This is a genomic window from Streptomyces sp. NPDC002076 (assembly GCF_053593835.1).
In genome coordinates, this window is the sequence record NZ_JBSFDI010000011.1 from 283,895 (window position 1) to 335,998 (window position 52,104).

Below are 52,104 nucleotides of genomic sequence, written 5' to 3' on the forward strand. Positions count from 1 at the left end.
CCGGGGTGCAGAAGATCAGCCGGGCCTTCTGCTGTGCCAGCGAGGTCCGGGTCGGGCCGAGGATCCGCTCGAACAGCTGCAGCGTGGAGGTGTGGATCTCCTTCACCATCCCGGTGCCCACGACCACCGTGCCGGCGTGCACGGCGGGCGCCAGCCGCAGCAGCTGGTCCTCCAGCAGCGCCAGGCTCTTCGGCACCCGCACCAGCAGCACGTCCACCCGCTGCGGCGGCGGATCCTGGGTGGTCAGCAACCGGACGGCACCGGGCTCGACACCGGCCCGCGCCAGATTCGCCCGCGTCGCCTCCTGGCTCAGGAAGGAGTCGGTGATCTGCGTCGGCCGGTGCTGCGCGAGCGCCGTGGCCAGCGCGCCCCAGCGGTCCCCGACCACCACGACCGAGCCGGTGAGCGGCACCCCCTCCTCGGCCAGGTGGCGCAGCAGGTACGCGTCGGCGGCGTCCCAGGCGCGCAGCCGGTCGCGCGGGTCCTCGGGGAAGCGGGACAGCTCGACCTCGCCCCACGGTGTCGTCATTCGGTCGCTCATCGTGCCTCCCAGGCTAGCCGAGCCGCAGCTCAGAGCTGGTGGGACGGGCCTGCGGCAAGATGGAGCGTGTGGACGTGGAGCTGTTTCCCCGGGAGCGCGCGGAGGTCGCGCCGGGCGCCGTGCACGTCCCGGACTGGCTGGACGCGGGCCGGCAGCGCGAGCTGCTCGCCGCCTGCCGGGACTGGGCGCGGCCGCCGGCCGGACTGCGCACGGTCCGCACCCCGGGCGGTGGCACGATGACCGCTCGGCAGGTCTGCCTCGGCCGGCACTGGGGTGTCGTGCGCAGGTGCCCGAACTGCGGGCGGGCCGTGCGGGACAACCCAGACTGCCCCGGTTGGCACTCGTACCCGTACGCCTACGCCCGTACGGCCGTCGACGGCGACGGCGCCCCCGTGAAGCCGTTCCCGGCCTGGCTCGGCGAGCTGGGCCGCCGCGCCGCCGTCGCCGCACTGGGCCCCCAGGAGCCGTACGCGTACGACATCGCACTGATCAACTTCTACGACGGCGACGCCCGCATGGGCATGCACCGCGACAGCGACGAGAAGGCGGACGCGCCGGTGGTGTCGCTGAGTCTGGGCGATACGTGCGTGTTCCGATTCGGCAACACCGAGACGCGCGCGAAGCCGTACACGGACGTGGAACTGCGCAGCGGTGACCTGTTCGTCTTCGGCGGACCCTCCCGGCTCGCCCACCACGGGGTTCCGCGGGTGTACGGCGGCACCGCGCCGACCGAGTTGGGGCTGTCCGGACGTCTGAACATCACGCTTCGGGTCAGCGGCCTGTAGGCCGCCGCACCTGCGGATCATGGGAGACTCGCCCTCATGAGCGGCAAGGCGGATCCCCGGACGGCGGGGGAGAGGACCACCTCTAGGGCGCGGCTGGACCGTGGGCGCGGAGCGCTCGGACCCGCGCTGGAGCTGGTGCACACCGGACGGGCGCCGACCCGGGCCGTGCTCACCGCGGAACTCGGGGTCACCCGGGCGACCGCCGGTGCGGTGGCCGCCGAGCTGGAGGCGCTCGGGCTGATCCGGGTGGACGCCCGGCCGGGCGCCGCGGCCGGCTCGCAGGGCCGCCCCTCGCACCGGCTGGAGGTCGCCGAGGACGGCCCGGTGGCGCTCGCCGCGCAGGTCCACGCCGACGGCTTCCGGGCCGCGCTGGTCGGCCTCGGCGGGCGGATCGTGGCGACCGCGCCCGGCTGCGAGACCGTCGACGCCGACCCGGCGAAGGTGCTCGGCTCGGTCGTCGAGGCGGGCGCGGAACTGCTGCGCACGACCGGCCGCCGCTGCGTCGGCGCCGGCCTCGCCGTACCGTCCGCCGTGGCCGAACCCGACGGGCTCGCCCTCAACCCCCTGCACCTGGCCTGGCCGGTCGGTGCTCCCGTCCGGCGGATCTTCGCGGAGCGCGTGCGCGCGGCGGGCATCACCGGTCCCGCCTTCTGCGGCAACGACGTCAACCTCGCCGCGCTCGCCGAACACCGGCACGGCGCCGGCCGGGGCGCCCGGGACCTGCTGTGCGTGGCCACCGGACACCGCGGCGTCGGCGGCGCGCTCGTCCTCGACGGCCGTCTGCACACCGGCAGCTCGGGGCTCGCCCTGGAGGTCGGCCACCTCACCGTCAACCCGGAGGGCCGGCCCTGCCACTGCGGAAGCCGCGGCTGTCTGGACGTGGAGGCCGACCCGCTGGCCCTGCTGGCCGAGGCCGGCCGCGAGCCGGGTCCCGAGGTGTCGTTGCTCCAGCAGGCCAACGATCTGCTGCGCACCCAGTACGGCGACCCGGCCGTCCGCACGGCCGCCGAGGCCCTGATCGACCGTCTGGGCCTGGGCCTGGCCGGATTGGTCAACATCCTCAACCCCGACCGCATCATCCTCGGCGGCCTGCACCGCACCCTCCTGGACGCCGACCCCGGCCGGCTCCGGGCCGTCGTCGCCGACCGCAGCCTGTGGGGCCAGAGCGGTGGAGTACCGATTCTGCCCTGCACCCTGGACCACAACAGCCTGGTCGGCGCGGCCGAACTGGCCTGGCAGCCGGTCCTGGACGACCCGCTGGGGGCACTGCGCTGACGGCCCTCCCGGTCGCCTCGGTGGGACCTCGCCGTCAGCCGGTGGCGGCACTCGGCACCTCGGCCGGGCGGGACCGCTGCGCCCAGCGCAGCGCCGACGGCGCCAGGAGCCCCGCGCACCCGAGCCGGAGTACCGGCCCCGAGCGTGCGCCGGAGCGAGGGCGCAGCGCAGCTCGAAGGATCCGGCGGCATGCCGGAGTTCGCCCAGGGTGTGCACGCCCGCCCCGAGCAGGATCAGCAGGACGGCGGACCAGGCCGGCATCCCGGAGGCCAGACCGATGAGGGACATCCCGGCCAGGAAGGCGAAGCCCGCCTGCCGCCACGCACGTGCCGCCCGGGCGCCGGAGCCGACATTCCGGCCGGACACGTGAGGGCGGGCGCGAGAAGCCGGAAACTCCCCGTCGGTCAGGGCCTTGTGGGACAGCTGGCCGGTCTGCGTGGTCCGGCGACCAGTTCGCCGCCGCAGTTGGGGCAGATCTGTCCCAGAGCCTCGCCGCACGCCTCGCAGAACGTGCACTCGTAGGAGCAGATGCGAGCCGGGCCGTCGGCAGGCAGGGAGGTGGTCGTGCAGCGCTCGCAGCGTTGGCGCATCTCCAGGGCCATGGCCTTGTCGTCTCCTCGGGGCAGGGCGGGACCGGTGGTTTTCCGCCCCCCATGCTGCGGACGGCGGCCGGAGCGGGAACCGTCCGGCGGGACAGGGACCGATGCGATCGGGCCACGCCCGTTCCGCTCACGTCCAGTCGGCCGCGAATGCCCGTCCGGGATGCTCGGTGAGGATGCGATCCACCAGGTCAGCACCCAGCGCGGCGGCCAGCCGGGGCCGCATCCGGCGCAGCAGGTACGGCATCCCGGGCCCGCCGTCGACCGAGCGGGCTCCGGCGACCACCGTGTCGCAGCCGAGCAGCAGCCGGTCGCCGAAGCCGGCGTCCGCCAGGGCCCGTACCGCCTCCGGCATATGCCAGTCGGTGGCGTGATGGGCGCGGGACGGCCCGTCGAAGGCCAGCCAGCAGCCGGACTCGGCGGCCTGCCGGTGCACCACCGGGTCGGGGAAGCGGTTCAGATGGCCCAGGATCACCCGTTCACCGGGCACCCCCAACTCGCCGCACAGCAGGTCGAGTACGTCCGGCGCGCCGGTGCCGAGCTCCAGGTGCACGGCGATGGGCGCACCGGTGGTGTGGTGCGCTTCGGCCGCCGCCCGCATCGTCCGGTGGGCGTGCGCGTCGAGCGCGTGGAAACCGCCCGCCACCTTGATCAGCCCGGCCCGCACCCCGCTCGTGCCGATGCCGTCGGTCAGCTCGGACACGAACAGCTCGGTGAGGCCGTCGCCGCGGAGCCTGTCGAGCAACTCGGAGTCGTAGTGCGCGGCTTGGTGCAGGCCCGTGGCACAGACCAGCCGCACACCCGTGGCCCGGGACAGCTCCGGCAGGTCCGCCGCCCGCCGCCCCATGCCGTACGGCGTCCACTGCACGACGGCCGCTCCGCCCGCCGCCCGGAACGCGGCCAGCTCGGCCCGCGCGGCCGACAGGTCGGTCAGCTCCTGGCCCGGCAACCGCGGGCTGCGCAGGAAGAGATGGTCGTGCGCGTCGCACACGCCCAGCTCCGCGGGCCGTATGTCACCGAGGACCGTACGGACGTGGCTCACCACTGGCGCCCGCGCGGGAGCCGGTCGCGGCCGGGCGCGGACAGGTGCAGCACCTGGTAGAGGTCTCCGTCGGCCTTCGGCGTGTCGTGCTCCCAGAGGGAGAAGTGGACCAGCTCCCACGCGCGCGTGTCCACGGCCGCCGCGGCGAGAACCGCGCCGTCCTGCGCCGCCAGCCGCCCGGTCTCGGCCGCCGCGTCCGCCATGAACGCGGCCAACTCCACGTCCTCCGGCACCGGTTGCCGCCGCCGCACGGCGAACGCGGGCGCGGCCCCGGTCGCGGTGCCCTCCTCGAACGCCAGCCCCGTCCACTGCCGGATCGCCGGCCGCCCGAAGTCGTCGACCGGCCCCTGGAAGGCTCCTCCCCACAGGAAGCTGTTCATGCCCTCCATGGAGTTCCAGAGGTAGAACGGCCCGTACTGGTTCACCGGCGAGCCGTGCACCCCGCGCTCGCGCAGCACGTACGTCTTGATGCCGAGGCCGTCCCAGTCGTCCAGCAGATGCGCGACACGGGCGACGCGGGAGCGGATGACGCCCATGTCGTAGTCGGCGGGAAGGGTGAACTCGTACTGCATGGCGTGCATCTCGCGCATCCCTTTCTCAGGCGGGGTAGTCGGCCACGTGCGTGTGCCACTCGGTCGTCGTGCCGTCCTCGGCGGCCTCCACGACCGCGAGATGGGTCATGAAGGTGCGGGGCGCGGCGCCGTGCCAGTGCCATTCCCCCGGCTCGATCCACACCGTGTCGCCCGCGCGGATCGCCTCCACCGCACCGCCTTCGCGCTGCACCAGGCCCTCGCCCTCCAGCACGTGCAGCACCTGCCCGTTCGGGTGCCGGTGCCAGGCCGTGTGGGCGCCCGGAGCGAAGTGGACGTTGAACATGCGCAGCCGCGAGGGAGCGGCCGGGGCGGCCATCTCGTCCAGCCAGACCGTGCCGGTGAAGTTCTCCGCCGGGCCCTGCAGGGTGTCGGGACGCCGTCTGGTGATGTGCATGCGACTCAGTTCTCCTGTCCGGGAGTTCGCGGTGCGAGCAGGGACAGCAGACCGCGCACCCCCGCGTCGAAGGCGGCGGGGGAGCCGGAGGCGCGGGCGAGGACATAGCCGCCCTGCACGGTCGCGAGGACGGCCGCGCCGACCTCCTCGCCGTCCAGCGAGGGCGCGAACTGCCCCTGCCGCTTGCCCTCTTCGACGATCCCGGCGATCCGCTTCCGGACCCACGCGATCGTCTCGTCCACCGGTGCGCGCAGTTCGTCGCTGGCGACGATGTCCGGGTCCATGGTCAGCCGCCCGACCGGGCAACCGCGCAGCACGTCGCGCTCGCGCAGCAGATACGCCTCGATGCGCTCGTACGGCGTGCCCGGGCCGCCCAGGACCCGCTCGGCGGCGGCGCGCAGTTCCTCCGCGGTCCGCCGGATCGCCGCCAGGGCGAGGTCCGGCTTGCCCTTGAAGTGGTGGTACATGCTGCCCTGGCCGGCCCCCGCGCGCTCCAGGATCGCCTTGGGGCTCGTGCCCACGTACCCGCGCTCCCACAGCAGCTCACGGGTGGACTCGATCAGTCGTTCCGAGGTGCTCATAAGATCACTGTACATACTAGTAGTTACAGTCCGCCAGTCTCCCTGTGATCCGCCAGTCCCCAGCGAGCCGCCACGGACTCCCTGGGCGAGTCCCGGGGGAGCAGTCCGCCACCCCCGCCGTACTCCCCCGGAGGTACCCGCACTGCCGCCGGCCGCACGACGACCCGGACCCCCTCCGGGAGGGAGTCTCGTGGCATCCCCGAGGACCGGGGACCTCGCAACCGACAAGGGAGATGACCCGAGATGCAGACCCTGGCCGACTGGGGCGGCGGCGGACCCGGCCCCTGGATCCTGTTCTTCCCGCTGATCTGGGGGGCCGTCGTGATCGGCGCCGTCACCTTCCTGCGCCGCACCGGTTGGCGCGGACGCGGCGGCCCCTGGCGGCCCATGGACGGCGGACGCCCCGTAGGTGACTCACCGCTCGCGGTCCTCGGCCGCCGCTTCGCCTCCGGCGAGATCGACGAGGACGAGTACTGGCGCCGCCTGTCCGTCCTGGAGGAGCAGTTCGGCCGTGCCGGCAAGGGAGGCGCGGCATGACCACGACCGCACTGCGGGCCGCGGCCCGTGTGGTGGACGCGGTGAAGGTGTACGGCGGTGGCGACACCGCCGTACGCGCCCTCGACGGCGTCGACGTCTCCTTCCCCGCCGGACGCTTCACCGCGATCATGGGCCCCTCGGGCTCCGGCAAGTCCACCCTCATGCACTGCGCGGCCGGCCTCGACACGCTCACCTCCGGGGCCGCCTACATCGGGGACACCGAACTAGGCACGCTGGACGACCGCTGCCTGACCCTGCTGCGCCGCGACCGGGTCGGCTTCGTGTTCCAGGCCTTCAACCTGGTGCCCACGCTGACCGTCGCGGAGAACATCACCCTGCCCCTGGACCTGGCAGGGCGGCGCGGCGACCCGGAGTGGATCGACGCGCTCGTCGACATCGTCGGGCTGCGCGACCGGCTGCGCCACCGGCCCTCGGAGCTCTCCGGCGGCCAGCAGCAACGCGTCGCGGTGGCGCGGGCGTTCGCCGGGCGGCCCGATGTGGTCTTCGCCGACGAGCCGACCGGAAACCTCGACTCCCGCTCCGGCGCGGAGGTCCTCGGCCTCCTCGGCTCCGCCGTGCGGGAGATGGACCGTACCGTCGTCATGGTCACGCACGACCCGGTGGCCGCCGCGCACGCCGACGAGGTGCTCTTCCTCGCCGACGGGCGTCTGGTCGACCGGATGGAGTCGCCGACTCCCGACAAGGTGCTGGACCGCATGAAGGCCTTCGAGGTGCGGTCATGAACGCGTCGCTCCGGCTCAGCCTCACCTCTCTGCGGGCGCACCGGCGCCGGTTCGCCGGCACCTTCCTCGCCGTGTTCCTCGGCGTCGCCTTCCTGACCGGCACCCTCGTCATGGGCGACACGCTGCGCGCCAGCTTCGACAGCATGTTCGGCGAGGCGACCAGCGGTACGGACGCCGTCGTACGCGGCGCCGACGCCATCACCACGCCCGGCGAGGCCCAGGGTGTACGGCGGCCCGTGGACACCTCGCTGGTGAAGACCGTCGAGCGGGTCCCCGGCGTGGCCGCCGCGGCCCCGAACATCCAGGGCGCCGGCCAGCTCGTCGGCTCCGACGGGAAGCCGGTCGGCGGTCAGGGGCCGCCCACGATCGCCGGCAACTGGATCACCGACCCGCGGCTCAACCCCTACCGGCTCGCCGAGGGCCGCGTTCCCGCCAGGCCGGGCGAGGTCGTGGTGAACCGGGGTGCCGCGAAGAAGGGCGGTCTGAAGATCGGTGACACCACGACCCTGCGCACCCCGGACCCCGTGAAGGTCACCGTCGTCGGGCTCGCCACCTTCGGCGGCCAGGACGGCATGGCCCAGGTGACGTTCACCGGCATGACCCGGGCCGACGCCGAGAAGTACCTCACCGCGCGGCCCGGCCAGGCGGCGTCCATCGCGGTGCGGGCCGCACCCGGGGTGAGCCAGCGGGAACTGGTCCGGCGGCTGACTCCCGTGCTGCCCCAGGGAGTCGAGGCCATCACCGGTCAGCAGTCGGCGCAGGAGAACACCGACATGGTCTCCAGCCAGTTCCTGACCATCTTCACCACCTTCCTGCTGGTCTTCTCCGGCGTCGCCCTGCTCGTCGCCACCTTCTCCATCCACAACACGTTCGCGATCGTGGTCGCCCAACGCACCCGTGAGAACGCCCTGTTGCGTGCCCTCGGCGCGGTCCGCCGCCAGGTGACCGCCGCCGCCCTCGCCGAGGCCTGCCTGGTCGCGTTCACGGCGTCCCTCACCGGACTCGCGGGCGGCATCGGCATCGCCGCGGGCCTCCAGGCGCTGTTCCCGGCGATCGGATTCCCGTTCCCCGACGGCGACCTGGTGATCAAGACCCTGCCGATGGTGCTGCCGCTCGCGGTGGGGATCGTGGTCTGCCTGGGCTCCGCGCTCCTGCCGGCCCGGCGCGCCGGACGGACGGCGCCGCTCGCCGCCCTGCGCGAGACGGCCGTCGACACCTCCGGTGCCTCCCGCGTCCGGGCCATCACCGGGGTCGTCCTCGGCGCGCTGGCCCTTGCCGCGACCCTGACCGGCGTCCTGGTCTCCCCGTCCGTGTGGCTGGCGGGAGTCGGCGCACTGCTCGCCCTGGCGGCCTTCGTCGTCCTCGGCCCGGTCGCCGCCACCACGGCCGTACGGCTGCTCGGCGGCCCACTGGACCGGCTGCGCGGGGTCACCGGCTCCCTGGCCCGCCGCAACGCCCTGCGCAGCCCGAAGCGGACGGCGGCCACCGCGAGCGCGCTGATGATCGGGGTGGCCGTCGTGTCTCTGTTCACCGTCTTCGGGGCCTCGCTGAAGGCCACGATGGACCAGACGGTGTCCCGGTCCTTCGCCGGTGACGTCGCCGTGAGCAGCCCCTCCTTCGGCGCGGGCGGCAGCGGACTCAGCCCCCGGCTCGCCCCCGCGCTCCAGCGGCTGCCCCAGGTGGACACGGCCGTGGGCCTCGGCCGCGGCGTCGCCGAAGTCAACGGCAAGGGAAGGGCGTTGACCGTCACCGATCCGGCCGCGCTCGCCCGCACCTTCGACCTCGGCACGGTCACGGGTTCCCTGCGGGGCCTCGGTGGCGACGGCATCGCCCTCACCCGGAAGGAGGCCGACCGGCAGCATCTGCGCACCGGCGACACGGTCGGGCTGACCTTCTCCGACGGCAGGAGCGAGAACTTCACCGTCCGGGCCGTGTACGACCAGTCCGAACTGGCCGGCGACTACGTCATCACCCGCGCCGCCTGGGCCCCGCACCGCACCCAGGACTCCGACACCCTGATCTCCGTGACCTTCAAGCAGGGGGTCGGCGCCGACGCGGGCAAGGCGGCGGTGAAGAAGGTCGCCGCACAGTACGGCAACCCGTCCGTGCAGACCCGGGACGAGTACGCGCAGTCGTCGGCGGGCGGCATCGACATGATGCTCACCCTCGTCTACGCGCTGCTCGCCCTCGCGGTGGTCATCGCCCTGCTCGGCATCGCCAACACACTGACCCTCGCGCTGCACGAACGCACCCGGGAACTCGGTCTGCTGCGGGCCGTCGGCCAGACCCGCGCCCAGTTGCGGGCCATGGTCCGCTGGGAGTCGGTACTGGTCGCCGCGTTCGGCACGGTGGGCGGTCTCGGGCTCGGCGCCTTCCTGGGCTGGGTGCTGGTGAAAGCCTCCGACGGCGCGAGCGACACCGCGTTCGCCTTCGCCCTGCCGCCCGCGCGGCTCGCGGTGGTGGCCCTGGTCGGCCTGCTGGCCGGCGCGCTGGCCGGGCTCCGCCCGGCGCGGCGGGCGGCCCGGCTGGACGTGCTGCGGGCCATCGCGACGGAGTGACTGCGTCGCTTCGGCCGGGGCGCCCACCCGGTGGGTCGGTTCGGACCGTGCGCGGGCGCGGGTTCGTCGTGGCCGTTCGCGCAGTTCCCCGCGCCCCTGGGGAGTTGCCGCCCAGGCCCCTGAAGCACCTGGAAAGCGACGACTGCCCGCAGCTGAGGTGCGCCTGAGGCGGGCGGCAACCGCAGCTCCCCAGGGGCGCGCGGAACTGCGCGACCAGCCCACGCACCTGCACCCGCGCACGGCCCCACACGACCCCGCGGGTGGGCGCCCTGCCGCGACGCCGGAGGCCCCGTCACCGCCCGGTCAGCCGGGAACGGCCGACCGGGCGGGAGCTTCCGCACTCAACGCGACCCCGGCGCCGACAGGCGTCCCCGCCGGTGCCTTGGCCGCTGTGCCGACCCGGACCGGCTCCGGCGCCGGCCGTACCTCGGCGGCACGGCGCGGGGCATGGGCCGGATACGGCCGTACCACCGTCGGGGCGGACAGCGTGAACCAGACGACCTTGCCGTTCTCGCCGTCCGGCCGGGCGCCCCAGCTCTCGCTCACCGCCGCCACCATCGCCAGCCCCCGCCCGCAGGTGGCCAGCGGACCACCGTCCGACAGGTCCGCGACCTCGGCCGGCACCGGAAGCCGTGGGTCGTTGTCGCGAACCGAGACCGTGAGCCGGTCCGGCGCCAGTTCCAGCTCCACCGTGCACGACTTGTCGGGCCTGGCATGCCGGTGGACGTTGCTGAGCAGCTCCGTCACACCGAGCGCGGCCCGGTCTATCAACGCGTCCATGTGCCAGTAGCGCAACTGCGCAGATACGATTCTGCGGACCTGGCCGATCCGCGACGGCAGGGCTTGGAGCTCCACCGTGCAGTGCCTGCTCGGATGACTGATCACGGCTGCGACTCCCCGATGTAGAGGTTCGAAAGAACCGGAAGAACACGGAGAACAACGGATCCAGCAGGGTGCTTGCGTCCAAACGTCCGCCTGCTGTCATGGCCGGCGGGCTGGTTCGCAGCGTTATCGCCGGTAAACCCAGAGTGACGTGAGACCAGCGTGACGCAGCGGATGCGGTCCCGCAACTCGCCGCGACGGACCGCTGCTCGAAGTAACGCGACCGGCCTGCTCCCGGCCGGCGGCCGTACGGCTCTCAGCCGCCGCGTCCGGCGGCCCGGCGCACCGCCTCGATGAACCGCCGTGCCGCGGGCGGACCCGGCTCGCCCGGAGCGGGGTCGTGCTCGCCCAGCGTCAGCAGGTACCGCTTGCCGTTGAGGTCGGCCAACGCCTTGTCGTCCGGCCGGAACCACGGCCTGGACGCGCGCACCGCCTGCACCGGGGCACTGTCGATCTCGCTGCCGTAGCTGGTGAGCAACTCCAGCCTGCCGTCGTTGATCCGGACCTGGCCGGCCCGGGTGAGCGAACGCAGCCGCTTGCCGATCCGCACGCCCGTGGCTGTGAACTCCGGCTCCGCCATCCTTCGCCGCCCCCTTGCCGTGTGCTTCCTCGATCCAGTGTGCGCTCGCGGATCCAGTGTGCGCTCGCGTCCGATCCAGTGTGCGTCCGCGTCCCGTCCAGCGGGCGCCCGCGCCCGACGGCTGCGTGCGCCTGCGTTCGGGACGATCGTCCCGTCGCGTGCAGTCTGCCCCGATGCGGCCGGGAGCACCAGTACGCGCGAGGCGCCCGCGAAAGCCGCCCGGAGCACTCCCGCCAATGCGCCCCCGGATGCCTCGTACGCCTGTGCCCCAGGGCGGCTTTGGATGGCTCAAAGATGCGTTTATGCAGGTGGGAAGCGGTGCGAAAGATGCCTATGCTCGACATGCCGGCCGCGCGAGGCGTCGTCGGCGCCCAGCCTAAGGAGCACCGCCGTGAGCACCAGCCACCAGACCCGGACCGGCGCCACCCTCGACGTCGACCGCAGCGACGCCGCCTACCGCGACTGGCTGAAAGAGGCCGTGCGCAAGGTCCAGGCCGACGCCAACCGGTCGGCGGACACGCACCTGCTGCGCTTCCCCCTCCCCGAGCAGTGGGGCATCGACCTCTACCTCAAGGACGAGTCGACGCACCCCACCGGAAGCCTCAAGCACCGCCTCGCGCGCTCCCTCTTCCTCTACGGCCTCTGCAATGGCTGGATCCGCCCCGGCCGCCCGGTCATCGAGGCCTCCAGCGGCTCCACGGCCGTCTCCGAGGCCTACTTCGCCAAGCTGATCGGCGTGCCCTTCATCGCGGTCATGCCGCGCACGACCAGCGCCGAGAAGTGCCGCCTCATCGAGTTCCACGGCGGGCAGTGCCACTTCGTGGACGACTCCCGGAGGATGTACGAGGAGTCCGCCCGCCTCGCGATGGAGACCGGCGGCCACTACATGGACCAGTTCACCTACGCCGAGCGGGCCACCGACTGGCGCGGCAACAACAACATCGCCGAATCGATCTTCCGTCAGCTGGAGTTGGAGCGCTTCCCGGAGCCCGCCTGGATCGTCGCCACGGCCGGCACCGGCGGCACCTCCGCGACCCTCGCCCGCTATGTCCACTACATGCAGTACGACACCCGTGTCTGCGTCGCCGACCCGGACAACTCCTGCTTCTTCGAGGGCTGGACCACCGGCGATCCGGACGTCACCTGCGACTGCGGCTCCCGGATCGAGGGCATCGGCCGGCCGCGCATGGAGCCGAGCTTCGTGCCCGGGGCGATCGACCGGATGATGAAGGTCCCGGACGCGGCCAGCGTCGCCGCCGTACGGGCCCTGGAACGGGCCATCGGCCGCAAGGCGGGCGGCTCCACGGGGACCGGGCTGTGGAGCGCGCTGAAGATCGTCTCCGAGATGGTGGCCGACGGCCGCCGAGGCAGCGTCGTCACCCTGCTGTGCGATCCGGGCGACCGCTACCTCGACAAGTACTACTCCGACGCCTGGCTCGCCGGGCAGGGCCTGGACATCGCGCCGTACACCGCGGCGATCGAGACCCTGCTGGCCACGGGGGTGTGGCCGGACTGAGCCGGTTCCCGTCCCGTGGGCGGCCGGTGCCCAACGGGCGGGTGACGGGGTTGTGAGGGTTTGGTGACGTCTCAATTGTGGTTCTGGGCAAGTCTGTTGTGCCTGTGTGACTGATAAGATCATCCCACTTTTCAGTGGGCTGACGGCGTGTCATAAGCGCGTCTGGGGGGACAGTCTCAAAGGCACCATCGCGCTCGCACGCTTCTGGCGCGATGCGACTTGAAGAGAGTCTCATGACGTCATTGACCACGGATCCACTGCTGTGGATCTTGCTGGTGGTGCTGGTCGCTGCGGTTGTCGCAGTGATGCGGGCCCGGAGAACCAACATGGCGCTCCGAAGAACGAGAAAGGACCTCGAGGCAGGACTGGGACAGGCCCGCGGCGACGTCGGGCAGCTCCACACGCACATCGCCGCGCTGACCGCACAGCATCAGCGTGACCTCGCGGACGTACGGGCCGATGCGGAGGCGTCGACCAAGGCGGTGCTGAAGTCCGCCATGGGCACGCTCCAGTCGCTCGCCGAGGAACAGCAGGTCCTCCTGGACAGCCTGCTGAAGAAGTACGGCGACACCACGGAGGTGCTGGCCGACCTGATGACGGTCGACCACACCGGCAGCCAGTTCGGCCGCCGGGCCAAGGGCATCTCCGTGCTCTGCGGCGGATGGCTGGGCCGGCGTGACGGCGCGGCGACCGTCTACGACGTCGCCCGCAGTGCCCAGGGCAGGATCAAGGACTTCGACCGGGTCAGCGTCCACTCGCAGGTCAGCGTCTCCCTCGTCGGCAAGGCCGTCGAGCCGGTGGCCGTCGTGCTGGCCGAACTGCTGGACAATGCGACGAACTACAGCGCGCCCGGAACACCGGTCGAGATCAACATCCAGACCGTGCCGACCGGCGTCTGCTTCATCGTGGACGACGCCGGACTCGGCATGGACCAGGAGACCAAGGACCGGGCGGCGGCCCTGCTCTCCGTCGACGGTCCCGTCGACATCACCGGTCTCGGCGATCCGCCGCGGTTCGGCTTCGCCGTGTGCGGCATGCTCGCCGCCCGCTACGGCTTCGCCGTCTCCGTCGGCTCCGTGTCCCCCTACGGCGGAGTGCGTGCAGTGATTCGTGTGCCCGAAAGTCTCCTCTCGGCCGACACTCCTTCCCCGGCGGCCGACGCCCAGGACACCGCGGCCCCCGAGGCCGCCCCGCAGCGCCTGGCGCCGGTGCCGGTCGTGGGCCCCTCGCACGTGGTGGGAACGACCTCGGGAGGTCTGCCCAAACGCCGGAGGCGCAGCGGCCCCGTCACGGTGGTCCCGGCCCTCGACAGCGCCGGCCAGGAGGAGACTCCCGAACCGGTCAGCGAGGTGACGGCCTCACGGCTCGGGGCGTTCGCGCGCGGAACCCAGCTCGGGCGGACCACGAACACCACGGAAGGACCTGACAACCAGTGAAGATCGACCTGTCCTGGGTGCTGAACGACGTGCTCGAAGTACGCGGAGCCCGGCACGCGATCCTCGTCTCGGGAGACGGCCTGCTGCTGCAGCGCTCGGACGACATCGCACGCGACGACGCCGAGACGAACGCCGCCGCGATGAGCTCGATGCAGTCGCTGAGCCGTGCCGTCGCGGGGTTCGTGGGAGCGGGACACGGAATCTGGAAGCAGACGCTGCTGGAGTACGACGGCGGCTGGATCTTCCTGATCGCCGCCGGCCAGGGCGCGTACCTCGCCGTGTCGGCCGCGCTGGACGTCGACATGGAGGCCATGTCCTTCCGCATGCAGAAGACGGTGGCCGCCCTCAGCAAGGCGATGAGTGTGGCACCGCGGTCGGAGAACGGTGCCGGGGTATGACCACGCCCGGCGAAGAGGCCTCCGTCACCAGTGAGTTCGTCCGCTCGTACGTCATCACCGGCGGCCGGACCCTGCCGGCCGCGGACGACCTGGCGCTGCACACCCTGGTCACCCTGGCTCCCGAGCGGACCCCTCCGCTGGGAGCCGGCCCCGAGGTGATGGCGATCTGGCAGCTGTGCGCGGGCGGCTACCTCTCGGTCGCCGAGGTCGCGGGCCACGTGGGACTGCCGGTGGGGGTGGCCCGGCTGCTGCTGACCGATTTATTCGAGCAGGGCCACCTCCTGCGCCGCGCCGAGCCGCCCCGGGCTCAGAACGTTGACAGAGCGACCCTCGAGAAGGTTCTGAATGGACTCCAATCCCTCATCGGCTGAGACGGCCCCTGGATCCATCTACGTCTCCAGCGCGGTGACCAACGCTGCCAAGATCCTGGTCGTCGGGCATTTCGCCGTGGGCAAGACGACCTTCATCGGCTCGCTGTCGGAGATCACCCCGCTGCGCACCGAGGAGAAGATGACGCAGGCGTCCCTCCACGTGGACGACCTCAGGGGCGTGGCGGGCAAGACCACCACCACCGTCGCCCTGGACTTCGGGCGTCTGACGCTCAGCGACGACCTGGTGCTGTACCTCTTCGGCACCCCGGGACAGCAGCGTTTCATGCAGCTGTGGGAGGACATGGCCCGCGGCGCGCTGGGCGCACTGCTCCTGGTCGACCCGGCCCGGTTGGAGGAGACCTTCCCCGTCATCGACCTCGTCGAGCGGTACGGCCTGGAGTACGCCATCGCGGTCAACGGCTTCGATCCGGGCGCGGTCTACGAGGAGGCGGAGGTGCGCGAGGCCCTCGACCTGCTCCCGGACACCCCCGTCGTCTACTGCGACGCCCGTGATCGGCAGTCCTCCGCCCATGCGCTGATCGCGCTCGTCCGTCACCTGCTCACCCGAGCCGCCTGACCCGCCCATCCCCCCGGACCACCGGCCCGGAGCCAGCAGAAGGAACCCCATGGACCGCCAGTCAGTCCCCGCCCCCGCCGGCGCCAGATGCCCCATGCACGACGCCACGTTCGCCGCCGCCCCCCACCAGGTCTACGACCGGTTGCGTGCCCACGGTCCGGCCGGACCGGTCGAACTCGCCCCCGGTATCGACGCCACCCTGGTCGTCGGGCACGAGACGGCCCTGCGCGTGCTGCAGAACACCACGCTCTTCGCCCGGGACTCCCGCCACTGGAAGGCGCTGAACGAAGGGCACATACCGCTGGACCACCCGGTGCTGCCGATGATGGCGTACCGGCCCAACTGCCTGTTCACCGACGGCGCCGTGCACCTGCGGCTGCGCAAGGCCGTCACGGACAGCCTCGCCCGGCTCAACATCACCCGGATCCGCCGCGACGTCGAGCCGATCGCCGACTACCTGATCGACCAGTTCTGCGAGCGCGGCCGGGCCGACCTCCTCAATGACTACGCCAAGCTGCTGCCGCTGCTGCTGTTCAACAAGCTGTTCGGCTGCCCCGCGGACATCGGTGACACCCTCACCAGCGCCATGTCGGCGATCTTCGACGGCAAGGACGCGCTGCGCGCCAACGAGGAGCTCACCGCCTGCCTGATGGAGCTGATCGCCCTCAAGCGCCGCCGGCCCGGCGACGACGTCACCTCCTGGCTGATTCAGCACCCCGCCGGGCTGACCGACGAGGAGCTCAAGGACCAGCTGGTCATGCTGATGGGCGCCGGCGTGGAACCCGAGCGCAACCTGATCGGCAACGCCCTGCTCCTGCTGCTGTCACCCGACACCAGCGGACGCGACTCCGGGCTGCTGGTCGAGGAGGCGATCGATCACGTGCTGTGGAACCAGGCGCCCATCGCCAACTACGCCACCCACTACCCGGTCCAGGACGTGGATCTCGGGGGAGTGGTGGCCGAGGCGGGCACGCCGGTCGTCATCAGCTTCGCCGCGGCCAACACCGATCCCGCGCTGGCCGAGGCCCGCCGGAGGAACAGCAAGGGCGCCCACCTGGCCTGGGGAGCCGGTCCGCACGCATGCCCGGCCAAGGACCCGGCGCAGGTCATCGCCGTCACCGCGATCGAGAAGATCCTCAACGCCCTGCCCGACCTGACGCTGGCCGTCCACGAGAAGGAGCTGGAATGGCGGCCGGGCCCGTTCCACCGGGCGCTGGTCGCGCTGCCCGTGGCCTTCAGCCCGACCCCGGCCACCCATATCGCAGCCGCGCTGCAGGGCAGGACCGTCCCCGCCGCGGGGGAGCAGCCGCTCCCCACGGCTCCGGTCGCCGCCGCCCGTCAGGAGCCGGCCAGGAAGAAGGGCTTCTGGAGCACCTTCCTGGACATCTTCCGGGTCTGATGTGCGGCATGCGGCGGTTTGGCGGGAGGCATGTGACAGGAGCAACACTGTCAGGCGCATGATGAGGGAGAGGGGAAGGGTAGGTTCCGGCGGTATCGGTAGCGCCCAGCCACAAAGGAGCTTCGCGTGACCGCCGTTGGCGTCATACGCGGTACCACCCCCGACCGCCGAGCCGTCATCCCTCTCCTTCGCCGGCTCCGTTCCGACGAAGGACAGGCCAACCCCCTCCCCATCTGGGACGAACTGCGCGCACTCGGTGACGTGGTGCCCGCTCCCTGGGGCGGGTACTTCGTGACCGGATTCGATGCCTGCAACGAGATCCTGCGCGGCAGGAACTGGCTGGTCCCGGATTTCGCCTGGCAGCAACGCCGGCCCGACATGGCACGCTGGCAGGAACCGGCGACCCAGGAGATGACGCGGACGCTGTCCCGCCTCAACCCGCCCGAGCACACCTTGCGGCGCCGCGCCCTGGGCAACCTCTTCGACCGCGGCACCCTCGACGCCATGCGGCCCCGGATCGCCGCCCATGTCACCGAGCTCCTTGACCGCCTCGATTTACAGCTGCGCGCCCATGGCGAGGCCGACTTCGTCACCACGGTCGGCGACCGGCTGCCCGTCCACACCGTCGGTGACTGGCTCGCCATCCCGGCCGGGCACTACCCGCACATCCTGGACTTCACCCATCGGCAGGTCCACGCCCAGGAACTGATCCCCACCAAGAGCGAACTGGCCGTCTCGGCCCAGGCCACCCTGGAGATGCGGGCCTATTTCACCGGTCTCGTCGCAGACCGGAGGGCCCACCTCGGCGACGACGTCCTCAGCGACTGGATCCGCTACTGGGACGCGCAGTACCCCGACGACCGGGCGGCCGCCGACCAGATGCTGTACGACCTGACGATGTTCATCACCATCGCCTCCCTGGAAACCACCGCGACCCTGCTGACCAATGCCGTGTGGTTCCTGACCCAGGACCCCGTCCGGGCCGACTGGCTGCGCGGACACCCGGAGGACCTCGACGACGCGATCGAGGAGGTGCTGCGCCACGACCCGCCGATCCACCTCAACTCGCGCTTCGCCGCCGACGACACGATTCTCGCCGGTGTCCCCATCGCCAAGGACACCACCGTCCACGTCCTGTACGGCGCCGCCAACCACGACCCGCGCCGCAACCCGGACCCCCACCTCTTCGACATCCGCCGCAGGGGCGCCCATCTCACCTTCGGCGGCGGCGTCCACTACTGCCTCGGCTCGGGCCTGGCCCGCCTGGAGGCCCGTCTCCTGCTCACCCAGCTGCTGGAACGATTCCCCACCCTGCGGCCGACCGCAGGACCGACGTATGCGAACCGGATGGTCTTCCGGCGCATCACCTCCCTGAAAGTGACCACATGACCGCCCTCCCCCTCACGACCCTCCCGGCCGCCGCCGTACGGCGGACCCTGCGGACCCACCGGGAGGGTCCCGTCCTCACCGTCGAGCTGAACAACCCCGAGCAGGGCAACACAGTCACCGACGCCCTGCTGGACGATCTGATGGCGGTCCTCCAGGACCAGGACCCGGCGGTCCGGGTGCTCGTGCTCACGGCAAGCGGCGACGACTTCTGCCTAGGCGGGGACCGCGGCGAGTCCGCCCGGCACCTCGCCCGCGACCCCACGGGCAGCGGCATCCGTATGTCGGGGACCAAGGCGCGGCGTGTCTGCGAGGCGCTGACCTCGAACCCGGCCGTCACCATCGCGCGCGTCCACGGCAAGGCCATCGGGGCGGGCTTCGCCCTCGCGCTCGCCTGCGATCTGCGGGTCGGATCCGAGGACGCGACCTTCCGGCTGCCCGAACTCGCGCTCGGGCTGCCCACCGCGTGGGGCGGCCTGCTGCCCCGCCTCATCAACGAGGTCGGCGCCGCCCGCGTGCGCGAGATCGTCCTCACCGGCCGGGCCATCTCCGCGGCGGAGGCCCAGTCCCTGTCCATCCTGCAGAAGGTCGTCCCCGCTCACGAGCTGGACGCGGCCGTCGCCGACTGGGCCAGACCCATCGTCCGCCGCCCCCAGGCGGCCCTGCGCGTCACCAAGACCCTGCTCAACTCGCTGTCAGCGGCCTCGCGGCTGGCCGATGTCTCCGCGCTGGACGCGGAACTGATGGCAGCGGTCGTGACCGAATCACAGCTCGCCCGCGGCGCCGGCTGATCAGCGGCTCGCCAGGCGGCGGTCCAGGGACGTCACCGCGTCGCGGAAGGCGCGCCCGAGACCAGGCCGGGCCAGCCCGAGGACGAACCGCAACGGCACCGTCCCGTCGGCGGCGAAGGTCCACCGCACCCGGGTGCCCGTGTCCAGAGGGGTCAGGCGCCACTCCTCGACCAGGGCACGGACGCCCGGCGCGTTGGTGGCGTCGACACGGTAGGCGTACACCTCGGGCGTCTTCGCCACGAGCACCGTTTCCTCGAACCGCGTCCCACCCCTGAGCCGGATCTCACGCCCGGCGCCGCCGTCCGTGGCCCGGGCGAGCGTCACCGCCGAGAACCACTGCGTCCAGCCGGGCACGTCCTCCGCGAGCGCACGGAAGACCTGCTCGGGGGACGCGGAGACCTCCCGTGCGAAGACCAGACGCACGGGCGCGGTCCCGACGAAATCGAGGTCCACCGGGCGCAGACGACGAGCCATGGACGTAACCCCCTTGTGCCACTCCCGCAGGGCGGTCGACCGGGCGGCCCACCATAGCTGACAGACCCTCAGATGTCTGCGTCGTCGTCCCCGGGCTCGCCCGCCACCACCACCCGGAGGTGCTCGGCGATCTCCGCACGTGCCTCGGCGGGCAGGCCCGCATCGGTCACCAGCGTGTCCACCTGCTCCAGCGCGGCGAACGAACTCAGGCCCACCGTGCCCCACTTGGTGTGGTCGGCGACCACCACGACCCGGCGCGCGGAGTGCACCAGCCGCCGGTTCGTCTCCGCCTCGGCGAGGTTCGGCGTGGACAGTCCGGCCTCGAGCGATATGCCGTGCACACCGAGGAACAGCAGATCGAAATGGAGGGCGGCGATCGCCTGGTCGGCCACCGGTCCCACCAGCGAGTCCGACGGGGTGCGCACACCGCCCGTCAGCACCACCGTGGCCGCGCCCTGCCGCTGGCCCGAGGTGCGCTGCGCCGCGTGGAAGACGTCCGCGACCCGGACCGAGTTCGTCACGACGGTCAGGTCGGGCACCTCCAGCAGTTGCTGGGCGAGCGCGTACGTCGTCGTACCACCGGACAGGGCGATCGCCGTGCCCGGGGTGACCAGCTTGGCGGCGGCGCGTGCGATGTCCTCCTTGGCCGTCAGCTCCAGACCCGACTTCGCCTCGAACCCGGGCTCGTGCGTGCTGGCCTCGACCACCGGAACCGCGCCGCCGTGCACCTTCTCCAGCACGCCCTGGCGGGCGAGAGCGTCCAGATCACGGCGCACGGTCATGTCCGACACGCCGAGCTTGCGGGTCAGTTCGTTGACCCGCACACCGCCCCGGCGCCGGACCTCGTCCAGGATCAGGGCGCGGCGCTGCTCCGCGAGGAGGTTCTGATTCTCACTCACGTACGCTCCGGTCCTTTCGCCGCCGTCCGTCCGACACGCCCGGCGCACCGCCCTCGACCAGGAGATTCCGGCCGGCCGCAGATGCGCGGGCGTCCCATCTTTTCACGGGTCGGCACCGGTTGCGCCACCACCCGTCTCGCCGCGCGCATGCCAGCTCCGCCCCGGCCGCCCGGACCACCGTCACACGGATCGGGGAGATTCCGTGACGAGCGGTGTACGACAACCCCGGACCGGAGATCCTGAAACGCGCATCGGCACAGTGCTTCGGGCGCGTCACGGGGGTGCGACAACAGTGGACAGCGCACAGGAAGGCCACGGCGAGCGGCGGACGGACCCCGAGCTGGAGTTGCTCGTGCACGGAGTGGGCGGAACCACCCCCGAGAAGATGCTCGGTGACCCGCACACCGTCCGGGTCACCGGCGACGACACAGCCGCGATCTTCCGACGAGCCGAGGACACCGGGACCAGGAGAGAGCCGCGCGACGGGCCCGTCCAGGAGGCGTACGTCTGGTGCAACCTCACCTCCGGCGACAGCAGCCGCGCCCTGTGGCTGTTGCTGCTGCCGTTCATGGTCGTCAACCTCGCCCACTGGATGCGCCCCGCCGCGGCCGGCCGGCACCGCACAGTCCGCCTGTACGGCCTCCTGGTACGGCTGGCCGCCCTCACCCTGACCGTGCTGCTGGTGGCCGCCGCCTGCGAGGTGGCCCTGGACCTGGCGGCCTGGCAGTGCGCCGGCGTCCGGTCCTGCGCCCACCGCAACTCCTGGCTGGCCTTCCTCGCACCCCCGGCGTCCACGGTCCCCGGCGGGCACGACCCCTGGTGGAGCCTGCCGGGCCGCCGGCTGGCGCTCGCCGCACTGGTGCCGACCGCGCTGACGGTCCTGCTCTGGTACCTCTCCCGCCGGACCTGGAGCGCGTACGAGTCCCACCGGCCGATGACCCACGACCCCGAGCCGGACACCGACGGCAGCGCGCTGACCAGGCCCGGCTTCTGGTACGGGCGCCGCCTCGTCGCCCGGCTGCGCGCCGCGCACACCGCGGCGGCCCTGCTGACCGTCGCCGCCGCCGTCGCGGCCCCCGCGGTCCGCTTCGACCACCGGCCCGGCGGTCCCGCCGCCCTGGACATCATCGGTCGGCTGCTCACCGCGGCCCTGCTGGCCTGGGCGGCGACGGCCGTGGGTGTCGTCTGCCGCCGGGGCCGCAGCGAGAACCGCCTCGACCAGCGGCTCGACCGGCACCTGGTACGGCTCCTGCCGCTCGGCGCGCTCGCCCTGCTGCTGCTCACCGTGGTCTACGCCGGCTGGGCCCGGCCCGGCTGGCGGTCCACCGGGCGGCTGCCGGGCGACCCGGCCTTCGGCGCCCTCATGCTGGCCCAGGGCCTGCTGGTCGTCGCCCTCGCCGTCGTGGCCGGGAGCCTCCACCGCCGCAGCCCCGATCCGCGCGCCGGCATGCGGGGCCTCGGCGGACCGGCCGTCGCGCTGCTCGCCTGCGCGCTGGGCGGTGTGATGTCCGGCGGGGTCGCACAGCGCGTCGCCGACTGGCTCGACGGCACCCACGCCGCGCTCCCCGGGCCGCCGGTCCTGCTCACCTGGCAGGCGGCCACGATCCCGCCGGCCCTTGCGGTCCTGCTGCTCCTGGCCGTTCGGCTCGGGCTCGGCACCGCCCGGCTGGCCCGCGCCGAACGCGACCGGGTCCGCCACGAGCATTCCGGCGAACCCGAGGACCCGGGCCGTACCCGGACCATCGCCCACGTCCGCGCCATGGCCACCCTCACCGACCGGGCGCCCCTCGTCGTCGCCGTGCTCACCGCCACCACCCTGCTGCTCGGCGCCGTGGCGCTGGCCGGCGCGCTGGCCACCCGGAAGACCCCCGACGGAGCCGCCCGCCGCACCTACGACGCCCTGCAGTCCATCGCCGAGACCTCGCAGGCGCTGGGCTCCTGGCTCGTCGGCCTCGGCTTCGTCCTCTTCGTGACCTGGGGCAGGCGCGCCTACCGGGACGCCTCGGCGCGGCGCACGATCGGCATCCTCTGGGACGTCGGCACCTTCTGGCCGCGCGCCGCGCACCCCTTCGCGCCACCGTGCTACGCGGAGCGCGCGGTGCCGGACCTGACCTGGCGCATGGCCACCTGGACCCAGCACACCGGGGGCCGCCTGGTCCTCTCCGGCCACTCCCAGGGCAGCGTCCTGGCCGCGGCCGCCGCCTGGCAGCTGCCCCCGTCCGTCCGCGGCCGGATCGCGCTGCTGACCTACGGATCCCCGCTGGAACGCCTCTACGGCCGCTGGTTCCCGGCCCACTTCGGACCGCCCGCGCTCGCCGCACTGCACCGCGACGTCGCCTGCTGGGGCAACCTCTTCCGCGGCACCGACCCCATCGGCGGGCCCGTCCGCGTCCCCGACGACGACACGCCCGAGGTCGACCACGGCCCCCTGCAGGACCCGCTCGTCTACGGCCGCACGCCCGCGCACCCTCTGCCCGCGCCCATCCTCGGCCACTCCGACTACCAGGCGGACCCCGTCTTTTCCCGGGAACGCGCACATCTGCTGGACCGGCTGCGCCCCGACCTGCCGGGGCCACGACCGGAACCCACGCAACACCGGGCCGACGCCGGCTAGCTAGGTCCTGTCGTCGAACTCCCGCCGTCCGACCGGGGTGTTCAGGACAGTTCCGGAAGGTCCTCCGCGTACAACAGGGTCAGATCGTCGGTGCTGGGGTCCGTCAGCTGGGCGACACGGCTCGCGTGCCGTTCCACCATCGCCTCGAAGGTCTGCCGGGCCGTGCGGCCGTTGCCGAAGGCCGGGCCCTTCGGGATGGCCGTGAAGTACTTCAGCAGCGCCTCGCACGCGCCCGGCGTCAGCCGGTACTCGTGCTCGTCGGCCTGCTGTTCCACGATCCGCAGCAATTCCTCGGGGCCGTAGTCGCCGAAGGTGATGGTGCGCGAGAAGCGGGAGGCGACACCGGGGTTGACGGAGAGGAAGCGCTCCATCTCCGCCGTGTAGCCGGCGACGATCACCACCACCGCGTCCCGGTGGTCCTCCATCAGCTTCACCAGCGTGTCGATGGCCTCCTTGCCGAAGTCGCGCCCGGCGTCCTCCGGGGACAGCGCGTACGCCTCGTCGATGAACAGCACACCCCCGCGCGCCCTCTCGAACGCCTCCTGGGTGCGGATCGCCGTGGAACCGATGTGCTCGCCGACCAGGTCCACCCGGGACACCTCCACCAGGTGTCCCTTCTCCAGCACACCGAGCGAGGCGAGGATCTCGCCGTAGAGGCGGGCGACCGTCGTCTTGCCGGTGCCGGGCGAGCCGGTGAAGACCAGATGCCGCTTGACCGAGGCCGCCTTCAGACCCGCCTGCCGGCGGCGCCGCCCGACCTCGATCATGTCGGTCAGCGCCCGCACCTCGCGCTTGACGCTCTCCAGGCCCACCAGCCCGTCGAGTTCCCCGAGCACGTCCTTCGACGTCCGCGCCGGCGGCGCCGGCTCGGCGGCGGCGACCAGCGGCTCCTGCTCCGTAGTGCGCTGCCCCGGGATCGAACCGAGCAGCCCGGGGGAGTGCGACACGGTCTCCACGGCGGTCTCCCGGGCCGTGGGCGGCCGCAGGCCGCCGCTCTCGTCGCTGGTGCAGTCCTCCACGACCGGTCCCGTCCCGGACGCGGCGTCCGGGCCCGCGTCGGCGAACTCGTAACCGCCGCGCGCGCAGCGCTCCGTACGGCACTTGCGCAGCGTCGCCCGGCAGCCGTCGATCACATGGAAGCCGTAACCGCCGCTGCCGCTGACCCGGCAGTTCAGGAAGCTGCCACGGCCGCCCGCGGAGACGTAGAAGCCGGCCTCGGCGGGGGAGGCGACCGTGCAGCGCTCGATGGTCGGGTCGGCACCCTTGGTGACGATGACACCGGTCTGGGTGCCGTCCAGGGTGCAGTTGTTGAGCGTGCCGCCGCTGCCGTGGTCGCGGAACCACGCGCCGGTCGCCGCCTCCCGGATCCGGCAGTCGTCGAGCTGCGCGGTCGCCCCGTCGCTCACCGACACCGCCGTGTTGCGCACCTGCGACAGATCGCTGTCCACGACGTCTGCGCGCGAACCGCGGTCCAGCACGAACAGGGCGTCCGGCACGTCGTGCACCCGGCAGGAGTCGAGGACGGCCGTGGCGCCGTCGCTGACCCACACCGCCGGATAGTCGCCGGTGCTGTCGAAGATCTCGCACTGGTGGGCGTCCACCCGGGTCCCCGGATCCCACACCGACAGGCCGTTGCGCCCGAACTGACGGACCGTCGTCCGGGTCAGTGTGAGCACCGAACGGGAACGCAGGTCGACCGCATTCTCCGGGATGTCGTGGATGCGGGAGTCGGCGAGCGTGAGCACCGCGTCCGTGTCCAGGGTGACGCCGTCGGCCGTCGTGCGGTGCACATCGCAGTCGGTCAGATGCGCCGTCGCCCGCTGCGTGACCTGTACGCCCGAGCCGCGGACCTCGTAGATCTCACAACCCACCGCCTCCAGCGCGGAGTTCTCGCCCGTGGCGGTCATCCCGGTGCCGGAGGCGTGGTGCACACGGCAGCGCTCCAGACGCGGATGCGCACCGCCGCGGACGGCCACGCCCGCCTGCCCGGCCGCGACGACCTCGCACTCCTCGAACACCCCGCTCCCGCCGTCGAGTACGGCGATGCCGATGCCGGCCGGGTTGTCGACGGTGCAGCGGCGCACGGTCGGGCGGGCGCCGCCGCGCACCTCGATGCCCGCGGCGGACCGGGTCACGATCCGCATGTCCATCAGCTCGGGCGTGCCCTCCTCGACCAGCAGCGCGGGCGCCGCCGCGTCCTGGCCCTCCACGTGCAGGTCCTGCACCACGGCGGAGGCACGCACGGTGAGCGGCACCCCGTCCACGGGCGCGATCCGCACCGAACCGGGGGAGCCCTCCGGGCCACGGAGCGTCACCGCCCGCTGGAGCACGAGGTTTTCCCGGTAGGTGCCCGGGGCGATGGTGAGGACGTCGCCGTCGGCGGCGGCCTCCAGGGCGGCGGCCAGCGATGCGTACTCGCCTGTGCGGCGCCGCCACCGCGACGTACCGGTGTGCGTCACCTGGACCGTGCCCTGTGCCATGGCGTTGCTGTGCCCCCACCTAGTCGTACTGATGGCTCACTCCCGTAGGGGCCTTGCCGCCGGTGCCGGGACCGCGACCGTGCTCAGCCCTTGGGGCTGATGCGCGTTCGCGCTACCGAAAACCTGCGCGTGCCCCTGCGGTTCGCTCACCCGCGGGTTGTCGCCGAAAGCTCTTCGGCCGGTCCACCGTAGCGCGTGCGTGCATGGTGGGTTGACCAGAGCCGGAAGGCCGTCAGCAGCCGGTGCCCGCCTTGCCCCAGTCCGGGCCCGCCCGGTCCCAGGCCTGGTCCCAGCGTGCGTACCGTCCGCGGACCATGCGCCACACCGTCAGCCGTCTGCCGCCTTCGACCAGGCCCGCGACCAGCAGAGCCGCGCCGATCCCGGCGAGCACCGCGTGTGTCGTGGCGGTGGGGGAGTCCAGCGGACGGGTCGCTATTCGGCCGTGCGGATCCGTCCAGAGTCCGAAGCGGTCGCCCGCGTGCGGGGACTTGAGCTCGGCCAGGGCGGGGCCGTGCCGGCGGGTGCCGTCCGGCGCGATCCAGTTCGCGAGAACACGGCTGCGGGACTCGCGCGCCGCCGTGGTGTCGGGGTCGGTCTCCAGCGGAGCCTCGTGCAGGTCGCGCACCACGGTGGCCATGACGAGGTGGCGCGTGTGCCGCTGCTCGCGCACGGACCGCTGCAGCGAGTCCTGGGCGGCGGCGCCGACCAGACAACCGACCACGGGCGCGGCCGCGGCGACCAGCACCAGCGCCACGAGGGCCACCCATGCCTCGGCCAGGTCGGTCGCACGGCGCAGCGGATTGTGCCGCCAGCGCCACAGGCCACTGATCGCCCGCATCTCCCCACCCCCTTACGCCCCGTCATAACCCCCGGCGCGGGAGCGCATCCGCGGCCCGGAGCAAGAGAGAGCGACATCACGTCCACCGCGGACGGTCACGCACGCGGCTTCTCACGAAGGTCTCATGTCTCCCAACGACCGGGACCCGCCCTCGGTTCCCCGGCCGTGGCGCCGCCGTCGCGCGCTACCCCAGCACCCGCACCGGGTCCCCGACCCTGATCGTGCCGCGCGAGAGGGGCACGAGGTTCTGGCCGAAGAGCAGCCTCGATCCGACCTTGCGGTGACGTGCCAGGGTGCGCAGGGGCTCCCGGCCGCGTACGGCGGTGTCCTGGTCGACGGTGGTGACGACGCAGCGTCCGCTCGCCTTCGCGACGCGGAAGACGACCTCGCCCATGGAGATCCGGGACCAGTGGTCCTCGGCCCAGGCCTCGGTGCCGGCGACGACGACGTTCGGCCGGAAGCGGTTCATCGGCAGCGGGCCCTCGGCGGCGTGCGCACCCTCGGCGATCAGGGAGTTCAGCGCGTCGAGGGAGGCCGCCGTGGCGACCAGCAAGGGATAGCCGTCCGCGAAGCTCACCGTCTCGCCGGGCAGGGCGCACTCGGGATCGACGGGGCGGCGGGTGGCCGGGTCGTCCATGTGGACCAGGCGGACGTCCGCCCGCAGAAAGGTGCTGCACCAGGCATGCGCGGCCGCGGCCGCCGGGACCGCCTCGACCTTGGTGCCGAAGATGTTCACCGGCACGGTCCCGGCCGGGTCGGGCACGGAGACCATCAAGGATGCATGGCCGGGTGCGGACAGACGAACGCCGCCGCCGGCCTCGGGCTCGGCGGCGGCCAGCGCGAGGCGCGGCTGCTCGCGCTGTGTGACGACCTTTCCCCCGTCGTCGATCAGCGTCCAGCGCCGGTCACCGGCCAGGCCCCAGGGCTCCACGACGGCCTCCCGGGGTGCGTGCCCCCGGAACGCCTTGACCGGATGAACGTGGATCGACTGCACTACGGCGTTTTCCATGCCGCCATCGTGTCAGCAGGCACCGACAGCGGCCGGCGTGCCGGTCAGTAGCCGCGGTACTGCTGGTTGTTGTACGGGTCCTGGTAGGGAGCCGGCGCGGGCCGCGGCGCGGCCGGGCGCATGGCCTCGTAACCCGTGCCCATCCCCATCGGGCGCTGCTGCTGGGGGGCCTGTGGGCCGGGGTAACCCCGCGGCGCTGCGGCCTGCTGCGGGATGTACGCCGTGGGTGCCTGCTGCAGGGGCGCGGGCTGCGGCGTGTGCGGGTAGCCGTAGGCCGGAGCCTGCGGGGAGGGTGCCGCCGGGAGGGCGGGCAGGGCCGACGGCAGAGCGGGCAGGCTGCTGCCCGAGTCGTAGGCGGCGGGGACCCGGATCGGGGCGATCTGCGGGGTACCGCGCTCGGCGACGAGCGAGTCGTAGATCGGGGTGTCCGGGAAGGAGGCGGAGTAGTAGCCGCCACCATAAGTGGAGCGGGGGGAGGTCATGGCACATAAGTTAAGCCCACGATGTGCTCGTTGGGGAGACCGATAAGAGGGTTGTTTTCCGTGTCCGCAGTGACCTGGGATCCCCAATCCGAGCGAACTTGGCAAAAAGGGACGTCGGTCCGCGCTTTAATCATGTAAAGGGCGAGTTCCTGCGGGGTTACCGGGAGTTGACCGGCGATCTTTCGGTGCCGGTCGTGGGCGTTCGCCGCACCGGCGAATAGGTTGTGCGGGTAGGGATGACTGGACGGCCGACGGTGTACGGAAGCCGACACGGATGGGGGCGGGCATGTCCATGCTGAAAGGGGCGAACGCGCCGGTGCCGACCACGGCGCTGCGCGTAGAACTGGGCTGGCGCTCCGGACCCGGCGTACCCGACGCGGACGCCTCCGCGCTGCTGCTCGCCACCGGGAGGGTCCGCTCCGACGACGACTTCGTCTTCTACAACCAGCCCGCCCATCCCTCCGGGGCGGTGCGCCACGAGGGCAAGCGGACGGCCGCCGCGGGCGTCACCGACACCCTGTCCGTGGACCTCGCGCGCGTGGAGGGCTCGATCGAGCGGATCGTGCTCGCCGCCTCCGCCGACGGCGGGACCTTCGGGCAGGTCCCCGGCCTCTACATCGAGGTGACCGACGCCGTGAGCGGCCAGGCGGTCGCCCGCTTCGACAGCCCGGGCGCGACCGTGGAGACGGCCTTCGTGCTCGGGGAGTTCTACCGCCGTCAGGGCGGCTGGAAGTTCCGCGCCGTCGGCCAGGGCTACAGCAGCGGGCTGGAGGGCCTCGCCACGGACTTCGGCATCACCGTGGACACACCCCAGCACGCCGCACCGCCCGCCGCGGCGCGTCCGGTGACTCCGCCCCCGACTCCGGCGCCGACCCCCCTACCGCCACTCCCCTCCACGCTGCCGCCCGCGCCCGCGTCGCCCCCGACCATGCCGGCCGCGCCCGCGCCCCCTCGGGCACCCCAGCCCGTCCGTCTGTCCAAGGTCACCCTCACCAAGGCGGCGCCCTCCGTCTCGCTCGCCAAGCAGGGCGGAACCTCCGGTGCCATGCGGGTGAACCTCAACTGGCAGATGCGCGAACAGCTTTCCGGCCGGGGCAGCCGGTGGGGAGGCGGGCGAGGAGAGATCGACCTCGACCTGTGCGCCCTGTACGAGCTCGCCGACGGCCGCAAAGGGGTCGTACAGGCCCTCGGCAACGCCTTCGGTTCGCTGCACCGGCCGCCGTACATCCACCTCGACGGCGACGACCGCACCGGTGCCGTGGCGAGCGGTGAGAACCTCACCGTCAATCTCGACCACAGGCAGGACTTCCGGCGCATCCTCGTCTTCGTCACCATCTACGAAGGCGCCAACTCCTTCGCCGACCTGCACGCCACCGTCACCCTCCAACCGCTGCACGGCGCCCCGATCGACTTCTCGCTCGACGAGTGCACCGTGCCGTCCACGGTGTGCGCGCTCGCCCTGATCACCAACACGGGCGGCGACCTCCTGGTGCAGCGCGAGGCGCGGTATCTGGTGCCGGAGCGCGGAGTGAGCCCGCAGCGGACCATAGACCGCGCCTACGGATGGGGCATGAACTGGACGCCCGGCCGCAAGTGACCGGGCTCAGCCCTCGTCGGACACGGCATCCGGGCGCGCGTACGTGCGGCCCTTCCAGGCGGCCCCGCGCCCCCGGTAGTGCTGCACGGCCGAGTCCACCGTCATCAGCAGATACAGCGACGCGGTGAACGGCAGCAGGGGAGCGAGCCACAGCGGCTGCCGGTAGTAGCGCAGCATCGGCACGTACGTCCCCGCCATCACCGCCCACGCCAGAGCGCCGACGACCGCCGTCGCCGTACTACCGCTCGCCGCTCCTACGACCACCGCGGCGGGCGGCACCAGGTACACCAGCGCCAGCCCGGCGACCGTACCGAGGAGCAGCTGCGGGTTGTGCCGCAGCTGGGCGTAGGCGCTGCGCGCGACCATCCGCCACAGGTCGAGCAGCCGCGGATACGGACGCACGCTGTCCACCCGGTCGGCCAGCCCCAGCCAGACGTGCCCGCCGGCGCCCTTGACCGCGCGCGCCAGCGCCACGTCGTCGATGACGGCGTGCCGGATCGCGTCCGGGATGCGAGCCCGCTCCGCCATGTCCGCGCGCAGCAGGACACAGCCGCCCGCCGCCGCGGCCGTACGCGAGCCCTTCCGCCCGATCCGGCGGAAGGGATACAGCTGCGCGAAGAAGTAGACGAACGCCGGAACCACCAGCCGCTCCCACGCGCTCTCCACCCGCAGCCGCGCCATCTGCGACACGACGTCGAAGCCCCCGGCGTGGGCCGCCGCCACCAGCGCGCGCAGGCTGTCCGGCGCGTGCGCGATGTCCGCGTCCGTCAGCAGCAGATACTCCGGGTCACGCGCGCGTGCCAGGCCGATGCCGTGCCGGACCGCCCACAGCTTGCCCGTCCAGCCCGCCGGTGGCCCGCCCGGAGAGCCCACGGTCAGCGGCAGTCCGCCGTGCCGCCGGGACAGCTTGCGGGCCAGCTCCCCGGTGCCATCGGTGCTCCCGTCGTCCACCAGGAAGACCTCGGCCCGCCCCGGATAGTCCTGCGCCAGCAGCGACGGCAGGCTCGCGGGCAGCACGGCGGCCTCGTCACGAGCCGGTACGACCACACAGACGGACGGCCACGCGTCCGGTTCCCGGCGCGGCGGCAGCCGGACGTCCGTGCGCCAGAAGAAGCCCTGGCCGAGCAGCAGCCAGCACCATGCGGCCAGCGATACGACGGTGATCCACAGCAGGGCGCTCACGCCCGCAGTCTGCCCCACCGGAGCGGGCCGCAAGGCTCGATCGTCTATCGTGGCCGGGTGAAGATCGCGCTCATGGACTCCGGAATCGGCCTGCTCCCCGCCGCCGCCGCGGTACGGCGGCTGCGGCCCGACGCGGATCTCGTGCTCTCCTGGGACCCCGACGGGATGCCCTGGGGGCCGCGCACTCCGGAGGACATCACCGAACGGGCCCTCGCCGTGGCCGAGGCCGCCGCCGCCCATGAGCCCGACGTTCTGATCGTCGCCTGCAACACCGCGTCCGTGCACTCCCTGCCGGTGCTGCGGGGCCGCTTCGAACCGGACCTGCCGATCATCGGCACCGTCCCGGCGATCAAGCCGGCCGCCGCGGGCGGCGGGCACGTCGCGATCTGGGCGACGCCCGCCACCACCGGAAGCGCGTACCAGCGGAATCTGATCGAGCAGTTCGCCGCCGGTGTGACCGTCACCGAGGTGGCCTGCCCCGGTCTCGCGGACGCGGTGCACCACGCGGACGAGAGCGGGATCGACGCCGCGATCGCCTCGGCCGCCGGCCGCACCCCCGAGGACGTGACGACCGTCGTCCTGGGCTGCACCAACTACGAGCTGGTCGGCGAGCGCATCCGGGCAGCCGTCCAGCGGCCCGGCCGTCCGCCGCTCGCCCTGCACGGCTCCGCCGGGGCGGTGGCCGCGCAGGCCCTGCGCCGGATCGACGCGGAGCCGGCCCCGGCAGCCGTCGCCGACACCACCCTCACGGTGCTCCTCAGCGGTCGCGAGGCCACGCTCCCGGAGACGGCACTGTCCTATGCGGAAGGCCGCTTCCTGCAGGCGGTCAGCCCCGTCCGCTGACCCCGCACCACAGGCGGGCCGCCCTGGCCCACCTGGGTCAGTCACCGTCTGCCACGCCCTACCCGCGCAGGGAAACCTGAGTAACCTCATGAATATGAGGGACGACCGCCCCGCCGACGACGGCCCGACCCCCGAGGTCTGGACCGGGCGTGCGACGAACCGGGTCCAGTGGCTGCTGGCGCTGGTCGGCGCGGCCTGCATGGCCCTCGGTGTCAAGCTGGCCGTGGACTCGGCATGGACCTCAGGCATCGCCCCGCTGGCGATGTCCGTCGTGGGCTGCATCGCCGCCGGTCTCCTGGTCCTCTTCGGCACCCTCGCCTTCGTGCACGTCGACCTCAGGCTCGACAAGGAGTGCCTCGAGATCCGCTGCGGCCACATGGGACTGCCGCGCCGCCGCATCCCGCTCTCCCATGTGGCCGGCGCCGACTTCACCGCCCTCGTCACACCCCGGAACTGGGGCGGCTGGGGTTACCGGTGGCGCCCCGAGAAGGGCACGGCCGTGGTCGTACGCCGCGGCGAGGGCATCGTGCTGCGCCTGTGGGACGGCCACACCTTCACGATCACCGTGGACAACGCCGAGTCGGCGGTGCGGGTCATCAGGGCCCGGCTGCGGACGACCACTCCGGGTTCGGCCCGCTGAGGCCGCGCGCCGCGCAGGCGGCGCAGGGCATGACACCGCTCAGAGCCGGGGCTCGCGCGCCCACGGCCGCGCCGTCGCCCATCCGGCCAGCAGCCCGGCGCCCACGGTCACCGTGGTGAAGCTGAGCGCGTCGCTCACCGTGGCGAACACCGCGAGCGCCGTCAGGGCCGCACCGGCGGTCAGGGCGACCGGGGTGGAGCGCGGAGAGCGCCACAGCGCGTGCAGCACCCAGCAGAACGCGGCCACGGACAGCAGCGCCCCGACGAGGCCCTGCTCCGCCGCCAGCTGGAGCAGTGCCGAGTGCGGCTTGCCGTCGGCGGACAGCGTCCGGGGGGCCATGCCGCCCAGCTCGCCGAACCGTCCCGGACCGACGCCGAGCCCCCGGTTCCGGCTCGCCAGGTGCAGGGCGTCCCGCCACAGCGCGACCCGGTGTTCGGCCAGTCGGCCTTCGAGCACCCGGGCGAGTCCACCCGGCAGCACATCGGCGGCGAGAGCCCAGGCCATTCCGGCCACCAGTGCTGCCGTCACCGCAAGGCCCAGCAGACAGCCGCCCCGGCGGGACACCGAGCCCGCTGCCAGCGAACACAGCAGTACGGCCGTACTAGCCACGCACCCGGCAGCAGAGCCCAGCACACCCCCGGTCAGCACGATCCCGACGGCCAGCAGCCGCAGCACCAGCCTCAGCTCCGGTACGGCCGTCGCCCAGGCGGCACAGCACGCGGCACCCGTGGCCAGCGCCAGCACGGCGGCCGTGCCACCGGCGTGGCCGAGCGGGGCGGCGTACCGGGGACCCGCGGAGAGCGCGGGCAGGCCCACGGCCAGCGCGAGTCCGGCCGCCGCGCCGGCGCATGGCGCGGCCACCGGCAGCAGTGCCCCGGACACCCGGCCGACGGCATGACCGGCGGCCACGGCGAGGACCGCGAGCAGCATGCCCTCGGGTCGTCCGTCGTGCGTCGCGGCGGTGATCAGCGACCAGCCGGCGCAGGCGCCCAGCAGGATCATGCCCGCCCCGTCAGAAACACTTCGTCTGATGTCGACCGCGCCCGCGTCCACACCGGCCGCGGATCTTGTCCCCGTCGACCCCACCGCTGCCCCTCGTCCCCGGTCCCCGTTGCCCCAGGCCACGGCCGGGCACGCGCCGGATCCGGCCGCACTGCCGAGGCTGGGCTCACCGTAGCGGCTGATGACCGGTTTGGGCACGAGATGCGGCGGAAAGTGGCGCTGGAGCGGGCGGATCGCCGTGGAGAGGGCGGGGTGGTGGGGAGCCTTCCGTGCCGCCGGCGCGGTCGCGCGCCGGGGCGGAACGTGCCCTTCGTGCGGCCGCCGGGAGTCGGTGCCGGCCCTCGGGCCGGACCGGGTGCCGAGCACCACACAGGCGGGTCGGCCGGCCGGCGTGGGCGGCGACCAGGCACAACCATGGCCGGCGGCGTCGGTCCCGGCCCGCGAACCGTGCTGTCGGCGCCCAGGGCAGCCGCCGTACACTCACCCGGGTGACCGTCACCGCAACTTCCGTGGACCAGCCGGACCAGCTCCAGCCGTCCCCCGCGCCCAGCGCGTTCCGCGGCCGCCTGCTCCGCCTGGTCCCGGCCGTCGCCGCCGCGCTCTGTGGAGTGCTGCTCTACGTCAGTTTCCCGCCGCGCACCCTGTGGTGGCTGGCGCTGCCCGCCTTCGCCGGTTTCGCCTGGGTGCTGCGCGGCCGTGGCTGGAAGTCGGCCCTCGGCCTCGGCTACCTCTTCGGGCTCGGCTTTTTGCTGCCGTTGCTGGTGTGGACCGGTGTGGAGGTCGGTCCTGGTCCCTGGCTGGCCCTCGTCGCCATCGAGGCGATCTTCATCGCCCTCGTCGGCGTCGGTGTCGCGGCCGTCTCCCGACTGCCGGCCTGGCCGGTGTGGGCGGCCGCCCTCTGGATCGCTGGCGAGGCGGTACGCGCGCGCGTGCCCTTCCGGGGCTTTCCCTGGGGCAAGATCGCGTTCGGGCAGGCGGACGGCGTCTTCCTGCCGCTGGCCGCGGTGGGCGGCACGCCGGTGCTGGGCTTCGCGGTCGTCCTGTGCGGATTCGGTCTGTACGAGGCCGGCCGGCTGATCGCCGAGCGGCGCCGGACCCAGGTCGTACGGCGGGGCGCGGCCGCCGCCGCGCTGCTGAGCGTGGCGGTCCCGGTGGCGGGCGCGGTCGCCGCACGGCCGCTGGTGAGCGACAAGGCCGAGGCCGGCACCCGGACCGTCGCGGTCATCCAGGGCAATGTGCCGCGCTCCGGGCTGGAGTTCAGCGCCCAGCGGCGGGCCGTGCTCGACTACCACGTCCGCGAGACATTTAAGCTCGCCGCCGACATCAAGGCGGGCAAGACCCCGAAACCCGACTACGTGCTGTGGCCGGAGAACTCCTCCGACATCGACCCCTTCGCCAACCCCGATGCGGCCGCCGTCATCGAGGGCGCCGCCAAGGCCGTCGGTGCGCCCATATCGGTCGGCGGTGTCGTGGAGCGGGACGGCAAACTGCTCAACGAGCAGATCCTCTGGGACCCGGCCAAGGGACCCACGCAGACCTACGACAAGCGGCAGATCCAGCCGTTCGGCGAGTACCTCCCGCTGCGCGGGTTCGTCGGCGCGATCAACAAGAACTGGACCGGCATGGTCCGCCAGGACTTCAGCCGCGGCAGCAGTCCGGGTGTGTTCGACATCGACGGCGCCAAGGTGGGCCTGGCCACCTGCTACGAGGCCGCCTTCGACTGGGACGTGCGGGACACGGTCACCCATGGCGCGGAGATGATCTCCGTGCCGAGCAACAACGCGACCTTCGACCGCAGCGAGATGACCTACCAGCAGCTCGCCATGTCCCGGATCCGCGCCGTCGAGCACAGCCGCACCGTCACCGTGCCGGTGACCAGCGGCGTCAGCGCGATCATCATGCCGGACGGGAAGATCACCCAGCGGACCGGCATGTTCGTGCCCGCCTACCTCGTCCAGAAGGTGCCGCTGCGCACGTCCAAGACCCCCGCCACCGAGCTGGGCATCCTCCCGGAGGTCGCTCTGGTGCTGGTCGCCGCGGGCGGTGTCGGCTGGGCGATCGGGTCCGGACTGCGCCGTCGGCGCGCCGGTGGCGCATAGCCGTACGACCGGCATACGCCCCCTGAAATGGTGCGTGCGGCCACTGAACTGCCAGGAAGGCATGGGTCCGGCCCGTTAGGGTCGGGCCCATGGCTACTCCTGACTTCATACGCACGCTCCGGGCCTCCGCCGGCCGGCAACTGCTCTGGCTGCCCGGGGTCACCGCGATCGTCTTCGACGACGAGGGCAGAGTGCTCCTGGGCCGGCGGACCGACACCCGCAAGTGGTCGGTGATCGGGGGCATCCCGGAACCCGGTGAGCAGCCGGCGGCCTGCGCCGTGCGGGAAGTCTTCGAGGAGACGGCGGTGCACTGCGTGGCCGAGCGGGTCGTCCTCGTCCAGGCTCTGGATCCGGTCACCTATCCCAACGGTGACCAGTGCCAGTACATGGACATCACCATCCGCTGCCGGGCCGTGGGCGGCGAGGCGCGGGTCAACGACGACGAGTCCCTGGAAGTGGGCTGGTTCACGGTGGACGCGCTGCCCGAGCTCAACGAGTTCGGCCACTTTCGGATCAAGCAGGCCATGTCTGGCGCACCCACATGGTTTGCCCCTACGGCTGTCCGCTGAAGTATGGGTGGTCGCCACATGTGGTGACGGCTGAGTGCCACCTAGGGTCGGCACATGACCTCGTCCAGCCTCTCGCCCGGCCTTCGCCCTCAGCCCTTCGCCCTGGATCTCGGCGGCCGCACCGCCCTCGTCACCGGCGCCGCAAGCGGCATCGGCCGCGCCTGCGCGCTGCGGCTGGCGGCCGCCGGTGCGCGGGTGCGGGCCGTCGACCGGGACGCGGTCGGCCTGGCCGAGCTGGCCCAGCAGGTGGAACGAGCCGGTGACCTGCCCGGAGCCGTCGAACCGCACGCCGTGGACCTCACCGACCTCGACGCCGCCGAACGCGCCGCCGCCGGCGCCGATGTGCTGGTCAACAACGCGGGCCTGCAACTGGTGCGCCCCATCGAGGAGTTCCCGCCCGAGGTCTTCCACACCGTGCTGACCGTGATGCTTGAGGCGCCGTTCCGTCTCATCCGCGGCGCCCTGCCGCACATGTACGCGCAGGGCTGGGGCCGGATCGTCAATGTGTCCTCCGTCCACGGTCTGCGTGCCTCCGCCTACAAGGCCGCGTATGTGGCCGCCAAACATGGTCTGGAGGGCCTGTCGAAGACGGCCGCTCTGGAAGGCGCCGCCCATGGGGTGACCTCGAACTGTGTGAACCCGGCCTATGTGCGCACGCCCCTGGTGGAGAAGCAGATCGCCGACCAGGCGCAGGCGCACGGCATCCCCGAGGAACGCGTGCTGTCCGAGGTCCTGCTGAAGGACAGCGCACTCCAGCGGCTCATCGAACCGGAGGAGGTCGCCGAGGCCGTGGCCTACCTGTGCAGCCCGCAGGCGTCCTTCGTCACCGGCACCTCGCTGGTGCTCGACGGCGGGTGGACGGCCCACTGAAGCGCCCGGCAGTGCCCGGCCCGGAAGTTTTCCACAGGCCTGACGGGCCGAGCGGTCGATGCGGAATCCTGTGACCATGTCTCGCGATCACGTTCAGACGGCACCCAGCGGCAGCATCGAGGCCCCGTACCTCGAGCTGCTGGCGCGCGACGCCTCCGCGGAGGCGTACGAGCAGCCGCTGCTGCTCGCCCGGGCCGAGGGCGGACCGGGCGACCGGATCGCCGCGCTGGAACAGGCCAAACTGCTCGCCCTGCGGGTCCGTGCCGAGCTGGAGGGTCGCCGGCGCCGCGAGGCGGAGCTGTCCGCGCTCTTCGAGACCGCCCACGACCTCGCGGGCCTGCGTGATCTGGACGCTGTGCTGCAGGCCATCGTGCAGCGCGCCCGCTCCCTGCTCGGCACGGACGTCGCCTACCTCACCCTGAACGACCCGGCGCGCGGCGACACCTACATGCGGGTCACGGAGGGCTCGGTCTCCGCCCGCTTCCAGCAGCTGCGCCTGGGCATGGGCGAGGGCCTCGGCGGACTGGTCGCCCAGACGACACGGCCGTACGTCACGGACGACTACTTCAAAGACGCCCGCTTCCAGCACACCCTCTCCATCGACGACGGCGTCCGCGACGAGGGCCTGGTCGCCATCCTCGGCGTCCCTCTCATGCTCGGCCCGCATGTCATCGGCGTCCTCTTCGCCGCCGACCGCAGGGCACGCGTCTTCGAACGCGCGCAGATCGCCCTGCTCGGCTCCTTCGCCGCGCTCGCCGCGGCCGCCATCGACACAGCGAACCTGCTGACCGAGACCCGTGCCGCCCTGGCAGGCCTGGAGCACGCCAACGAGATCATCCGGGACCGCAGCGCGGTCATCGAGCGCGCCTCGGACGTACACGACCGGCTCGCCGAACTCGTCCTGCGCGGCGGCGGGGTGCACGACGTGGCCGGCGCCGTCTCGGAAGTCCTCGACGGCACCGTGGAGTTCAGCGAGTCCGATGCGGCACCGGCCGACGCGCTGGAGGCCTCCCGGGCCGAGGGACACGCCGTACGGCACGGCAACGACTGGATCGCGGCGGTCGCCGCGGGCGGCGAACTCCTCGGCGCGCTGGTCCTGCGCGGGCATCCCGGCCTCGACCCCGTCGACCAGCGCACCCTGGAGCGCGCGGCGATGGTCACCTCGCTGCTCCTGCTCGCCCGCCGCTCGGCGGCCGAGGCCGAACAGCGGGTGCGGGGCGAGCTGCTGGACGACCTGCTGGACGCGCGCGACCGCGATCCGCGCCTGCTGCGCGAACGCGCCGCCCGGCTGCACGCCGACCTGGACGCCACCCATGTCGTCCTCGCCGCACGCCTCGACGGCCCGGCGGCCGACGCCGACGAGGAGGCCGCGGCCCGCCGCCGGCTGTGGTCGGCCGCCTCCCACCTCGCCGCGACCCGGCACGGCCTGGCCGCCGCACGCGACGGCGGCACCGTCCTGTTGCTGCCGCTCACCGCCGGCGACAGCGCCACAGACCTGGCCCGGCGCACCGCCCACCAGCTGGGAACGGCCGTCCACCAGCCGGTCACGGTCGGCGCCTCCGCCCCCGTCACCGAGCTCACCACCCACCCCGAGACCGTCGTCGGCGCCTACGCCGAGGGCCGCCGCTGCCTGGACGCGCTGCATCTGCTGGGCCGGGCCGGGGACGGCGCGGCGGCCGAGGACTTCGGCTTCCTCGGCCTGCTCCTCGCGGGCGAACGGGACGTCGCCGGCTTCGTCGACCGCACCATCGGCCCGGTCGTGTCCTACGACGAGCGACGCGGTACGGAACTGCTGCGCACCCTCGACGCCTACTTCGCCTGCGGGATGAGCCCGGCCCGCACCAAGGACGCGCTGCACGTCCACGTGAACACGGTCGCCCAACGGCTGGAGCGGGTGGGCCGGCTGCTGGGCGAGGACTGGCAGACCCCGGCCCGCGCCCTGGAGATTCAACTGGCCCTGCGACTGCACCGGTTGGCGGCCCCGGACAGACGCTGACCCCCGTACGGGCGCGCCGTACGGGGGGCTGGGCGGCGGATGCGCGTGCGGCGGGCCATGCCGGTGGGGGGCCGCGCCGGCCGGGCGAAGTCGCGCCGACCGGGCGGAACCGCGCCGGCCGATGGGAGCCTCGCCGGCCGGGTGGAGTTGCGTGCGGTGGGATCGGAGTTGTGCCGGTCAGGCCGTGTGCGCCTGTGCGGCCTGACCGGTAGTGGCGGACTCGCCGCTCTCGGCCTCGACGTCGGCGAGATCCCGGTGTCGCGTCTCGCGAGCGACGCCCACGGCGACCAGGGTCAGTACAGCGGCGGCGATCACATACAGGGCGATCGGAGTGGAGCTGCCGTAGTCGTCGAGCAGCGCGGTGGCGATGAGCGGGGCCGGCGCGCCGGCCGCCACGGAGGCGAACTGCGCGCCGATGGACGCACCCGAGTACCGCATCCTCGTTGCGAACATTTCGGCGAAGAAGGCGGCCTGGGGCGCGTACATCGCGCCGTGCAGCACGAGCCCGACGGTCACGGCCAGGACCAGGTAGCCGAACGACCCGGTGTCCACGAGCGAGAAGAACGGGAACATCCACAGGCCGACACCGGCCGCGCCGAGCAGGTACACGGGCCGCCGCCCGACCCGGTCGGACAGCGCGCCCCAGGCCGGGATGACGGCGAAGTGCACGGCGGAGCCGATGAGCACGGCGTTGAGCGCGGTCTGCTTGGACACGCCTGCCGAGGTGGTGGCGTACACGAGGATGAAGGCGGTGATGACGTAGTAGCTGATGTTCTCGGCCATGCGGGCGCCCATGGCCACCAGCACGTCCCGCCAGTGGTGCCGCAGCACGGAGACGAGCGGCAGCTTCTCGGTCTCCTCCGCACGCCGGGACTCGGCGCGCGCCAACGCCTCCTTGAACACGGGTGATTCGTCGACGGACAGCCGTATCCACAGACCGATGAGCACGAGCACCCCGGAGAGCAGGAACGGAATCCGCCAGCCCCAGGTCCCGAAGGCGTTGTCGGAGAGCACGGCGGTCAGCAGCGAGAGCACACCGGTGGCGAGCAACTGCCCCGCCGGTGCGCCGGTCTGCGGCCACGAGGCCCAGAAACCGCGCCGCCGCGCGTCCCCGTGCTCCGACACCAGCAGGACGGCACCGCCCCACTCACCGCCGAGCGCGAACCCCTGGACGAGGCGCAGGGTGGTCAGCAGCACGGGCGCGGCGGCCCCGACGGTGGCATGGGTGGGCAACAGCCCGATGGCGAACGTCGCTCCGCCCATCAGCACCAGGCTCAGCACCAGCAGCTTCTTCCGCCCCAGCCGGTCACCGTAGTGCCCGAACACGAGTGCCCCCAGCGGGCGGGCCGCGAAGCCGACGGCATACGTCAGGAACGACAGCAGAGTTCCGACGAGCGGGTCGGAGTCCGGGAAGAACAGCTTGTTGAACACCAGCGCGGCGGCGGAGCCGTAGAGGAAGAAGTCGTACCACTCGATGGTGGTGCCGATGAGGCTGGCGGCGACGATTCTGGGGAGGCTGGCAGGGGGTGGGGGAGCGGTGGTTCCGGAGGCCATGTGCGCCACTTCCTCGTGTGCGGTGGGGACGGGTACGTGTCGGCACACGGTAGGAAGATGCAGGTCAGGGGCCCATGTGGTGGGGCAACATAGTTCGAGTATTGGCTATGCGTGCGGCCACCATGCCGGCTCACGGAAGAGCGGTTCAGGGGCTCGAAGGTGGTCGAAACGAGTGCTGTCCGGGACGCGCAGTTCGGGGTGATTTGACGGTGCGGTGCTGACTCCCGTGCTGGTTTGGTGCTGACTAAAAGCCCACGTCATCACCCGTGCTCACCCCTCCCGTGCTGACTTGGTGCTGACTACGCTCCGTTGAACTCGGACATCTTGGGGCCGATCGGCTCAGGGCCGTTGCGTGGTAGGCGACCTGAACGAGAGGTCGACCCCGCTTTGCCGCTCGGCTCTGCGGGCAAGGACAAGGCGTTGCGCCTGCGCGTGGTAGGCGTTCGACCCAGCAGACTCTTCGTCTGCTGGTGGTACAGCGCAAACAGCTCGCTGACCTGCGAATATGGCAGCCGTGTGGATCTTGCCGGGACTGCTGGCCCGGGAATGGTCCGGATCTTGACTGATGCAGACCTTGGGGCTGCGGCTCGGTTGGATTGGCCGTAGCCGCCCGCTCCGAGCTGACGGTCCCACCTGGCACATGTCGTAGAAGCCGTCCAGGGGCGTCCATCCAGTCCTGTGCGGGCACATATGTCTAGGTTCGAGATCCTGTGCCGAGAGGGTGTCCACGGGGTTTGTGACTCGCCCGTGACAGCCGGCAGTGTGACGAAGCCCCCGTCGGCTGGTTGTGTTTTTGTCTGGCTCGGCGGCATGGCTGGCGCGATGGGGGAGTGCAAATCTAACGGCCCTGGCTCACATCCGATGGTGACAGAGCGTCACCGTTAGTGCGCCAGGTCCGATCCGAGCTCCGGGGAGAGCAGTCGCAGACGCGTCGTCGAGCTAGGCGTGAACGGTGCCGACAGTCGCTTCACCCATGCTGGACTGGCGGTGTTTACTGTCAGCCATGACGGCTACTTAACGTCACCACCGGATGTGAGCCAGGGCCAATCTAACGGCGGATCCGACGATCATGGGAGAGACGTCAAGCGACTGACGCCGCCGTGGAGTTGGAGACCGTGGAGTCTATTAGTAGGGGCCGATGTTCAGGAGTCGGAAGTAGGGCAGCAGGTGCTCGAAGGGCCGTGGCCCACCGTGGGGCCACGGCAGAGAACCTGACGGACTGTCATTTTCTGCAAACCACGCTGAGGGCGGTGAGAGGGGTGCCGTGGCGGCGGATACCGGGTGAGCGGCGACTGGTTTCAGTCGCGCCTGGCGAGTTCGCGGCGGGCCGCATCAACGAGTTCGCCGTTGGTGTGTGCGTGGCCGGCCAGGCCCCAGCCGCCGTCCGGGGCCTCGGTGAGCAGGACCCAGGTGCGTTCGGCCAGGGTCGGGTCGGCGGCGGCCTCGGCCACGATGTCGGTCAGCCGACGGACGACGGCGAGTTGCTTGGCGCGGTCGAGGGCGCCGTGGTTGGTGAGGACCTGCACACGGACGTGGTTGTTGCCGCCGTCGACGTCGGACAGCGCGTGTTCGGGCAACTCGTGGACGAACGCGGCGGTGTTCTGTCGGAAGAGGGGGATGTCGGGAACCTGCTCGACGGCCATGACGGCGGCAGCCAGGTCCTGGGCGAGCTGTCGGGAGTTGCTGAAGGTTCCGGTCGTCGCATAGACGTCGATCATGGGCATCGCTGGGGTTCTCCCGGGCGCGTAGAGGAGGGTGAATGGGTGGGGGGAGGGGGCGGTTCGGGCTGCCGAGGCCGAACCGGGTGGCCTGCTGTGTGAGGTCCCGGGTAGGTGGCGCTCGGCAGACCCGAGCGCCAGATCCGGTCCGCGTCAGGAGGCCAGGAAGGCGAGCAGGTCCTGGTGGAACCGCTTCTTGTGGGGCTCGACGGACATCAGGCCGTGCGGGGCGCCGGGGTAGACCTTGAGTTCGGCGTCCTTGAGGAGCTTCACAGCCTTTTCGGCCGCGGCGCCGATGGGCACGATCTGGTCGTCGTCGCCGTGCACGAGAAGGGTGGGGATGTCGATGTGCTTGAGGTCCTCGGTCAGGTCGGTCTCGGAGAACGCCTTGATGCAGTCGAAGGCGGGCTTGATGCCGACCTGCATGCCCCACAGCCAGAAGGAGTCCCGCACTCCCTGCGACACCGAGGAGCCGTCGCGGTTGGCGCCGTAGAAGGGGACGCTGAGGTCCTGGTAGTACTGCGAGCGGTCGGCGAGAACGCCGTCGCGAATGGCGTCGAAGACGTCCAGGGGCAGGCCCTCGGGGTTGGCCGGGGTCTTGAGCATGAGCGGCGGAATGGCGCCGACCAGAACGAGCTTGGAGACCCGGGAGGCAGCCCGGCCGGCGGCGGCACGGGTCACCTCGCCGCCGCCGGTGGAGTGGCCGACCAGGATGACGTCTCCTTCGTCGGACCAGGGCGCGAACGCGGTGGCCGCGTTCGAGGAGCAGTTCGGTTGTCTGGCTACCCGTCTTGCCGGTAGACCCGATCACCAGAAGGTTGCGTTCCATGATGACCTCACTTTCAGAGGGGCCCGTGGCCGAAGGACATGGGTGGTGACAGGGAGGACCGGTCCCTACGCGGTCGCCCGTCTGCGGCCGAGGGCGTGGGCGACCGTGGCGGCCACCAGCGTCAGCCAGAACAGGGTCGCGGCCGCGAGCACTGCCCAGCTCACCGCCCGCCAGGCCGGTAGGTCCGCTCCGTGGGACCAGCGGATGACGAAGTTGGCGCTTGCCGCCACCGGGAACGAGAAGATCCAGTACCCGGTGTGGAAGGTGCGCAGGCCGAGGTCGGAGAGGAGATAGACCACGATGAGGATGGTGAAGGCGAGCAGGCCGGCGAATCCGTATCCGACGGCGTTCACGGGGCCGGGGTGAGCGGCCAGCCATGCCAGTCCGCCTGTCGCCGGCGGGATGATCAGGACGGTCAGGGTCGGCCGGGCACGCTCGGGCAGGCTGCCGCTGCCCACGAGGCTGCTCAGGATGACCGTGCCGAAGACGAGCCAGTACAGCACGCCGATGGCGAAGGCGGCGTCAGCCACCTTCGGCCACTGGACGACCGATGCGGTGATGCTCGCGATGATCGTGAACAGCGCATCGCTCACACCGATGGGGGCCGAGAGCGTGTTTGCGACCGATTGCCACGCGCCGCCCATTCCCGCCGCGCCGAGGGAGATCGACAGCAGGTTGATCCTTTCGGAGCGCGTGGCCCACCGGGTGTCGCCGGCCTCCGGAGCAGGCAAAACCAGTGCCGCGGGTCCGACGGAATCCCCCGTACTCGAATCAGTCGGAACGCTGGGGGCTTCGGATTTCATCGCGACCTCTTGGTTGTGCTCGTTCGCTGCTTGCGGGCGCCGTGCGAGCCGGGGCTTCGACGCAGGGCGGTCTTGGGGATTCGCGTGGTCACGCCGCCGCGTTGAGCAGCTTGGCCAGCACGTCGGGTCTCTCCAGCGCGATGAAGTGACCTGCTCCCGGGACCTGGGTGAAATCGGCGGATGGCAGCAGCTTCTTGTTGGCCTCCCGGTCCGACGGCCGGGACCAGTCCTTCTCCCCGTAGACGAGGTGGACGGGAGCCTCGACCTCGTCGTAGCGCGACCGGGCGGCGATAAGGCTGGGCAGGTTCCGGTACACCGCCCGTGCCACGGTCGCATAGCCGGGACGGCTGCCCACCCGCGAGAGCTCGTCCACGTAGTCCGCCGGCAGAGCGGCCTTGTCCCCCAGGCCGCCCAGCAGGACGCCGCGGAGGATGGCCTTGGTCTCCATCCTGGCCAGTACCGGCCCCACCACCGGTGTGAGCACACCACCGACGATCACCCGGGCAAGGAGGCCGGACCGAAGGATCCCGTCCCGGAAGTCGTACGCGTTGACCGCGACGACGCGCCTCGTTCGCTCAGGCAGATCGGCGGCGGTGGTCAGGGCGAGCACGGCCCCCATCGACTCGCCCACCAGCGTCACGTCGTGCAGGTCGAGTTCGGTGATCAGCCGCTCGACGGCCGCGCGCATCGCCGGCTCCTCGTACGACGCGCCGGGCACGATCTCGGAGTACCCCATCCCCGGCAGATCGAGGGCGTACACGGTGTAGTTGTCCGCGACCAGTGGAATGAGGGAGCGAAAGTGCTCGGCCTGCGTGCGCACGGTGTGCAACAGGATCAGGGGAGAGCCGGTTCCCGCTTTGAGGTAGCGCAGCGTTCCCTCGTGGCTGTCCTCGCCGCGGGGTGCGAGAGTGTGGCTGGTGGTTCCCGGAATGTGAATCGCGGGAAGCGAATGCTGGCTGGGCATTTTGTGGTCTTTCTTTGTATGAGCTGCAGACGAAACTCGAAAACGTAACCAGAATCCGTCAGGGGTGACTAGCGACTCTGTTCTTCCAGGAAGGCCGCGACATCTCCGGAGAATTCCTGGTAATGCTGGAAGAGGAATCCGTGGGCCGCGTCGGGGTAGATTTTGATGGCCGCGTTCGGCAGCAGACCTGCCAGCAGGTGGGAGTAACGCGGAAGGATCATCGGGTCGCTGTCGCCGTTGGCGACGAAGACCGGCTGGGTGATCCCCCGCAGACGCTCCAACTGCGCGTGGTTCGGGATGCCCCACTGCGTCACCGCGTCGTACTGTGCCAGCCGGGTCTCCCAGCTCGTGGTTGCGTCGTGCCCGTCGACGCGACTGCCGAACACCCGCCCGGCGACCGTCTGTCCCACCTCTGCGGAAGTGAAGAAGACGCGTACGTACCCCTCCGCGGACGGGACTTCGCCACCGACGGCCGCGATGACCTCGGGTGCCCAGCCGTGCATGTCCGGTGCGCCCTGCGGAGCGGCTGCGGCCAGCACGAGGCGGTTCACCAGGTCGGGGCGCAGCAGGGCCACCTCCTGGGCGACGAAGCTGCCGAGGGAGAACCCGAGCAGGTCGATCCGTGTCAGATCGAGCGCGGTGATGAACTCCACCGCGTCCTCGGCCATGGCGGTGACGGTGTGCGGAGTGCTGCCCGTGGTCGCGCCGACGCCCCGGTTGTCGAAGGTGATGACGCGGCGGCCCTGGGCGAGAGCGTCAATGAGAGCGGGATCCCAGTTGTCGAGGTTGCCGCGGAAGTGCTGCAGCAGCACCAGAGGCCGCCCGTCGGTCTCGTCTCCGAGGCTGCGATAGGCGTAGGTGACGCCGTTCGCCGCCTCGATGGTCTGCGTCTTGACATCCGCGTAGGTGCTCATTCCTGCGTTCTCCTCATTCAAAGGGCCGACATACTGACGCCCGCGCGCGGGCGGTCGTGCGACAGGCGAGCCGGCAGCCGTCGAGTCGCGAATCCCCGGCGGCTGCCGACAACTCGGTTCCGCTGCCCGGCACCCTGCCAAGTGCCTTGCGTCGGCACGGCCGGGATGGTGCGGGCGCCCCGTCAGCTCATCCCGTACTGGTCACTTGCTGCTGTCGGCGTCCGGACAGAAGCGCGCGAGTGACCTCGGCCGGCCGGTCGAGCTGCGGCCAGTGCCCCCCGCCCGCCAGGACGGTGAGCGTGGCGTTACGCAGGTGCTTGGCGATCTCCTCGGCGACTGCCGGGCTGAGGTAGGGGTCCTCGGCACCCCAGATGAGACGGAAGGGGATGTCGAGCTGTTCGAGCGCGGGCATGTTCTGGTCTTCGCGGGCCACCTCGGGCAGCAGCTGTGCCGTCATGTGGGCGAAAGCCGGTCCCGAACCCTGGCGGCTGAAGTTCTCGTCGATGAGCCGGCCCAGGAACTCGTCGTAGTCGATCTGCTCCTCGGTGCCGAGGATCTCGCGGAACTCGGTGCGCTGGAACTCCAGGATCTGTTCGAAGCGGGCCGGGCTGCGCAGGAAGTGCTGGCTCAGCGCGGACAGTTCGGGAGTCGCGAAGAACAGGATGAGTTCGGGGAACCGCAGCGACGGACTGTTTCCGTAGAAGCAGTTGAGCAGGGCCACCTCGGCAGTACGTTCCGGGTGGCTCAGGGCGAAGTTCACCGCCACGGCGCCGCCCGCGTCGTGGCCGACGGGGATGATGCGGTCGAGGTGGAGGGCGTCGGCCACGGCGAGCACGTCACCGGCCTGCTGGTCGAAGGAGTAGCCCGCGCCGGGCTTGTCCGAATCGCCGAAGCCGAGGAAGTCGAAAACGACGACTCGCCGACCCGATTCCGCGACGAGGGGCGCGATCTTGTCAAAGATTCCGAGGTTGTCAGGGAACCCGTGCAGCATCACGAAGGCCGGTCCGTTGCCCGCGTAGTCGCGGACATAGAGTTCACCCGCAGCCGTGGGTACGCGAAGCTCGTTGTATATCTGCTTGTCGCCGAACGACCTGTCTTTGTTGTGAGACATGATGATACTTTCTGTTCGCCGGACACTTTTTCGTCCGGGATTCTCGTCTTGTTCAGGACACGTCGCGTCCGCGGTTCGCCGCGTTCGCGTAGAAGTCGTCGATGTGAACGACGGACCGGAGGGCACGGTCCAGCAGGCTTGCGGCGATGCCGGCGCGGAAGCCTGATCCGCAGTGCACCCACAGGCGCGTCTGGGGCAGTTCGTCGATTCGGTCCAGGAGCTCGGTGAGCGGGATGTGCAGCGAGCCGGGTATGTGCCCTCGCACGCGTTCGTCGGCTCGGCGCACGTCCAGAATCACGTCATCGTCACCAAGGGTCGCGGGCACGTGAGCGAAGTCGACGCTGGGGTAACTGCTGTGTCCGAGACCGGCACTGATCTCGTCGAAGGGACCGGCCGCGGCACCTGCCAGGTGATCGATGCCGATACGGGCCAATTGGCGCTGCACGGCGGCGACGTCCGAGGAGCTCTCCCCGATCAGCGTGATCGACGAACCCCACGGCAGAATCCATCCGAGATAGATCGCGGACTGATCGCCGAGCTCGATACTGACAGAGCCGTCGATGTGGTTGGCGGCGAAAGCCTTCCGGCTCCGAACGTCCACAATCCATTCTCCCTCCCGAAGCCTGCGCCGCAGCTCCGCCGGACTCACCGGCTCGGGGGCGCTCAGGTCAGGGAGTGCAGGACCCGCCAGGTTCAGCGGTGCCATGTGGGCGTAATAAGCAGGGTAGGGGGTGATGTTTTCCAGCAGCTTTTCGATGAAAGACTGCTCGTCCGCAGCAGTGAATACATCGTTCCGAATCTTTTCCCGGCCGATTGCGCTGCGGTCATCGGGTGCCGTCTCCCCTGCGGAACAGAAACTCCCGAAGCCGTGGGTCGGAAATACCGGGGTGTCGTCCGGGAGCACGTCTCCCAGGCGTCGCACAGACTGGTACTGGAGGCCGGTCAGTGTCAGGGTCTGTGCCGGATCGACGAGGTCGGTACGGCCCACGCTTCCGTACAGAAGCGATCCGCCGGTGAACACCGCCGGCGACTGGTCCGGCCTCCGCGCGTCGCGGATCACATACGACAGATGGTGCGGGGTGTGACCCGGCGTCTTCAGCGCCCGCAGATGCAGGGAACCGAATATCATTTCGTCGCCGTCATTCACCGGAACTCGGTGAAACGAAACCGCGTCATCCGCGCTGACAAGGTATCGGGCACCGCTGCGTTGAGCCAGTGCAAATCCGCCCGTCACGTAGTCATTGTGGATGTGCGTCTCCACCACTGCGGCCAGCGTGACCCCGAGGTCGGCGACGAGCTTCTCGACCCGGTCTATATCACGTTGCGGGTCCACCACTATTGCCACGTGACCGTTGTGCACAACGTACGTCCGGTCGCCGAGCCCTTCTGTCCTCAGGATTTCGACGTCCACCGTAGTGCTCCTATCTGGATACCTGGTCGGCCTTCTGCTGGGGCTCGGGTATCAGGCATCCCGTATGCATGGCCTCCAGTGAAACCCAGCAAAACGCTGGGCTCCATCACATGAACAGGTGACACCTGTAGACGCCCTCACCAACTCGCCAGGCGCGGGGTCTCCGGACCCTCACGGGCGGTGACGGACACAGCGCGGGGACCGAACCGCCCAGACGTGTGCTACCGCGCACACGCTGGGTTCGTGGGCGGCGGCGTCCCTGACGCCATCGGGCCGCGGACGTCAGGAGCGGATGAACTCCAGCAGGTCCGCGTCCCAAGGGCGGCACGGTGTACGAGTCGGGCGCACCGGGCGATGTGCACCTGGGCGCCCGCTCGGGTGAGACCGACCTGGTCCCCGACGTGCCGTACGCATCAAGTGCGGACGCAGACCATCTCACCCCTGACGCCCGCGCAGGGCGGCCAGCGCCCGGTTGGCGCGGGTGTTCACACGAAGCTCGCTGCGGCCCTCGAAGACAAGGTGGACGCGACCACTGGCGCGATCTCGCCGAGGAGGCCGAGCGCGACGCGGCCGAGGCAGTCATCGGCTGCAAGAAGGTCGCCCGCCGGGTGTGCGACGGTGAGTGCTACGTGTCCCCCGACGACGACCCTACCGACCGGCAAGGCCGGTACTCTGAGCCAGAGTGCTTACCGTTTGGGATCAATGCGTGGGCAAGGGCCTGGGCCGACCAGGGAGCAGCTTGCCTCCTCAGTGAGCTTCGGGCTGCTCGCCGGGCCCGACGAGGCCCTCCTCGTGCAGGTGGTTGGCCAGTTGAACACGAGACTGCACGCCGAGCTTCGCGAAGATGGATCTTGCTTGGGTGCCCACCGTGTTGATGGAGACTCCCAACCGCGACGCGGCGGCCTTGTTCGTGTAGCCGGCGCTGATCAAGACGGCAACCCGCTGTTCCGCCGGCGTGAGCGCCGTCCAGCCGCGGGTCTGCTCAGCGGGCAACACCTTCCACTTGGCGCTGTCGGCACCGGCGTCGCGCATCAGCCGCTCCACCGTTGCACGGTGAGCCCGGGCATCCGCCAGGTCGTATTCATCCCAGGCACGGTCGAGTTGGGCGATTCCGTCGTCATGGCGGCCGGCCGCGAGCAGTGCACGCCCGTATGCGGCGGCTCCTCCACCGCGCAGAAGCGGTCTGGGGCTCGCTTGCAGGACGCTTGCGGCCCGCGCCAGCATGTCGAGGTCGTTGTCTCGAACACCGCGCAGTTGCAGTGCGATGCCCTCGAAGCTGGCTACACCCGGGTTGCGCCGGGCGGACTGCGACGCGGCCTCGACGACCTCTGCGGCGAAGTCCTGGTTTCGGGACTGGCCGCCGAATTCAAAGAACATACCGAGCCAGCACGGCCACAACGGCCAGTAATGAAAGGCGGCCCCGGCGCCCCGCAGCACCGGGGCCAGGGTCCGCATGGACGCGTGGAGGTCGCCTTGGCGGCCGGCGAGCCAGCCGCTCATGACGGCGATCCAGGGTTCCCGCACCGCCGGATCCGCTCCGGTGAGCTTGTCCACCGCTGCCAGTTGCGCGGCCGCCCTGTCGAGGTCGTCACGCAGCAGTGCCACTCCGGTGCGGACCACATGTGCGTCAAGGACGTAGAGGTTCGTGCCGAGCTGATGGCCCAGGTCGGCTACCGCCGCGGCGCCTGCCTCCGCGTCGTCGAGCTTGCAGAGGAGGAAGTCGTGCCACATTTGCGCGCTCTGCAGACCGGGCAGCATGTCGAGGCGTCCGCCGCCGAGCAGCCGGGCCTGGTCGAGCAGGGCCTGGGCGTCGGCATAGCGGTCCAGCAGTTGCAGCGAGGTGACCTCTTCCGCAAGGAAGGCGGAGCCGCTCACCACCCGCTGTTCACGGAAGTTCCGAAGCGCGATCCCGTGCCGACCCTCGTTACGGGCCGTCTCTCCGAGCGCCTGAAGGGCGAGCACGAGAGCTTCCCGGTCTCCTGAGGCACGGGCCTGCCCCGCGGCTTCTGCCGCCTCCTTCGCCGCGGTCTCGCCGGCGTCTGCCCGGGTCAGCGCCAGTGCGTATGCGGCACGGAGTCGTGAGTTCGTGCCCGGTTTCAGAGCCGTGCTCGCCAGTACACGCTCAAGGCGCTGCGTGAGTTCCGTGACGCGACCGCTCAGCCACAGAGCGCGAGCGGCATCGACGTGCACTTGGCCGACGATGTCGCTGTCGTCCTGGCTGGCGATGACGAGGTCGGCGACAGCGATCGCCTCGCGCACACGCTGGGTACGGGCCAGTACGGTCAGGCAGCGCAGGCTTATAGCCAGCCATTCCGGCTGGCTGGGGTTCAGCGCGCGGAAAGCGAGCGTGGCCAGGTCTCCGGCGTCGTCACTGCTGAGCCCGAGCCCGGACAATCGCTCGGCGGCGGCAACCAGAACGTGCACGACCGCAAGGTCGCCAGGTTCCACGGCCAACCGGGCATGCGCGGCAGCGGTCAGGGGATCCCCCGCTTCGTTGAGGTAGTAGGTCGCGAAGCGGGTGTGCAGGTCGCGCATGACCTTCCGAGGCAGCGTCTCACGGACCGCCGCCCCGACGAGATCGTGGCGCATCGAAAGCCCCTGCTCGGTCGCCGATACGAGGCGGGTGGCCAACGCAGCCGGTATCGCAGAACCGGCACTTGGCAGCAGGGCGACGAGATCCCGCATCGGCATCGGCCGTCCCGCGGTGGCAAGCACCTCCACCAGGTCTCGCACGTGCCTGTCCATCGCTGATACCTGCTGGGCGACCGCCGTCTGGAACTCGGCCACGAGAGTGGCCTTGTCGTCACCGTGCGCATGCGCTCGGGCCACGGAGTCGATCATCTGTTCCACGAACAACGGATTACCGCCGGTTGCAGTGAGGTACCGACGAGTCTCCGCATCCGGCACGTACCCGAGCCGGTCCCGTGCGACAGACGTCACTTCTGATCCGCCGAGCGGCCCGAGCTGCTCGTGCACCACTCGAATCGCTTCGTGACCAGTGAAGTCGTCGAACGGTTCGTCGCGGCTGGTCAGCACCCAGGCGACCGGCAGGCCGGCGAGCCGTGGCACCAGGGTGCGGATAAGGAAGCGGCTCGCCGCATCGGCCCACTGCACGTCATCTATCGCGATCAGCACAGGGCCTCGCGCGGCCACTTCCTCGAAACGGTCCGCGAGCAGCAGCGGCTCGTCAGCGTCCCCGACGATCTGGGCGAATTCGTCCGCGGTCAGTAGCGGTTTTGGACCGGACCGCAGGAGACCCAGAAATGCCGCGCCGGGCCGGATCTGCTCGATCTCATCGCATTTGCTGCGGGCGACCCGCAGAGACATGGCTGCAGCCTGCGCGCAGAGCTCGGACATCACCGCGGTCTTGCCGATCCCGGCCGGGCCGGAGATCAACAGGACAGAGCTTGTCTCGTGCTGCTTGACCGCTCTCACACCGCTCAGCAGTCGTGCAAGCGCCTCCCCGCGGCCACGCAAAGGCTTCGCTCTCACTGGATCACCTCGCGGCCATAAGTCCGAGCAAGCTACGTCACCAGGGGCTTGCAGTCGCCATGGGGTGACGTGCCGGCAATGATATCGACTCTCGGCACACCGTTGATCCACTTTCGGGTTGGTGAAGCCGGTGGTTGCAGGTCAAGTGCGCTATGGCAGCACTTTCGGTACGGGACACAGGCACCTGTCGCCCCCCATTCCGTCGGCTGTGGGTGCGAGTCCCGCCGGTATCGCCAGGACATGCCTCTGACGAATCGCTCTTGCAGGTTCTCGAAACTGCTCCACTGGCGCCGTCAGCAGTGCCGCAGCGGGCGCAGGGCTTGGAACGGCATGCCTCGCAGCTGCTCGACGTGGTCGGGATCGGTCCAGACACGGCGGTCGCTCTGCTGATCACGGTGGGGGACAACCCGGAACGGCTCGACAATGAGGCGTCGTTCGCCGCGCTGTGCGGTGTCAGCCCTGTCGAGCGTTCCTCGGGGCGCCGGCAGTTCCGTCGCCTCAACCGTGGTGGCGACCGGCAGGCCAACGCCGCGCTCCACCGCATCGTGTTCACCCGCTTGAGGGTCGACGCGCGCACCCAGGACTATTACGAGCGCCGGATCAAGGAGGGCAAGACCCGGCGCGAAATCGTCCGCTGCCTCATTGGGGAAGTATCGATGCTGCGGCCCAACCCATGGGCCGTGACTCCCCGGTGAGTGTCGGGGGACGGCCTCGTTGCCGTGCCGCGCTC

Annotated in this window: 45 protein-coding genes and 2 pseudogenes (1 of these 47 running past the window's edge); 22 read left to right on the forward strand and 25 right to left on the reverse strand. The window is 71.4% G+C overall.

Going from position 1 to position 52,104, the window contains the following annotated elements; translation table 11 throughout:
* On the reverse strand, positions 1-529 hold the beginning of the coding sequence (locus tag ACWCQS_RS24460; protein WP_451006463.1) for a methyltransferase. It extends 605 nt beyond the left edge of the window; 529 of the gene's 1,134 nt are visible here — the first part of the coding sequence; its start codon is at positions 527-529; its stop codon lies off the left edge, out of view.
* Positions 530-609: 80 nt separating this feature from the next.
* Between ACWCQS_RS24460 and ACWCQS_RS24465 the strand changes: the two genes are divergently transcribed.
* Both ACWCQS_RS24465 and ACWCQS_RS24470 read left to right on the forward strand, forming a co-directional pair.
* A complete protein-coding gene (locus ACWCQS_RS24465) occupies positions 610-1,326 on the forward strand; it encodes an alpha-ketoglutarate-dependent dioxygenase AlkB family protein (protein ID WP_451006414.1) in 717 nt (238 codons plus the stop codon).
* Between the two features lie 36 nt (positions 1,327-1,362).
* Entirely contained in the window at positions 1,363-2,601 is a 1,239-nt protein-coding gene (locus tag ACWCQS_RS24470) for an ROK family protein (protein WP_451006415.1), read from the forward strand.
* Between the two features lie 404 nt (positions 2,602-3,005).
* Here ACWCQS_RS24470 and ACWCQS_RS24475 read toward each other — a convergent pair whose 3' ends face one another.
* From ACWCQS_RS24475 to ACWCQS_RS24495, 5 genes are all read right to left on the reverse strand, one after another.
* Positions 3,006-3,203, reverse strand: a complete 198-nt coding sequence (locus ACWCQS_RS24475; RefSeq protein ID WP_451006416.1) for a DUF1272 domain-containing protein — start codon at positions 3,201-3,203, stop codon at positions 3,006-3,008.
* A gap of 127 nt (positions 3,204-3,330) precedes the next feature.
* Positions 3,331-4,242: a phosphotriesterase family protein gene (locus tag ACWCQS_RS24480; RefSeq protein ID WP_451006417.1), complete on the reverse strand. Its 912-nt coding sequence runs from the start codon at positions 4,240-4,242 to the stop codon at positions 3,331-3,333.
* Complete coding sequence (locus tag ACWCQS_RS24485; protein WP_451006418.1) at positions 4,239-4,823, reverse strand: DUF4865 family protein; 585 nt, start codon at positions 4,821-4,823, stop codon at positions 4,239-4,241. Before ACWCQS_RS24485 ends, ACWCQS_RS24480 begins: the two co-directional genes overlap by 4 nt.
* Before the next feature lie 16 nt (positions 4,824-4,839).
* Complete coding sequence (locus ACWCQS_RS24490; protein ID WP_451006419.1) at positions 4,840-5,229, reverse strand: (R)-mandelonitrile lyase; 390 nt, start codon at positions 5,227-5,229, stop codon at positions 4,840-4,842.
* Positions 5,230-5,234: 5 nt separating this feature from the next.
* The gene (locus ACWCQS_RS24495) at positions 5,235-5,825 is read right to left on the reverse strand and encodes a TetR/AcrR family transcriptional regulator (protein ID WP_451006420.1); all 591 of its coding nucleotides are present in this window, start codon (positions 5,823-5,825) and stop codon (positions 5,235-5,237) included.
* 228 nt (positions 5,826-6,053) lie between these two features.
* Here ACWCQS_RS24495 and ACWCQS_RS24500 point away from each other — a divergent pair, with 228 nt between their 5' ends.
* From ACWCQS_RS24500 to ACWCQS_RS24510, 3 genes are read left to right on the forward strand one after another with little or no spacing between them, the layout of a single operon-like run.
* Positions 6,054-6,347, forward strand: a complete 294-nt coding sequence (locus ACWCQS_RS24500) for an SHOCT domain-containing protein (RefSeq protein ID WP_451006421.1) — start codon at positions 6,054-6,056, stop codon at positions 6,345-6,347.
* Positions 6,344-7,090 (forward strand): ABC transporter ATP-binding protein, encoded by a 747-nt coding sequence (locus tag ACWCQS_RS24505; RefSeq protein WP_451006422.1) that lies wholly within the window; start codon positions 6,344-6,346, stop codon positions 7,088-7,090. The genes ACWCQS_RS24500 and ACWCQS_RS24505 overlap by 4 nt, the downstream gene beginning before the upstream one ends.
* Positions 7,087-9,648, forward strand: a complete 2,562-nt coding sequence (locus ACWCQS_RS24510) for an ABC transporter permease (protein WP_451006423.1) — start codon at positions 7,087-7,089, stop codon at positions 9,646-9,648. The genes ACWCQS_RS24505 and ACWCQS_RS24510 overlap by 4 nt, the downstream gene beginning before the upstream one ends.
* Positions 9,649-9,951: 303 nt before the next feature.
* On the opposite strand, the gene ACWCQS_RS24515 is transcribed toward ACWCQS_RS24510, so the two are convergent.
* Together ACWCQS_RS24515 and ACWCQS_RS24520 are read right to left on the reverse strand one after the other, a co-directional pair.
* A complete protein-coding gene (locus ACWCQS_RS24515) occupies positions 9,952-10,533 on the reverse strand; it encodes an ATP-binding protein (protein WP_451006424.1) in 582 nt (193 codons plus the stop codon).
* Positions 10,534-10,786: 253 nt separating this feature from the next.
* The gene (locus ACWCQS_RS24520; protein ID WP_153542731.1) at positions 10,787-11,110 is read right to left on the reverse strand and encodes a hypothetical protein; all 324 of its coding nucleotides are present in this window, start codon (positions 11,108-11,110) and stop codon (positions 10,787-10,789) included.
* Between the two features lie 391 nt (positions 11,111-11,501).
* Between ACWCQS_RS24520 and ACWCQS_RS24525 the strand changes: the two genes are divergently transcribed.
* From ACWCQS_RS24525 to ACWCQS_RS24560, 8 genes are all read left to right on the forward strand, one after another.
* Complete coding sequence (locus ACWCQS_RS24525) at positions 11,502-12,626, forward strand: PLP-dependent cysteine synthase family protein (RefSeq protein WP_451006425.1); 1,125 nt, start codon at positions 11,502-11,504, stop codon at positions 12,624-12,626.
* Between the two features lie 233 nt (positions 12,627-12,859).
* Positions 12,860-14,062: an ATP-binding protein gene (locus ACWCQS_RS24530; protein WP_451006426.1), complete on the forward strand. Its 1,203-nt coding sequence runs from the start codon at positions 12,860-12,862 to the stop codon at positions 14,060-14,062.
* Entirely contained in the window at positions 14,059-14,460 is a 402-nt protein-coding gene (locus tag ACWCQS_RS24535) for a roadblock/LC7 domain-containing protein (RefSeq protein WP_451006427.1), read from the forward strand. The genes ACWCQS_RS24530 and ACWCQS_RS24535 overlap by 4 nt, the downstream gene beginning before the upstream one ends.
* The gene (locus ACWCQS_RS24540) at positions 14,457-14,831 is read left to right on the forward strand and encodes a DUF742 domain-containing protein (protein ID WP_351205475.1); all 375 of its coding nucleotides are present in this window, start codon (positions 14,457-14,459) and stop codon (positions 14,829-14,831) included. The genes ACWCQS_RS24535 and ACWCQS_RS24540 overlap by 4 nt, the downstream gene beginning before the upstream one ends.
* The gene (locus ACWCQS_RS24545; RefSeq protein ID WP_388628925.1) at positions 14,806-15,408 is read left to right on the forward strand and encodes a GTP-binding protein; all 603 of its coding nucleotides are present in this window, start codon (positions 14,806-14,808) and stop codon (positions 15,406-15,408) included. Before ACWCQS_RS24540 ends, ACWCQS_RS24545 begins: the two co-directional genes overlap by 26 nt.
* A gap of 94 nt (positions 15,409-15,502) precedes the next feature.
* Positions 15,503-16,807 (forward strand): cytochrome P450, encoded by a 1,305-nt coding sequence (locus ACWCQS_RS24550; RefSeq protein ID WP_451006464.1) that lies wholly within the window; start codon positions 15,503-15,505, stop codon positions 16,805-16,807.
* A 126-nt stretch (positions 16,808-16,933) separates the two neighbouring features.
* Positions 16,934-18,196 (forward strand): cytochrome P450, encoded by a 1,263-nt coding sequence (locus tag ACWCQS_RS24555; RefSeq protein WP_451006428.1) that lies wholly within the window; start codon positions 16,934-16,936, stop codon positions 18,194-18,196.
* Positions 18,193-18,984, forward strand: a complete 792-nt coding sequence (locus tag ACWCQS_RS24560) for an enoyl-CoA hydratase/isomerase family protein (RefSeq protein WP_451006429.1) — start codon at positions 18,193-18,195, stop codon at positions 18,982-18,984. The genes ACWCQS_RS24555 and ACWCQS_RS24560 overlap by 4 nt, the downstream gene beginning before the upstream one ends.
* On the opposite strand, the gene ACWCQS_RS24565 is transcribed toward ACWCQS_RS24560, so the two are convergent.
* Positions 18,985-19,458: an SRPBCC family protein gene (locus ACWCQS_RS24565; protein WP_451006430.1), complete on the reverse strand. Its 474-nt coding sequence runs from the start codon at positions 19,456-19,458 to the stop codon at positions 18,985-18,987. It lies immediately after the preceding gene.
* 68 nt (positions 19,459-19,526) lie between these two features.
* Complete coding sequence (locus ACWCQS_RS24570; protein WP_451006431.1) at positions 19,527-20,357, reverse strand: DeoR/GlpR family DNA-binding transcription regulator; 831 nt, start codon at positions 20,355-20,357, stop codon at positions 19,527-19,529.
* A 292-nt stretch (positions 20,358-20,649) separates the two neighbouring features.
* On the opposite strand from ACWCQS_RS24570, the gene ACWCQS_RS24575 reads away from it, so the two are divergent.
* Entirely contained in the window at positions 20,650-22,971 is a 2,322-nt protein-coding gene (locus ACWCQS_RS24575) for a hypothetical protein (RefSeq protein WP_451006432.1), read from the forward strand.
* 41 nt (positions 22,972-23,012) lie between these two features.
* Here ACWCQS_RS24575 and ACWCQS_RS24580 read toward each other — a convergent pair whose 3' ends face one another.
* From ACWCQS_RS24580 to ACWCQS_RS24595, 4 genes are all read right to left on the reverse strand, one after another.
* Complete coding sequence (locus ACWCQS_RS24580) at positions 23,013-25,451, reverse strand: right-handed parallel beta-helix repeat-containing protein (protein ID WP_451006433.1); 2,439 nt, start codon at positions 25,449-25,451, stop codon at positions 23,013-23,015.
* 232 nt (positions 25,452-25,683) lie between these two features.
* Positions 25,684-26,289, reverse strand: coding sequence for an Rv1733c family protein (locus ACWCQS_RS24585; protein ID WP_451006434.1), 606 nt, complete (start codon positions 26,287-26,289; stop codon positions 25,684-25,686).
* A 184-nt stretch (positions 26,290-26,473) separates the two neighbouring features.
* Complete coding sequence (locus tag ACWCQS_RS24590) at positions 26,474-27,298, reverse strand: MOSC domain-containing protein (protein ID WP_451006435.1); 825 nt, start codon at positions 27,296-27,298, stop codon at positions 26,474-26,476.
* Between the two features lie 44 nt (positions 27,299-27,342).
* Positions 27,343-27,780 (reverse strand): DUF6643 family protein, encoded by a 438-nt coding sequence (locus ACWCQS_RS24595; protein WP_450982586.1) that lies wholly within the window; start codon positions 27,778-27,780, stop codon positions 27,343-27,345.
* A 292-nt stretch (positions 27,781-28,072) separates the two neighbouring features.
* On the opposite strand from ACWCQS_RS24595, the gene ACWCQS_RS24600 reads away from it, so the two are divergent.
* Complete coding sequence (locus tag ACWCQS_RS24600; protein ID WP_451006465.1) at positions 28,073-29,377, forward strand: TerD family protein; 1,305 nt, start codon at positions 28,073-28,075, stop codon at positions 29,375-29,377.
* Between the two features lie 6 nt (positions 29,378-29,383).
* Here the strand turns inward: ACWCQS_RS24600 and ACWCQS_RS24605 are convergent, their stop codons facing one another.
* Complete coding sequence (locus tag ACWCQS_RS24605; protein WP_451006466.1) at positions 29,384-30,577, reverse strand: glycosyltransferase; 1,194 nt, start codon at positions 30,575-30,577, stop codon at positions 29,384-29,386.
* 39 nt (positions 30,578-30,616) lie between these two features.
* On the opposite strand from ACWCQS_RS24605, the gene ACWCQS_RS24610 reads away from it, so the two are divergent.
* Both ACWCQS_RS24610 and ACWCQS_RS24615 read left to right on the forward strand, forming a co-directional pair.
* Positions 30,617-31,402, forward strand: a complete 786-nt coding sequence (locus ACWCQS_RS24610) for a glutamate racemase (protein ID WP_451006436.1) — start codon at positions 30,617-30,619, stop codon at positions 31,400-31,402.
* 94 nt (positions 31,403-31,496) lie between these two features.
* Entirely contained in the window at positions 31,497-32,042 is a 546-nt protein-coding gene (locus ACWCQS_RS24615) for a hypothetical protein (protein ID WP_451006437.1), read from the forward strand.
* 39 nt (positions 32,043-32,081) lie between these two features.
* Here the strand turns inward: ACWCQS_RS24615 and ACWCQS_RS24620 are convergent, their stop codons facing one another.
* A complete protein-coding gene (locus ACWCQS_RS24620; protein WP_451006438.1) occupies positions 32,082-33,044 on the reverse strand; it encodes an O-antigen ligase family protein in 963 nt (320 codons plus the stop codon).
* Positions 33,045-33,532: 488 nt separating this feature from the next.
* Here ACWCQS_RS24620 and lnt point away from each other — a divergent pair, with 488 nt between their 5' ends.
* From lnt to ACWCQS_RS24640, 4 genes are all read left to right on the forward strand, one after another.
* Positions 33,533-35,143: an apolipoprotein N-acyltransferase gene (gene lnt / locus ACWCQS_RS24625; RefSeq protein ID WP_451006439.1), complete on the forward strand. Its 1,611-nt coding sequence runs from the start codon at positions 33,533-33,535 to the stop codon at positions 35,141-35,143.
* A gap of 89 nt (positions 35,144-35,232) precedes the next feature.
* Entirely contained in the window at positions 35,233-35,712 is a 480-nt protein-coding gene (locus ACWCQS_RS24630) for an NUDIX hydrolase (RefSeq protein WP_451006440.1), read from the forward strand.
* A gap of 54 nt (positions 35,713-35,766) precedes the next feature.
* A complete protein-coding gene (locus tag ACWCQS_RS24635; protein ID WP_451006441.1) occupies positions 35,767-36,582 on the forward strand; it encodes a 3-hydroxybutyrate dehydrogenase in 816 nt (271 codons plus the stop codon).
* A gap of 76 nt (positions 36,583-36,658) precedes the next feature.
* Positions 36,659-38,578 carry a helix-turn-helix domain-containing protein gene (locus tag ACWCQS_RS24640; RefSeq protein ID WP_451006442.1) on the forward strand — a complete coding sequence of 640 codons (1,920 nt, stop codon included), beginning with the start codon at positions 36,659-36,661 and terminating at the stop codon, positions 38,576-38,578.
* Between the two features lie 177 nt (positions 38,579-38,755).
* Here ACWCQS_RS24640 and ACWCQS_RS24645 read toward each other — a convergent pair whose 3' ends face one another.
* The 9 genes and pseudogenes from ACWCQS_RS24645 to ACWCQS_RS24685 all read right to left on the reverse strand — a co-directional run bounded on the left by ACWCQS_RS24645 (position 38,756) and on the right by ACWCQS_RS24685 (position 51,374).
* Positions 38,756-40,132 (reverse strand): MFS transporter, encoded by a 1,377-nt coding sequence (locus ACWCQS_RS24645; RefSeq protein ID WP_451006443.1) that lies wholly within the window; start codon positions 40,130-40,132, stop codon positions 38,756-38,758.
* Positions 40,133-41,430: 1,298 nt separating this feature from the next.
* Positions 41,431-41,856, reverse strand: a complete 426-nt coding sequence (locus ACWCQS_RS24650; RefSeq protein WP_451006444.1) for a tautomerase family protein — start codon at positions 41,854-41,856, stop codon at positions 41,431-41,433.
* 147 nt (positions 41,857-42,003) lie between these two features.
* Positions 42,004-42,579, reverse strand: a pseudogene (locus tag ACWCQS_RS24655) (alpha/beta fold hydrolase); the annotation flags it as partial.
* Between the two features lie 165 nt (positions 42,580-42,744).
* Entirely contained in the window at positions 42,745-43,272 is a 528-nt protein-coding gene (locus ACWCQS_RS24660) for an SLAC1 family transporter (protein WP_451006445.1), read from the reverse strand.
* Between the two features lie 298 nt (positions 43,273-43,570).
* Positions 43,571-44,446, reverse strand: a complete 876-nt coding sequence (locus ACWCQS_RS24665) for an alpha/beta fold hydrolase (protein ID WP_451006446.1) — start codon at positions 44,444-44,446, stop codon at positions 43,571-43,573.
* Positions 44,447-44,514: 68 nt separating this feature from the next.
* Positions 44,515-45,360 carry an alpha/beta fold hydrolase gene (locus ACWCQS_RS24670; RefSeq protein WP_451006447.1) on the reverse strand — a complete coding sequence of 282 codons (846 nt, stop codon included), beginning with the start codon at positions 45,358-45,360 and terminating at the stop codon, positions 44,515-44,517.
* A gap of 187 nt (positions 45,361-45,547) precedes the next feature.
* Complete coding sequence (locus tag ACWCQS_RS24675) at positions 45,548-46,471, reverse strand: alpha/beta fold hydrolase (protein ID WP_451006448.1); 924 nt, start codon at positions 46,469-46,471, stop codon at positions 45,548-45,550.
* A gap of 52 nt (positions 46,472-46,523) precedes the next feature.
* Positions 46,524-47,882, reverse strand: coding sequence for an MBL fold metallo-hydrolase (locus ACWCQS_RS24680; protein ID WP_451006449.1), 1,359 nt, complete (start codon positions 47,880-47,882; stop codon positions 46,524-46,526).
* Between the two features lie 747 nt (positions 47,883-48,629).
* On the reverse strand, positions 48,630-51,374 hold the full coding sequence (locus tag ACWCQS_RS24685) for an AAA family ATPase (protein WP_451006450.1): 2,745 nt from the start codon (positions 51,372-51,374) through the stop codon (positions 48,630-48,632).
* Between the two features lie 341 nt (positions 51,375-51,715).
* On the opposite strand from ACWCQS_RS24685, the pseudogene ACWCQS_RS24690 reads away from it, so the two are divergent.
* Positions 51,716-52,015, forward strand: a pseudogene (locus ACWCQS_RS24690) (transposase); the annotation flags it as partial.
* Positions 52,016-52,104: the final 89 nt, after the last annotated feature.

Bases quoted from the DNA above. Each gene is read 5' to 3' on its own strand.
- ACWCQS_RS24470 (WP_451006415.1), top strand. From the start codon at position 1,363: ATGAGCGGCAAGGCGGATCCCCGGACGGCGGGGGAGAGGACCACCTCT.
- ACWCQS_RS24475 (WP_451006416.1), bottom strand. From the start codon at position 3,203: ATGGCCCTGGAGATGCGCCAACGCTGCGAGCGCTGCACGACCACCTCC.
- ACWCQS_RS24485 (WP_451006418.1), bottom strand. From the start codon at position 4,823: ATGCACGCCATGCAGTACGAGTTCACCCTTCCCGCCGACTACGACATG.
- ACWCQS_RS24490 (WP_451006419.1), bottom strand. From the start codon at position 5,229: ATGCACATCACCAGACGGCGTCCCGACACCCTGCAGGGCCCGGCGGAG.
- ACWCQS_RS24495 (WP_451006420.1), bottom strand. From the start codon at position 5,825: ATGTACAGTGATCTTATGAGCACCTCGGAACGACTGATCGAGTCCACC.
- ACWCQS_RS24500 (WP_451006421.1), top strand. From the start codon at position 6,054: ATGCAGACCCTGGCCGACTGGGGCGGCGGCGGACCCGGCCCCTGGATC.
- ACWCQS_RS24505 (WP_451006422.1), top strand. From the start codon at position 6,344: ATGACCACGACCGCACTGCGGGCCGCGGCCCGTGTGGTGGACGCGGTG.
- ACWCQS_RS24510 (WP_451006423.1), top strand. From the start codon at position 7,087: ATGAACGCGTCGCTCCGGCTCAGCCTCACCTCTCTGCGGGCGCACCGG.
- ACWCQS_RS24520 (WP_153542731.1), bottom strand. From the start codon at position 11,110: ATGGCGGAGCCGGAGTTCACAGCCACGGGCGTGCGGATCGGCAAGCGG.
- ACWCQS_RS24530 (WP_451006426.1), top strand. From the start codon at position 12,860: ATGACGTCATTGACCACGGATCCACTGCTGTGGATCTTGCTGGTGGTG.
- ACWCQS_RS24540 (WP_351205475.1), top strand. From the start codon at position 14,457: ATGACCACGCCCGGCGAAGAGGCCTCCGTCACCAGTGAGTTCGTCCGC.
- ACWCQS_RS24545 (WP_388628925.1), top strand. From the start codon at position 14,806: ATGGACTCCAATCCCTCATCGGCTGAGACGGCCCCTGGATCCATCTAC.
- ACWCQS_RS24550 (WP_451006464.1), top strand. From the start codon at position 15,503: ATGCACGACGCCACGTTCGCCGCCGCCCCCCACCAGGTCTACGACCGG.
- ACWCQS_RS24560 (WP_451006429.1), top strand. From the start codon at position 18,193: ATGACCGCCCTCCCCCTCACGACCCTCCCGGCCGCCGCCGTACGGCGG.
- ACWCQS_RS24565 (WP_451006430.1), bottom strand. From the start codon at position 19,458: ATGGCTCGTCGTCTGCGCCCGGTGGACCTCGATTTCGTCGGGACCGCG.
- ACWCQS_RS24580 (WP_451006433.1), bottom strand. From the start codon at position 25,451: ATGGCACAGGGCACGGTCCAGGTGACGCACACCGGTACGTCGCGGTGG.
- ACWCQS_RS24585 (WP_451006434.1), bottom strand. From the start codon at position 26,289: ATGCGGGCGATCAGTGGCCTGTGGCGCTGGCGGCACAATCCGCTGCGC.
- ACWCQS_RS24590 (WP_451006435.1), bottom strand. From the start codon at position 27,298: ATGGAAAACGCCGTAGTGCAGTCGATCCACGTTCATCCGGTCAAGGCG.
- ACWCQS_RS24595 (WP_450982586.1), bottom strand. From the start codon at position 27,780: ATGACCTCCCCCCGCTCCACTTATGGTGGCGGCTACTACTCCGCCTCC.
- ACWCQS_RS24600 (WP_451006465.1), top strand. From the start codon at position 28,073: ATGCTGAAAGGGGCGAACGCGCCGGTGCCGACCACGGCGCTGCGCGTA.
- ACWCQS_RS24615 (WP_451006437.1), top strand. From the start codon at position 31,497: ATGAGGGACGACCGCCCCGCCGACGACGGCCCGACCCCCGAGGTCTGG.
- ACWCQS_RS24620 (WP_451006438.1), bottom strand. From the start codon at position 33,044: ATGATCCTGCTGGGCGCCTGCGCCGGCTGGTCGCTGATCACCGCCGCG.
- ACWCQS_RS24630 (WP_451006440.1), top strand. From the start codon at position 35,233: ATGGCTACTCCTGACTTCATACGCACGCTCCGGGCCTCCGCCGGCCGG.
- ACWCQS_RS24635 (WP_451006441.1), top strand. From the start codon at position 35,767: ATGACCTCGTCCAGCCTCTCGCCCGGCCTTCGCCCTCAGCCCTTCGCC.
- ACWCQS_RS24640 (WP_451006442.1), top strand. From the start codon at position 36,659: ATGTCTCGCGATCACGTTCAGACGGCACCCAGCGGCAGCATCGAGGCC.
- ACWCQS_RS24645 (WP_451006443.1), bottom strand. From the start codon at position 40,132: ATGGCCTCCGGAACCACCGCTCCCCCACCCCCTGCCAGCCTCCCCAGA.
- ACWCQS_RS24650 (WP_451006444.1), bottom strand. From the start codon at position 41,856: ATGCCCATGATCGACGTCTATGCGACGACCGGAACCTTCAGCAACTCC.
- ACWCQS_RS24665 (WP_451006446.1), bottom strand. From the start codon at position 44,446: ATGCCCAGCCAGCATTCGCTTCCCGCGATTCACATTCCGGGAACCACC.
- ACWCQS_RS24670 (WP_451006447.1), bottom strand. From the start codon at position 45,360: ATGAGCACCTACGCGGATGTCAAGACGCAGACCATCGAGGCGGCGAAC.
- ACWCQS_RS24675 (WP_451006448.1), bottom strand. From the start codon at position 46,471: ATGTCTCACAACAAAGACAGGTCGTTCGGCGACAAGCAGATATACAAC.